39 protein-coding genes (1 of these 39 running past the window's edge) are annotated in these 57,671 nt (G+C 68.2%); 20 read left to right on the top strand and 19 right to left on the bottom strand.

Going from position 1 to position 57,671, the window contains the following annotated elements:
• From IE107_RS17750 to IE107_RS17725, 6 genes are all read left to right on the top strand, one after another.
• A protein-coding gene (locus IE107_RS17750) for a recombinase family protein (protein ID WP_189544769.1) crosses the window boundary here: on the top strand, nucleotides 1-1,100 show its 3' portion. It extends 613 nt beyond the left edge of the window; the window shows 1,100 of its 1,713 coding nt (coding positions 614-1,713); its start codon lies beyond the left edge, outside the window; it ends in the stop codon at nucleotides 1,098-1,100.
• 501 nt (nucleotides 1,101-1,601) lie between these two features.
• On the top strand, nucleotides 1,602-2,174 hold the full coding sequence (locus IE107_RS17745; RefSeq protein ID WP_189544768.1) for a recombinase family protein: 573 nt from the start codon (nucleotides 1,602-1,604) through the stop codon (nucleotides 2,172-2,174).
• Nucleotides 2,175-3,714: 1,540 nt separating this feature from the next.
• Nucleotides 3,715-4,095 (top strand): hypothetical protein, encoded by a 381-nt coding sequence (locus IE107_RS17740; RefSeq protein WP_189544767.1) that lies wholly within the window; start codon nucleotides 3,715-3,717, stop codon nucleotides 4,093-4,095.
• A 351-nt stretch (nucleotides 4,096-4,446) separates the two neighbouring features.
• A complete protein-coding gene (locus tag IE107_RS17735; protein WP_189544766.1) occupies nucleotides 4,447-4,737 on the top strand; it encodes a winged helix-turn-helix transcriptional regulator in 291 nt (96 codons plus the stop codon).
• A 241-nt stretch (nucleotides 4,738-4,978) separates the two neighbouring features.
• Nucleotides 4,979-6,130: a hypothetical protein gene (locus IE107_RS17730; protein WP_189544765.1), complete on the top strand. Its 1,152-nt coding sequence runs from the start codon at nucleotides 4,979-4,981 to the stop codon at nucleotides 6,128-6,130.
• Complete coding sequence (locus tag IE107_RS17725; protein ID WP_189544764.1) at nucleotides 6,123-6,668, top strand: hypothetical protein; 546 nt, start codon at nucleotides 6,123-6,125, stop codon at nucleotides 6,666-6,668. The genes IE107_RS17730 and IE107_RS17725 overlap by 8 nt, the downstream gene beginning before the upstream one ends.
• A gap of 893 nt (nucleotides 6,669-7,561) precedes the next feature.
• Here IE107_RS17725 and IE107_RS17720 read toward each other — a convergent pair.
• Both IE107_RS17720 and IE107_RS17715 read right to left on the bottom strand, forming a co-directional pair.
• Nucleotides 7,562-8,149, bottom strand: coding sequence for a hypothetical protein (locus IE107_RS17720; RefSeq protein ID WP_189544763.1), 588 nt, complete (start codon nucleotides 8,147-8,149; stop codon nucleotides 7,562-7,564).
• A gap of 116 nt (nucleotides 8,150-8,265) precedes the next feature.
• The gene (locus tag IE107_RS17715) at nucleotides 8,266-8,571 is read right to left on the bottom strand and encodes a hypothetical protein (RefSeq protein WP_189544762.1); all 306 of its coding nucleotides are present in this window, start codon (nucleotides 8,569-8,571) and stop codon (nucleotides 8,266-8,268) included.
• 146 nt (nucleotides 8,572-8,717) lie between these two features.
• Between IE107_RS17715 and IE107_RS17710 the strand changes: the two genes are divergently transcribed.
• The 6 genes from IE107_RS17710 (at nucleotide 8,718) to IE107_RS17685 (ending at nucleotide 17,175) form a co-directional block, all read left to right on the top strand.
• The gene (locus IE107_RS17710; protein ID WP_189544761.1) at nucleotides 8,718-8,948 is read left to right on the top strand and encodes a winged helix-turn-helix domain-containing protein; all 231 of its coding nucleotides are present in this window, start codon (nucleotides 8,718-8,720) and stop codon (nucleotides 8,946-8,948) included.
• A 42-nt stretch (nucleotides 8,949-8,990) separates the two neighbouring features.
• Entirely contained in the window at nucleotides 8,991-10,514 is a 1,524-nt protein-coding gene (locus IE107_RS17705; protein ID WP_189544760.1) for a 3' terminal RNA ribose 2'-O-methyltransferase Hen1, read from the top strand.
• The gene (locus IE107_RS17700) at nucleotides 10,511-13,084 is read left to right on the top strand and encodes a polynucleotide kinase-phosphatase (RefSeq protein ID WP_189544759.1); all 2,574 of its coding nucleotides are present in this window, start codon (nucleotides 10,511-10,513) and stop codon (nucleotides 13,082-13,084) included. Before IE107_RS17705 ends, IE107_RS17700 begins: the two co-directional genes overlap by 4 nt.
• 112 nt (nucleotides 13,085-13,196) lie before the next feature.
• Nucleotides 13,197-14,429, top strand: coding sequence for an arginine deiminase (locus tag IE107_RS17695; RefSeq protein WP_189544758.1), 1,233 nt, complete (start codon nucleotides 13,197-13,199; stop codon nucleotides 14,427-14,429).
• A 114-nt stretch (nucleotides 14,430-14,543) separates the two neighbouring features.
• Nucleotides 14,544-15,560, top strand: a complete 1,017-nt coding sequence (gene argF, locus IE107_RS17690) for an ornithine carbamoyltransferase (protein WP_189544757.1) — start codon at nucleotides 14,544-14,546, stop codon at nucleotides 15,558-15,560.
• Between the two features lie 172 nt (nucleotides 15,561-15,732).
• Nucleotides 15,733-17,175 (top strand): amino acid permease, encoded by a 1,443-nt coding sequence (locus tag IE107_RS17685; RefSeq protein ID WP_229867035.1) that lies wholly within the window; start codon nucleotides 15,733-15,735, stop codon nucleotides 17,173-17,175.
• Between the two features lie 10 nt (nucleotides 17,176-17,185).
• On the opposite strand, the gene IE107_RS17680 is transcribed toward IE107_RS17685, so the two are convergent.
• Nucleotides 17,186-17,617 (bottom strand): ATP-binding protein, encoded by a 432-nt coding sequence (locus IE107_RS17680; protein WP_189544755.1) that lies wholly within the window; start codon nucleotides 17,615-17,617, stop codon nucleotides 17,186-17,188.
• Nucleotides 17,618-17,872: 255 nt separating this feature from the next.
• Between IE107_RS17680 and IE107_RS17675 the strand changes: the two genes are divergently transcribed.
• Together IE107_RS17675 and IE107_RS17670 are read left to right on the top strand one after the other, a co-directional pair.
• On the top strand, nucleotides 17,873-18,700 hold the full coding sequence (locus IE107_RS17675) for an enoyl-CoA hydratase family protein (protein ID WP_189544754.1): 828 nt from the start codon (nucleotides 17,873-17,875) through the stop codon (nucleotides 18,698-18,700).
• Nucleotides 18,701-18,704: 4 nt separating this feature from the next.
• A complete protein-coding gene (locus IE107_RS17670) occupies nucleotides 18,705-21,017 on the top strand; it encodes a bifunctional salicylyl-CoA 5-hydroxylase/oxidoreductase (RefSeq protein ID WP_189544753.1) in 2,313 nt (770 codons plus the stop codon).
• Here the strand turns inward: IE107_RS17670 and IE107_RS17665 are convergent.
• Genes IE107_RS17665 through IE107_RS17655 form a run of 3 tightly spaced genes read right to left on the bottom strand, consistent with a single transcriptional unit; the run spans nucleotide 21,004 to nucleotide 23,903 of the window.
• On the bottom strand, nucleotides 21,004-21,435 hold the full coding sequence (locus tag IE107_RS17665; RefSeq protein ID WP_189544752.1) for a hypothetical protein: 432 nt from the start codon (nucleotides 21,433-21,435) through the stop codon (nucleotides 21,004-21,006). The genes IE107_RS17670 and IE107_RS17665 overlap by 14 nt on opposite strands.
• A complete protein-coding gene (locus tag IE107_RS17660) occupies nucleotides 21,432-22,253 on the bottom strand; it encodes a GNAT family N-acetyltransferase (protein WP_189544751.1) in 822 nt (273 codons plus the stop codon). Before IE107_RS17660 ends, IE107_RS17665 begins: the two co-directional genes overlap by 4 nt.
• Nucleotides 22,254-22,301: 48 nt before the next feature.
• Nucleotides 22,302-23,903 carry an AMP-binding protein gene (locus IE107_RS17655; RefSeq protein ID WP_189544750.1) on the bottom strand — a complete coding sequence of 534 codons (1,602 nt, stop codon included), beginning with the start codon at nucleotides 23,901-23,903 and terminating at the stop codon, nucleotides 22,302-22,304.
• A 194-nt stretch (nucleotides 23,904-24,097) separates the two neighbouring features.
• Between IE107_RS17655 and IE107_RS17650 the strand changes: the two genes are divergently transcribed.
• The gene (locus IE107_RS17650) at nucleotides 24,098-25,225 is read left to right on the top strand and encodes an acyl-CoA dehydrogenase family protein (RefSeq protein WP_189544749.1); all 1,128 of its coding nucleotides are present in this window, start codon (nucleotides 24,098-24,100) and stop codon (nucleotides 25,223-25,225) included.
• On the top strand, nucleotides 25,222-25,623 hold the full coding sequence (locus IE107_RS17645; protein ID WP_189544748.1) for a RidA family protein: 402 nt from the start codon (nucleotides 25,222-25,224) through the stop codon (nucleotides 25,621-25,623). Before IE107_RS17650 ends, IE107_RS17645 begins: the two co-directional genes overlap by 4 nt.
• 68 nt (nucleotides 25,624-25,691) lie before the next feature.
• Here IE107_RS17645 and IE107_RS17640 read toward each other — a convergent pair whose 3' ends face one another.
• The 5 genes from IE107_RS17640 to IE107_RS17620 are packed head-to-tail and all read right to left on the bottom strand — an operon-like array spanning nucleotide 25,692 to nucleotide 31,181.
• Nucleotides 25,692-26,825: an FAD-dependent monooxygenase gene (locus IE107_RS17640; RefSeq protein WP_189544747.1), complete on the bottom strand. Its 1,134-nt coding sequence runs from the start codon at nucleotides 26,823-26,825 to the stop codon at nucleotides 25,692-25,694.
• Between the two features lie 53 nt (nucleotides 26,826-26,878).
• Nucleotides 26,879-27,448 (bottom strand): GTP-binding protein, encoded by a 570-nt coding sequence (locus IE107_RS17635; protein WP_189544746.1) that lies wholly within the window; start codon nucleotides 27,446-27,448, stop codon nucleotides 26,879-26,881.
• Between the two features lie 6 nt (nucleotides 27,449-27,454).
• Nucleotides 27,455-27,859 (bottom strand): DUF742 domain-containing protein, encoded by a 405-nt coding sequence (locus IE107_RS17630; RefSeq protein ID WP_373302460.1) that lies wholly within the window; start codon nucleotides 27,857-27,859, stop codon nucleotides 27,455-27,457.
• A complete protein-coding gene (locus tag IE107_RS17625) occupies nucleotides 27,856-28,293 on the bottom strand; it encodes a roadblock/LC7 domain-containing protein (RefSeq protein ID WP_189544745.1) in 438 nt (145 codons plus the stop codon). Before IE107_RS17625 ends, IE107_RS17630 begins: the two co-directional genes overlap by 4 nt.
• Nucleotides 28,290-31,181, bottom strand: coding sequence for a nitrate- and nitrite sensing domain-containing protein (locus tag IE107_RS17620; protein ID WP_229867033.1), 2,892 nt, complete (start codon nucleotides 31,179-31,181; stop codon nucleotides 28,290-28,292). Before IE107_RS17620 ends, IE107_RS17625 begins: the two co-directional genes overlap by 4 nt.
• A gap of 281 nt (nucleotides 31,182-31,462) precedes the next feature.
• Between IE107_RS17620 and IE107_RS17615 the strand changes: the two genes are divergently transcribed.
• Entirely contained in the window at nucleotides 31,463-32,281 is an 819-nt protein-coding gene (locus IE107_RS17615) for a hypothetical protein (protein WP_189544744.1), read from the top strand.
• 15 nt (nucleotides 32,282-32,296) lie between these two features.
• On the opposite strand, the gene IE107_RS17610 is transcribed toward IE107_RS17615, so the two are convergent.
• A complete protein-coding gene (locus tag IE107_RS17610) occupies nucleotides 32,297-34,003 on the bottom strand; it encodes a TIGR04141 family sporadically distributed protein (RefSeq protein WP_189544743.1) in 1,707 nt (568 codons plus the stop codon).
• 293 nt (nucleotides 34,004-34,296) lie between these two features.
• On the opposite strand from IE107_RS17610, the gene IE107_RS17605 reads away from it, so the two are divergent.
• Nucleotides 34,297-35,952, top strand: coding sequence for an HsdM family class I SAM-dependent methyltransferase (locus tag IE107_RS17605; RefSeq protein WP_189544742.1), 1,656 nt, complete (start codon nucleotides 34,297-34,299; stop codon nucleotides 35,950-35,952).
• A gap of 57 nt (nucleotides 35,953-36,009) precedes the next feature.
• Here the strand turns inward: IE107_RS17605 and IE107_RS17600 are convergent, their stop codons facing one another.
• From IE107_RS17600 to IE107_RS17585, 4 genes are all read right to left on the bottom strand, one after another.
• Nucleotides 36,010-38,145 (bottom strand): UvrD-helicase domain-containing protein, encoded by a 2,136-nt coding sequence (locus IE107_RS17600; protein ID WP_189544741.1) that lies wholly within the window; start codon nucleotides 38,143-38,145, stop codon nucleotides 36,010-36,012.
• Between the two features lie 12 nt (nucleotides 38,146-38,157).
• Nucleotides 38,158-39,447 carry an McrC family protein gene (locus tag IE107_RS17595; RefSeq protein ID WP_229867032.1) on the bottom strand — a complete coding sequence of 430 codons (1,290 nt, stop codon included), beginning with the start codon at nucleotides 39,445-39,447 and terminating at the stop codon, nucleotides 38,158-38,160.
• Nucleotides 39,444-41,261, bottom strand: a complete 1,818-nt coding sequence (locus IE107_RS17590) for a DUF4357 domain-containing protein (protein WP_189544740.1) — start codon at nucleotides 41,259-41,261, stop codon at nucleotides 39,444-39,446. The genes IE107_RS17595 and IE107_RS17590 overlap by 4 nt, the downstream gene beginning before the upstream one ends.
• 132 nt (nucleotides 41,262-41,393) lie before the next feature.
• Nucleotides 41,394-41,855, bottom strand: coding sequence for an ATP-binding protein (locus IE107_RS17585; RefSeq protein ID WP_189544739.1), 462 nt, complete (start codon nucleotides 41,853-41,855; stop codon nucleotides 41,394-41,396).
• A 173-nt stretch (nucleotides 41,856-42,028) separates the two neighbouring features.
• Between IE107_RS17585 and IE107_RS17580 the strand changes: the two genes are divergently transcribed.
• Both IE107_RS17580 and IE107_RS17575 read left to right on the top strand, forming a co-directional pair.
• The gene (locus tag IE107_RS17580) at nucleotides 42,029-42,910 is read left to right on the top strand and encodes a helix-turn-helix domain-containing protein (RefSeq protein ID WP_189544738.1); all 882 of its coding nucleotides are present in this window, start codon (nucleotides 42,029-42,031) and stop codon (nucleotides 42,908-42,910) included.
• The gene (locus IE107_RS17575; protein ID WP_189544737.1) at nucleotides 42,907-43,107 is read left to right on the top strand and encodes a DUF397 domain-containing protein; all 201 of its coding nucleotides are present in this window, start codon (nucleotides 42,907-42,909) and stop codon (nucleotides 43,105-43,107) included. Before IE107_RS17580 ends, IE107_RS17575 begins: the two co-directional genes overlap by 4 nt.
• Nucleotides 43,108-43,614: 507 nt before the next feature.
• Here IE107_RS17575 and IE107_RS17570 read toward each other — a convergent pair.
• From IE107_RS17570 to IE107_RS17560, 3 genes are read right to left on the bottom strand one after another with little or no spacing between them, the layout of a single operon-like run.
• On the bottom strand, nucleotides 43,615-47,736 hold the full coding sequence (locus tag IE107_RS17570; protein WP_189544736.1) for an Eco57I restriction-modification methylase domain-containing protein: 4,122 nt from the start codon (nucleotides 47,734-47,736) through the stop codon (nucleotides 43,615-43,617).
• The gene (locus tag IE107_RS17565) at nucleotides 47,736-50,696 is read right to left on the bottom strand and encodes a DEAD/DEAH box helicase (protein WP_189544735.1); all 2,961 of its coding nucleotides are present in this window, start codon (nucleotides 50,694-50,696) and stop codon (nucleotides 47,736-47,738) included. The genes IE107_RS17570 and IE107_RS17565 overlap by 1 nt, the downstream gene beginning before the upstream one ends.
• 56 nt (nucleotides 50,697-50,752) lie before the next feature.
• A complete protein-coding gene (locus tag IE107_RS17560; RefSeq protein WP_189544734.1) occupies nucleotides 50,753-57,118 on the bottom strand; it encodes a protein kinase domain-containing protein in 6,366 nt (2,121 codons plus the stop codon).
• Nucleotides 57,119-57,671 lie beyond the last annotated feature (553 nt).

Genomic DNA, 57,671 nt, shown 5'->3' with positions numbered 1-57,671 from the left:
CCCGAGAGTTGAACGCCAAGGGTGTACTGACGTGGCGTGACTATCTACGGGTACTGAGGGGGAAGGACTCAAAGCGCAGGAACGGGAGCGCTCTGACTGTGCCGAAAGGCACTAACTGGAGTCCCCAGGTAGTTCAGCGCATCCTCAAGAATCCTGCCTGTGCCGGATTCCTCGCGTACCAGGGTGAGCCGTACGAGGATGACCAAGGCAACCTGGTCATGGCTACTGAGTACCCGATCCTCACCCATGCGGAGTGGCAAGCCACCGTCGCAGCAGTTGTGTCCCGTGGGCAGTCCAACATCCGGCGCACCAACCAAGCCTCTCTGCTGACTGGTGTTGCCCGTTGCGGCAACTGCGGATCACGGATCTTCTGTCACCGGCTGAAGAAGACTCTTGCCACGGGGGAAGTCAAGGTCTACCGGCACTACTCCTGTACGGCACGTTCCAAGGGAATGCCCTGTGCCGCTCCGGCGAGGATTCCAGAGGACTTGCTCAATGAGATCTTTGAGGGAGTCCTCTCGGACCGACTCGGAGAGTTGCCTGAAGTGGTGAAGGTGACCGAGCCGGGGGAGGACCACACAGCAGAGCTGGATCAGGTCACCTCACGTCTGTTCAGGCTGGAGAGGGACTATGAGAACGGCCGGTATGACGACCCCGAGAAAGAAGAGTCCTACTGGCGTATGCACGGGAATCTCACCAGGAAGACCAAGGAACTCAAAGCCAAACCGGTACGCCCTGCGGTAACTCGGTACGTAGAGACTGGTCTGACGTGGGCTCAGAAGTGGGGAGGGATGCGCACTGAAGAGCGTAGGGACTTCCTGACTAGCCAGGACGTACGGGTCTACGTCTGGAAGAGCGCAATTCTCAACCTGGGACATGGCGCAGTCGTATTCCTGGGGGATCTCCAGGAACTTGCCCTAGCGGCTGGACTCCAGGCTGACTCTGTTGAGGGTTGGTCGTTGCACGGCTGGAATGTTCCAGCGCACTGGACTAATCCAAGGCTCAGGGACTTCCCGAGCAGAGTCACGGATACGTCTGTGGTTCCGGAGATCATTGACCAGCTACACCAGAAGCTCTTGAGTGCCCCTGAGAGCGTCTGAGAGCACGACAGAGCCCCTGGATACCTTCCCGAGTTGGGAGGGGCGCCACAGGGGCTCTTCTGTGTCTCCAGGGGCCGTCTTCCGGATACTGCTCCGGTCGTTGGCTGGCCTCACTCGCGAATGACTAGGTCGGGCAAAGATCATTTGCCAACTTCTAAGGGTGGGGTGGTCTGTATCAGCATTTGTACAGTCACCTGACTGCGTGTCAGATGCTGCACCCTGGTGTATGTGCTGCGTTAAACATCTGACGGAGCGTCAGAGCTTTCTCTGTGCGCAGTCCTCTCGTCGGCAGGAGCGAGGGAGAACCCTGGTTTGAGGGGGTCTCATATTCTTAGTTATGAGACCGGTCTCACGACCCCCGGAAAACGTGTGCTCTATGTCCGGTTTTAGCTGGGTTTGAAGGGGAGTTGCCGGGCCTCATCTCTGAGACTGTCCCAAACTGACTTATGAGACTGGTATCCTAAGTCTCGTTGGGACAGATTGAGACAGGGGAGAGGCACAGTGACCACCTACGAATACGGCTACGCCCGAGTCAGCACGACGGCACAGGATCTGAAGCGTCAGCTTGACTGGCTGGAGTCCCAGGGAGTGCCCGTAGAGCGCACCTATGCCGACAAGCGGACTGGCACGGACTTTGAGCGTGAGGGACTGGCCTCTGTGCTGGCGCAGCTCCGCTCTGGTGACGTTCTGTACGTTGCTTCCCTTGACCGACTCGGCCGGACCATGCACAAGGTGCTGGCTCTCATTGCTGAGTTGAGGGAGAAGGGGGTTCACCTGGTGATCGGCGGAGCGATGACCATTGACACTCGCGTGGGTGGTCCGGCAACGGACATGGCGCTCTTGATGCTCGGTACGTTCTCTGAGATGGAACTGATCTTCCAGAGGGAGCGCCGGGCGTCTGCCCGTGCTTCCAGGGAAGCGAGCGGGAAGAGCTGGGGACGTCCCAGGGAGATTGACCGTGCTGCGGTGCTGGCTGACCTCTCGGACGGCATGAGTGTGATGAAGGTGGCAGCTAAGTACGGGATTGGTCGGGCAACCGTCTTCCGGATCAAGTCGGAAGCCAAGGGGAAGTAACCAGCATGGGAATCATTGGAACCGTTGTCAGTGCCATCGCGGGATGGGTGTTCATAGGTATTGCTCTCGGCCCCGTCTTTGGGCTGCTGCTGTGTGCGGTAGTGCTGCCGTACCGGTGGTTCAGGAAGAAGTATTGGCCTAAGCCGGAGCTCATACCGTTTTACGAGCGAGGCGTAGCCCATAAGAATCCTGAGAATACGGGTACGTACTGTCTCCTGGAAAGTAATTTTGGAACGGTTCGCCAGTTGAGCCCCAAAAAGTGTGTCTGCCGTAACGATAAGCGGTAGCAATTAATTAAATAATCGCTAGAGGGTTCCCGCCGATAATCGGCGGGAACCCTCTTTTCGTTTCTGGGATAATTAATTGACGGAGGAGTGCAAATACCGAAACCAGAAAGGCAAGAGATATGAATCTATCCACACAGTTTGGGGAAGCCTCACAGACGCCCTCTAACGGCTTTGGGAAGCCTGCGACACCCCCAGCGTCTGAGAGCCGTTCTCAGAGCTTCCTAGGGGGCGTACACGGCTCACGTAACGGGATGCCCGCAGTAGGGGTGACCACACCAGACCAGGAGAAGACTCCTGCGCAACTAAATCCCCTTACCTTCGATGATGGAGAGTGAACTATGAGCACACCACCAGGCGCATACATCCCAGACGCGGGAGCCATTGACTCAGTAGCCGAGACAGCTACCGGCCCCGACGTAGAAACCAACGTAGACAACTTCACGCATGGCTATCAGACAGGGCGTGGCATTGGGCAAAGCTTGTTCTCCGATGGGAATATCTCCTACGGCAAGAGCGAGGGTGCAAGCTTGGCTGAGGCTATCGGAGCATTCCTGTAAGAAGACTCCCCGCAAAAACCAAAAGGCACTCAACTGGAATTAGCCGGCTGAGTGCCTTTAGTGTTTCTAGGATTCCGTTAATGGGACGGAATGTGAGATAATAGATGTGTGAGAAACAAACATTCCCTATTTATTAGGAGTCCTAGTCATGGAATTTTTCAAGAGAGCAGATCTCAGCCTAGGTGCCAAGGTTCTGTACGCCCTTACGAGAGCCGACCAAGCATCCATCACCCAATCCCTCAGAGAAGCACTGGAAGAGCCTTACAAGGTCGTGCAGAGTCGCCTAGCGGTATACGAGGCTGAGCTAGCAGGGGCGGGATTCTGATGAGCCTGTTACTGCTATCCGTAACCCTGCAAATTCTACTACTTCTAGCTTACATCATCACCGAACGAAAGAAGGTCAAGCAAAATGCCATTAGCTGATAAGGATGGATGGTATCCGGAGGAAGTCTATAAGCTCTTGTTCAATGAGAGATTGTCCGCATACTCAAAGCTTCTGGTCTGGTTCCTGGGTATCTCGGTCGACGGAATCCAGATAAGCCAGCAAGACCTAAGCCAGGTTGTGAGTACGAATAGCGGCAGCAAGGCAGTTCAGAGAGCCATTGAAGAGGCCGAGCGTGAAGGTTACCTAGATGTTGACCGCACCGTTAAGCCCTACTCATACCGAGTCCAGTAATCAACAGAGGAGAAGGAACAATGACAGACACAAAGGCATTCAGCTTTGGAGCCAATGAGCGTAGCTGGTGGGCAGAGTCCATGGACCCACAGGTACAGGCAGAGCGTAGAGCGCTAGCTGAGGGAAAGGCGCAGCTAGTTGCACGCATGACAGAGGAGCAGCGACTACAGGAGCTAACGAAATTTACCGGCCCCGGATTAGTCGCCATTATCAAGACCTACGAAGCGCAGAATATTCCCGCCGTAACCACTCAGGTACAGGGAGAGTTTCAAGAGGCTTTCCCAGGAGCCAACTTCAGAGAGAACCTGGAAGTTCTGAAGCGTGAGGGCATCGTGTACGAGCTGACTTCAAGTACCCAAGGCTTTATGGGAGCGCGCACCACACACCTTCACTTGATGTGATGCACCGTGGAAGAGCTGAGCTTTGAAGCTCTCGCGCTATTGACCGTGCTGGAAGACCGCCAGAGCCTATCTAACGAGCTAGAAGCGTGGTTCGTGAAGGAGTTCCCAGGGAGTAGCTACGAGGACTCCCTGACGGCCTTGAGAGCCGCTGGACTGATAGATAGGGCTGTCTCATGGAGGCTGGAAGAACAAAGGGGAGTCCGCTTCAATCAACTGAGCACACTTCACCTACGGACCTACTAAAAAAGCTCCTCTCTATGTAGCACGTCGTCATAGAGGGGAGCTTTTTAGTAAGGAACGCATGTGGCCATAAACGTTATAAATAAAGAATAGCAGAGCAGGAGAAAGAGAATGATTCTGTACCGCCACGACCTAACCCTAGGAGCACGCCTTACGTATATAGCGCTCCGCTATGAGAAGTCCATGAAGCCGTTAGAGCCCCTGGTTCTGTTCCAGGCAGAGTTGGCCGAGAGGATCGGTAAGTCTAGATCCTCCATCGAGAAATATTTGGAGGAGTTGAGGGAGGCTGGTTACATCATCACCGAGAGACGCCATGCCGGAACTCAGTTCACTTTCACAGCCCCGTTCAATCCTGAGAATGATGTGTACTGGGAAGAGCTTTTGAATGAGCTTTCCGACTAGCAAGAACCAGCGCTTTTCTAGTGGGCTTTTTCTATTTCCATTAGTACCACGCCGGCTGAGGGCATGAGAAAACCCCAACAGATAACGAGGGAACCTGTTGGGGTCTCAAACCAGAGAGACATTATCCCAGCGAGGATAATTAAGGGAGGGAGTTAGAAATGATTGGCGAACCGTATGCCGTAATAAAAGAAAGGGTACCTGTAGAGGTATTCGCAACTTCTAAACGAAAGGATATCAGAAAATGTCTGATACCAGAAACTTAGTTCCACAGACGCTAGCCCCAAACGCTTTGATCCTGGGAGAGCTGAAGCCAACCGTATTCGTACGCTGGATCATCCTTGCCATGGACTTAGGTCCGCTCGATTACAAGGAATACGAGTGGCCAGAGCTGGAAGCACTGTTGAAGCTAACCAGAAAGCCAGCACAGAGACTCGTGAAGGGCTTAGAAGAGGCTGGATGGCTCCACCAGGAGAAGACCAGAGATGGAGTGCGTATCTACCTCTTCCCTACGAGCGATGCCGCAGAGAGCCACTTAGAGCGCATCAAGGAGCAAACCAAGAACTCATGGAAGATGAATGCTGGCCGATCCTGGAAGATGCCAGAGAACAAGCAGCCGTACCGAGTGAAGTACGTAGTAGAGAACGGAAACTTCACCATGGTCCCTGAGACGATTCTGAAAGACGGCCGTTTCAGTCACAATGAGTTAGCTACGTACGTAGTGATTCGATGCACTACCAATACGGGAAGCTTCTGGGGGACCAGAGCATTAGCCAAGGCTGCTGGAGTAAGTCACTCCACCTTCACTCTCGGCCTTGATGAAGTCACCAAGGCTGGATATATCAGCTACGAGAGCCGTCCAAGGGTCTCCAATCGATACAGCTTCAATGATGCTCCGGAACCTGCATCGGTACAGATGGAACCTGTATCGGTACAGCAGGAATTTCTATCGGTACAAGAGGAACCCGTATCGGTACCTATCAATACTGAATACAACACTAAAGAGAATACTGACTCTAATAATGAACCGAGCAGCGAAGCTGCGAGTTACCAAGACCAAGAGATTCCAAGAGAAACAGAGGGGTGTCCCTCTGGCCCGGAGCGCAGCGACGGGATTACCCCATCTAGTTTCTCTGATTCCTCTGCTATCTCCGCAGTTATGCACAGTATTCCCGCGCAGCGTGGTACACGTACCTTTGATCTAGACGCGCTTTCTGATGAAGAGGTCTTGGCACTATCACCAGACTTCATCCGTACCCTTCGAGGGAACACCATGTACGCCACTGGTCAGCGTAAGGCGCGTATTCAGAACAGAATGAAGCAAGGCAAGCAACTAGCCGCTATGGCGGATAACAAGGCATTCCTTGCCGAACAGGAGGAGAGCAGTAATGGCTAAGATCTGTAAGCAGTGTCAGGAGTCCAAGACTCTGGATGGCTTCCGTAAGGACGGCAGAACCAGAGATGGATTACGCAAGGTCTGTGAGGACTGTAGAAGCGCCTCTAAGAGCCTCGTAGCCGCTCCTGCGGGCAAGGAGACCACGGAGCAGCAGGAAGGCTCTCAGGGAGTTACACAGAGCCTTATTGAGCGCATCAAGAATCTCTCAGACCCCCGTAAGACCTTTAGAGAGATGACTGAGGGGCTGGAGACTCCATCCCTCAACGTTCCTAACCTCCCATGGCCGTTCAAAGACGGCTGGGATCTGACAGAGGAGCAAGGCGCAGCGACAGACGGAATCCTGATCGCTCTGTTGCACGGTGATTCTCTGGGCTCTCAATTGTTGCTGGAAGAGGTATGCCCAACCTGGATAGATGTTGTGGCTATTCAATCTCACATTATTGAAGCTCTGATTCAGGTTGCACTTCCCGATACCGACAAAGAAAGAGTTATTCGGGTCTGTCAGGGAATGATTAGTGAGAGGGAGACTCAGGGCTAAACAGTAGAAATGCGTAAGAGGGGTAGTGCGAGATTCCGCATTACCCCTCTTAATTCCATTACCCATCAAAACTGGGTATCCATTTTTCGATGAATCGAAACGGCAGATACGGATTATGGAATTTAATTAGAGAATTGGCTGAGACTCCTGGTTTCCATGGGTGTATTCAATGGATAGAGTTACTACTCTCAGGGCTATTTCAGCCGGCTCAGCATTTTCCGTTTTCTCAAATAATGCGAAAATGGGCTTCGAGTTGCTACTGTTGACCAGTTGCCTGGAGGCGTGATAGAAACAGGGTTACACTTGTTCTTTAAAAAGAGAGATATATAGGGAAGGGATTCTGATTAGATATTAATTCCCCGAAGGGGGAATATATCTTTTCTCTAGATATTCCCTATTTCTCTATCTATTCCCTATCTCCATACTGTCCAGGGGTCTGGATTCTACCCCAAGGCTCTACGGGGCCTCTGAGGGCCTGTGAGGGTCCGTCTGGCGCTGGGTACCAGAAGCAGCCGCTAGGCGCTCTCAGGGGCGTATGGGCTGGTTCTAGGGGCATCCTTGGAAGTGTGGTCGGCATGGGGTTACTTCGGGGCTGGATAGTACATGTCCATGAACCTCCCTGTCTTGACAGCCATTTTGGGTGACTTGTACAGGGTGAGGATCAACGCCCTTCTTCCTGTCTGGTTAATCGCTGGTTCAATCGAGAGCACTTCAGCATTCTTGCCATTCCAGAGTTTCAGGTGATCCCCTGCTTTCAGCTTGTCGGCTCTCTTACGTGCTGGCTGGTTGATGCTTCCTCCTCATGGGACGTCGGTTACTTGAGCTACGACTGTCCCATGAGGCACTGACAAACGAGACGGAGTGATTCCGCTTAGCGGACAAAGGGTGCCCTGTCACACAGATGGAGATGACAGCCCGAGTTCCGGGTAGTAGCCGTTGATCCTCTTGATCTGATCGTCCAGTGCGCTGCGAGAGATCCGCTTTCCGTGCACCTCTTCACCGCTAGTCAGCCGCACTACAACCGTCACGGAGCCCCAGCCAGGGGCAGGCGAGATGGTTTCGAAGTCATACGGGATCTCCCAACTCAATCCGCCAAAGGCTGGAAGTTCCATGTTCGGTGCCTTGAGGGAGCGTGCGGCTCCAACACGCGGAACTTTGATCTCTTGGCGGACCGGAACGCGCCTCTTTGGCCAAGGTTTGCGAAACATCTTCTTGAGTGGATAACGCAGCGGCATCCAGCCCACGACGTGAACGCTCTCCACCTTGGCGGCTGTGGGGCTAACATTCTTGACGTGCAGACGGAAACCGAAAGTGTTCTTACCCTTCCTGGGACGTTCAAGGTCTCCTAGCAGTCCCCATCTGGAGTCGACTTCGACTCGTGGCCTTACGCGACGGTAGGTCAACGCAGAGATGACCATGTTGGACCCGGTGAACACCGCACTGGCGGACGCAATGACGATCGCGATGACTGGAAGCGACATGGGCCAAGGATGCCCAGCAGCAAGCCCGTTGGACCGGCATTTGAGGAACCTCAGCGCTTGGACATGAGAGAACCCCCAGACCGGTACAGCGTCCAGGGGCTCTCAGGGTGGGGTGGCTACTCCCCACCTTCCTCGTAGTCGGGAATCCTCTGCGCACGGCTCTCAGCGATGTTCAGTAGGTCTGTCAGGCTCTCGATGAGGCGTCCGGCGATCCAGCGCAGTACATCTGCCGTCAGCTTGGCTTCCTCTCCGACCATGGGCCGCGCCAACTCAACGATGACGGTTGCCGTTTCGATCTGCTGGTTCTCAATCTTGTCTGCCAGCAGAGACAGCATTGATGCCGTCCCATTGGTGATCAGGTGCGCTGGCTTGCCCTCTGGTCCACTCCAGGGCAACAGCCGTACGACGCTACGCTCTGCCATGCCGACTCCAATCCAGTCGGTAGGCCCTACCTCGCTGTTCTGGCCAGTCCAGTGGGGTAGGGCCGCTTTGTTTTGAGCTCACTAGACTACCTAGGTACCTGACTACCTCGATAGCGCACTGGGTGAATCTCTCGCACTCTGAATAGGTGGAGATCAACAGGGCAGAGCCTCACTGGCCACAGGTGGCAGAGGAGATCCGGCGACGTATCAGCGCGGGTACGTACGCACCTGGTGAGCGTGTGCCTGGCACCGTGGCGCTCGCAGCAGAGTTCGACGTGTCCCAGTCGACGGCATCCCGCGCGCTGGCCAGGCTCCGCGCTGAGGGAGTTGTCTACGTGGTCAGTGGCCGTGGCTACTTCGTCTCTGAGCCCACGTAATCCAGTATCGGACCTGGCCCGTGGAACCCCATACTCGGTCATGTGTTCCTGACGATCTCGACTACTGGCGACGAGCAGAACCCGGCTACTGACCTGGGGTTTCTCCTCCACAAGCACCCTGACAACCCGTTCTCAACCAAGTTGTCCTACGGCACCGCGCATGTCTTCTATCCCGAGGCATCCGCCGAGCGCTGCACCGCGGCGCTCCTGCTGGAGGTGGATCCCGTGGCCCTGGTGCGCCGGGGCAAGGGCAAGGGCCGGGGCGGGGCTCCCGACGCGGCGCTCGCGCAGTATGTCAACGACCGCCCGTACGCGGCGTCCTCACTGCTGTCCGTCGCCATGAGCGCGGTCTTCAAGTCCGCGCTGAACGGCGTGTGCCGCGCACGGCCCGAGCGCGCACAGACGGCGATGCCGCTGCGGATCGAGGTGCCCGCGCTGCCGGCCCGCGGCGGTGCGGAACTGGTGCGCAAGCTCTTCGGGCCGCTCGGCTGGACGCGGGTGGACGCCGTGGCCGTACCTCTGGACGAGCAGTTCCCGGAGTGGGGGGACTCGCGGTACGTACGGCTGGTGCTCGAAGGCGAGTTGCGGCTGGCGGACGCGTTGCGGCAGCTGTACGTTCTGCTGCCGGTGCTCGACGACGCCAAGCACTACTGGGTGGCACCGGACGAGGTGGACAAGCTGTTGCGGGCGGGTGAGGGCTGGCTCGCCGCCCACCCCGAGCAGAAGCTGATCACCAGCCGCTATCTCGCGCGACGCCGGGGTCTGACCCTGCAGGCGATGCAGCAGCTCGAACTGGTGCGGCTCGCGGAGTCGGACGACCTCGACGTCGAGAGCATCGACAACGCCGTGGACGAGACCACCGACACCGAGGAGAAGCCGGTCCCGCTCGCCGAGCAGCGGCGCGCCGCGATCCTCGACGCGCTGCGGGCAGCGGGCGCGAGCCGGGTCCTCGACCTGGGCTGCGGGCAGGGCCAGTTGGTGCAGGCCATGCTCAAGGACGCGGCCTTCACGGAGATCGTCGGCGTCGACGTCTCCGTGCGCGCCCTCACCATCGCCTCGCGACGGCTGAAGCCGGAGCGCATGGGGGAGCGGCAGGCCGCCCGGGTCACGCTCCGGCAGGGTTCGCTCACCTACACCGACAAGCGGCTCAAGGGGTACGACGCGGCCGTGCTCAGCGAGGTCGTCGAACACCTCGACCTGCCGAGGCTGCCCGCGCTGGAGTACGCCGTGTTCGGGTCGGCCCGCCCGCGGACCGTGCTCGTGACCACGCCGAACGTCGAGTACAACGTCCGTTGGGAGACTCTCCCCGCCGGGCATGTGCGCCACGGCGACCACCGGTTCGAATGGACCAGGGCCGAATTCCGCGCCTGGGCCCGGGAAGTGGCACAGCGCCACGGATACGGGGTCGGCTTCGTCCCCGTGGGGCCCGACGACCCCGAGGTGGGCCCGCCCACACAGATGGCCGTGTTCACGATGACCGCGGCCGACGATGCCGCGAAGCCGCGCGGGGGCGAAACCGCGGAGCGGAACGGCGACAGGACCGAGAAGGAGGCGAATGCCGCATGACCAGTACCGCACGCACGCTGCCGGTGACCGACCTCTCCCTCGTGGTCCTCATCGGGGCCACCGGCTCCGGCAAGTCCACCTTCGCCCGCAAGCACTTCAAGCCCACGGAGATCGTCTCCTCGGACTTCTGCCGCGGCCTGGTCGCCGACGACGAGAACGACCAGAGCGCCAGCCGGGACGCCTTCGACGTCCTGCACTACATCGTCGGCAAGCGACTGGCAGCCGGGCGGCTGACCGTCGTGGACGCCACCAGCGTCCAGTCCGAGAGCCGCAAGCAGCTGGTCCAGCTGGCCCGGAGCCATGACGTGCTGCCCATCGCCATCGTCCTCGACCTGCCCGAAGAGGTCTGCGTCGCGCGCAACGCTGCCCGCCCCGACCGCGCCGGCATGCCGCGCCACGTCATCCAGCGGCACCGTCGCGAACTGCGCCGCTCGCTGCGCGGACTGGAGCGCGAGGGCTTCCGCAAGGTGCACATCCTGCGCACCGAGGAGGAGGCGGAGCTGGCCGAAGTGGTGCTGGAACGCCGCTACAACGACCTGCGCCACCTCACGGGCCCCTTCGACGTCATCGGTGACATCCACGGCTGCAGCTCCGAGCTGGAGTCCCTGCTCGGCAAGCTCGGCTATGTCGACGGCGCGCACCCCGAAGGGCGTACGGCGGTCTTCGTCGGCGACCTCGTGGACCGCGGCCCCGACAGCCCCGGAGTGCTGCGCCGCGTCATGGCCATGGTTTCGGCGGGCAACGCCCTGTGCGTACCGGGCAACCACGAGAACAAACTCGGCCGTTACCTCAAGGGCCGCAAGGTCCAGCACACCCACGGCCTCGCCGAGACCATCGAGCAGCTGGACCGGGAGGACGAGAAGGACCCGGCCTTCCGCGGGCAGGTGCGGGAGTTCATCGACGGCCTCGTCAGCCACTACGTGCTCGACGGGGGCAAGCTCGTCGTCTGCCACGCCGGTCTGCCCGAGAAGTACCACGGACGCACCTCCGGGCGGGTGCGCTCGCACGCGCTGTACGGGGACACCACCGGCGAGACCGACGAGTTCGGCCTGCCCGTGCGCTACCCGTGGGCGGAGGAGTACCGGGGTCGGGCCACCGTGGTCTACGGCCACACCCCGGTGCCCAACACCTCCTGGGTGAACAACACCATCTGCCTGGACACCGGTGCGGTCTTCGGCGGGAAGATGACCGCGCTGCGCTGGCCGGAGCGCGAGCTCGTCGACGTACCCGCCGAGCGGGTTTGGTACGAGCCGGCCAAGCCGCTGGCCACCGAGGCACCCGGTGGCCGGGAGGGGCGGCCGCTCGACCTCGCCGATGTGCAGGGCCGCCGGATCGTCGAGACCCGGCACGTGGGCCGCGTCGCGGTCCGTGAGGAGAACGCCGCCGCCGCGCTCGAAGTCATGAGCCGGTTCGCCGTCGACCCCCGGCTGCTCGGCTACCTCCCGCCGACCATGGCGCCCACCGCCACCTCGCGCGAGGACGGCTATCTGGAGCACCCGGCCGAGGCCTTCGCGCAGTACCGGGCGGACGGCGTCGCCGAGGTCGTGTGCGAGGAGAAGCACATGGGGTCGCGTGCGGTGGCGCTGGTCTGCCGGGACGCGGCCGTCGCCCGTGAGCGGTTCGGCGTGGGCGGCTCCCCGGGCGCCTCCGGTTCTGCAAGCGGCCCGACCGGGGCGCTGCACACCCGTACCGGACGACCGTTCCTCGACGACGCCGCTCTCACCGAGGTGATCCTCGACAGGCTGCGCGCCGCCGTCACCGCCGCCGGACTCTGGGAGGAGTGGGGTACCGACTGGGTGCTGCTCGACGCCGAGCTGATGCCCTGGTCCCTCAAGGCGGGCGGGCTGCTGCGCTCGCAGTACGCCGCGGTCGGTGCCGCCTCCGGAGCCGCCCTGCCGGAGGCCAACGCGGCCCTCGCCGCCGCGGCGGCCCGCGGGGTGGACGTCGGCGCCCTCGCCGACCGCCAGCGGGGCCGCGCCGAGGACGCCGCCGCGTTCACCGAGGCGTACCGCCGGTACTGCTGGAGCACCCAGGGGCTGGACGGGGTGCGGCTCGCACCGTTCCAGGTCCTCGCCGTCCAGGGCCGCTCACTGGCCGCCGTACCGCACGACGAGCAACTGGCCTGGCTCGACCGGCTGGTCGAGCACGACCCGACCGGGCTCCTGCGGACCACCCGCCGGCTCGTCGTCGACACGGGGGACGAGGCATCGGTGCGCGCCGGTGTCGACTGGTGGCTGGAGATGACCGGCCGGGGCGGCGAGGGCATGGTCGTCAAGCCGCTTGCCGCGCTCGTACGGGACGGCAAGGGCAGGCTGGTCCAGCCGGGCATCAAGGTGCGCGGCCGGGAGTACCTCCGGATCATCTACGGCCCCGAGTACACCCGCCCGGAGAATCTGGAGCGGCTGCGCGACAGGTTCCTCGGCCACAAGCGCTCGCTGGCGCTGCGGGAGTACGCGCTGGGGCTGGAGGCGCTGGACCGGCTGGCCGACGGGGAGCCGCTGTGGCGGGTCCACGAGGCGGTGTTCGCGGTGCTGGCCCTGGAGTCGGAGCCGGTCGACCCGAGGCTCTGACACCCGACTCGGAGGGCAGGGGAGTCGCCGGCGGGTTTTCCGGTGCGATGAACGGAGAACCCGCTGGCGATTCGCGGGAGTGAACGGGCCTGTGCACGGTGAGGATGGAGACATGGGATTCCATGTCGACTCCGAGGCCGGGCGGCTGCGCCGCGTCATCCTGCACCGCCCTGATCTGGAACTGAAGCGCCTCACCCCCAGCAACAAGGACGCGCTCCTGTTCGACGATGTGCTCTGGGTGCGCCGGGCCCGCCAGGAGCACGACGGCTTCGCGGACGTGCTGCGCGACCGCGGCGTGGCGGTGCACCTCTTCGGCGACCTGCTCCGTGAGTCGCTGGACATCCCGGTGGCCAGACGGCTCGTCCTGGACCGGGTCTTCGAGGAGAAGGAGTACGGCCCGCTCGCCACCGAGCATCTGCGGGCCGCCTTCGAGGAGTTGCCCAGCGGTGAGCTGGCCGACGCGCTCGTCGGCGGGATGACCAAGCGGGAGTTCCTGGCCGGGCACAGCGAGCCGACCTCCGTCCGCTTCCATGTGATGGACCTGGACGACTTCCTGCTCGACCCGCTGCCCAACCATCTCTTCACCCGGGACACCTCGGCCTGGATATACGACGGGGTGTCCATCAACGCGATGCGCTGGCCGGCCCGGCAGCGCGAGACCGTCCACTTCGAGGCGATCTACCGCCACCACCCCCTCTTCACCGGCCCCGACGCGGGCGCCTTCCACCACTGGTCGCAGGGGCAGCACGACTACCCCTCCACCATCGAGGGCGGCGACGTACTGGTCATCGGACACGGCGCCGTACTCATCGGGATGAGCGAGCGCACCACCCCGCAGGCGGTGGAGATGCTGGCCCGCGGACTCTTCGACGCCGGTTCGGCCCGCACGATCGTGGCGCTCGACATGCCCAAGCGCCGGGCGTTCATGCACCTGGACACGGTGATGACGATGGTCGACGGCGACACCTTCACCAAGTACGCCGGCCTGGGCATGCTCCGCTCGTACACCATCGAGCCCGGCGAAGGGCCCAGGGACCTGAAGGTCACCGACCATCCGCCCGAGCACATGCACCGGGCGATCGCACACGCCCTGGGGCTGGACTCGATCCGGGTCCTCACCGCCACCCAGGACGTGCATGCCGCCGAGCGCGAGCAGTGGGACGACGGCTGCAATGTGCTGGCCGTCGAGCCGGGCGTCGTCGTCGCGTACGAGCGCAACGCCACCACCAACACCTTTCTGCGCAAGGAGGGCATCGAGGTCATCGAGATCCGCGGCAGCGAACTCGGCCGGGGCCGGGGCGGCCCCCGCTGCATGAGCTGTCCGGTGGTGCGCGACCCGGTATAGGGACGGGAACGGGCACAGGGCGGACGGCGGGCGCGTCGTATAGCGATGCATGGTGTCGTATAGACTTCCAGAGTCACTGTATGCGCGACCCTCGCCCGACCCAGGAGCTGTCCCATGGCCATAGACCTCGCAGGCCGCCACTTCCTCAAGGAGCTGGACTTCACGGCCGAGGAGTTCCGCGGCCTGATCGAGCTCGCGGCCGAGCTCAAGGCCGCCAAGAAGTCGGGGACCGAGACGCAGCGGCTGCGCGGCAAGAACATCGCGCTGATCTTCGAGAAGACCTCGACCCGCACCCGCTGCGCCTTCGAGGTGGCCGCCGCGGACCAGGGCGCGTCCACGACCTGTCTGGACCCCTCCGGCTCGCAGATCGGGCACAAGGAGTCGGTGAAGGACACGGCCCGCGTCCTCGGCCGGATGTTCGACGGCATCGAGTACCGCGGTGACAGTCAGGCGGCCGTCGAGGAGCTGGCCGCCCACGGCGGCGTTCCGGTCTTCAACGGGCTCACCGACGACTGGCACCCCACCCAGATGCTCGCCGACGTCCTCACCATGACCGAGCACAGCGACAAGCCGCTGGAGCGGATCGCCTTCGCCTATCTCGGCGACGCCCGCTTCAACATGGGCAACTCCTACCTGATCACCGGCGCCCTGCTCGGCATGGACGTCCGGATCGTCGCGCCGAAGGCGTACTGGCCCGCCGAGGAGATCGTCGCTGAGGCCCGCCGGCTGGCCGGTGCGAGCGGTGCGGCCGTCGCCCTCACCGAGGACATCGCCGAGGGCGTCAAGGGCGCCGACTTCGTCGTCACCGACGTCTGGGTCTCCATGGGGGAGCCCAAGGAGATCTGGGCCGAGCGCATCGAGGCCCTGGCGCCGTACGCCGTGACCATGGACGTGCTCCGCGCCACCGGCAACGCCGATGTGAAGTTCCTCCACTGTCTCCCGGCCTTCCACGACCTCGGTACCGCGGTCGGGCGGGAGATCGAGGCCGCCTACGGACTGGCGGAGCTGGAGGTCACCGACGAGGTCTTCGAGTCCGCTCACTCGATCGTCTTCGACGAGGCGGAGAACCGGATGCACACGATCAAGGCGGTTCTGGTGGCGACCCTGGCGCCCCCGGCGGCCCAGGGCTGATCACTGCATGACCATGCGCCCGATTGGGTGAACATGCGTGAAGGTGACTACTATGTTGCCTCTTGGTGGGGTTCGAGCTCGCACGCTCGAACCCCATTTTTTGTGCGCCGCCAAAACCCCCACAGTCCCGGCGCACCTCCCCCACGTGCTCCATCAGAGAAGAGATCAACCCGTGAGTCCGCTGCGCCCACCGAGCCCCCCGCACCTGTCCGGGCCGCGCATCAAGAATCCCCACCAGCTGATCGCCGAGTCCGGTGCCGACCTGGAGGGGCACGGCCTCAAGCGCACCATGGGGCTGTTCCAGCTGGTGTGCTTCGGAGTCGGAGCCGTCGTCGGCACCGGTATCTTCGTCGGCCTCTCCGACAGCGTCGCCGAAGCGGGCCCCGCGGTCGTGGTCTCCTTCGTGCTCGCCGCGATCACCTGCATCTTCACCGCGTTCTCCTTCGCCGAGCTGGGCAGCGCCATCCCGGTCTCCGGCAGCTCCTACTCCTTCGCCTACGCGACCCTCGGCGAACGCGTCGCGTTCCTCGTCGGCTGGTGCCTGCTGCTGGAGTACGGCGTCTCGGTCTCCGCGGTCGCCGTCGGCTGGAGCCAGTACGTCAACGAACTGCTGGACAGCATGTTCGGCGCGCAGCTCCCGGCCGCCCTCTCGGCGGGCCCCGGTGACGGCGGCGTGATCAATCTGCCCGCCGTCCTGGTGGTCATGATGGCCGCGACCCTGCTGGCGCGCGGAGTCCGGGAGAGTGCCGGGGCCACCGCCGCGATGGCGGTACTCAAGATCACCATCCTGGTCCTTTTCTGCGTGATCGCCTTCACGGCCTTCGAGCACGGCAACCTCACACCGTTCTTCGCCCAAGGCGCGGGCGGGGTCACGGCCGGTGCGTCGCTGGCGTTCTTCTCGTACATCGGCTTCGACGCCATCACCACCGCGGGCGAAGAGGTCAGGAACCCGCGGCGGAACATCCCGATCGCGATCATGGTCTGCATCGGCCTGGTCACCCTGCTCTACTGCGCGGTCGCGCTGGCCGCCATCGGCGCGCTGGGGCCGAAGGCCGTGGCCGACCAGCCGGCGGCGCTCTCGATCGTCGTCGACCAGGTCACCGACTCGACCGTCGGCGGCGGAATCATCGCCTTCGGCGCGGTCGTCGCGATCGCGTCCGTCGTGCTCGCGGTGATGTACGGGCAGACCCGCATCCTGATGTCGATGTCCCGGGACGGACTGATCCCGCGGGTCTTCGAGCGGGTCTCGCCGCGCACGTCGACGCCGGTCGCCAACACCTGGATCGTGGCGGTCGTCTTCGCGGTGCCGGCGGCCTTCTCGTCGCTCGACGTGGTGGTGAACCTGACGACCATCGGCGCACTGGCCACCATGGTCGCGGTCAACCTCGCGGTGATCGTGCTGCGGCGCCGCAACCCGGAGGTGAAGGGATCGTTCCGGGTGCCGCTCTATCCGCTGAGCCCGCTCCTGGGCGTCGGCTTCTGCCTCTATCTGATGTACGGGACGGGCTGGTCGACCTGGGTCCAGTTCGCGGTCTTCCTGGCCGTCGGTTCGGCGGTGTACGCCTTCTACGGCCGCAGCCGCTCCCGGCTGGCCGCCGCCGGCGCGGCCCGGTGAGGACAGCGGGTCAGTTCTGAGGCGTGAGGGAGGGCAGGGTGAACCACACCGCCTTCCCCTGCTCCGTCGGGCGGTGGCCGCAGGACGAGCTGAGCGTACGGATCAGCAGCAGGCCCCGGCCGTGTTCCTGCCAGGGATCCGGCTCACTGCCGGACCGGGGGAAGGAAAGGCCCCCCGGCGGTGAGGGGTCGCGGTCGTGGACCTCGACCTGGCAGCCGGTCGGCAGCAGCTCCACCACCAGCTCGATCGGCTCGTCGCTCCGGGTGTGCTCGACCGCGTTGGCGACCAGCTCCGCGGTGAGGAGCTCGGCGGTGTCGGTGTCGGCCGGAGCGTCGATGTCCGCGAGTGCGCTACGGATCAGAGCACGGGCAATCGGCACGGCTGCCGCCGAATGCGGCAGCGCGATCCGCCAGGAGGCGGGAGGAGGGACATCGCGGGGCACGGCATGGTTTCCCTTCCGGGGTGAAGGTGCGGGTGGGGCTTCGCGGGTGCGGGAGGAGCTCTCCGGGGGGCAAGACTTCTCGGTTTCAACCTTACGAAGTGCAATGACACGGGCAAGGGCCTCCCGACCGGTATGAAAGGGACGTTGGTCACTGCGACTTAACCTTCCGCGTATTGCGTAGTCGTGACGGAAGTCACGTACCAGTGATAAGTTCGGGTGCAGGTAGCAGCCGACGGCTGAAGGGGAGCCCCCTCCATGAGCCCGTTTCCCAGCTCCGCCCCGCGCACGGACGACTGGCGCCATCTGCGGCTGACGACGGACGACGGGGTGGCCACCGTCACGCTCGCCCGGCCCGAGAAGCTCAACGCGCTCACCTTCGGTGCCTACGCGGACCTGCGCGACCTGCTCGCCGAACTGTCCCGCGAACGCAGCGTGCGCGCTCTGGTGCTCGCGGGGGAGGGACGCGGATTCTGCTCCGGCGGAGATGTCGACGACATCATCGGCGCGACACTCGCCATGGACACCGCCCAGCTCCTCGATTTCAATCGCATGACCGGACAGGTGGTGCGGGCCCTACGTGAAACCCCCTTCCCCGTCATCGCCGCCGTACACGGGGTGGCGGCGGGCGCCGGGGCGGTGCTCGCGCTGGCGGCCGACTTCCGGATCGCCGATCCGTCGGCCCGCTTCGCCTTCCTGTTCACCAAGGTCGGCCTCTCCGGCGGCGACATGGGCGCCGCCTACCTGCTGCCGCGCGTCGTCGGCCTCGGTCACGCCACCCGGCTGCTGATGCTCGGCGAACCCGTCCGCGCACCCGAAGCGGAACGGATCGGGCTGATCAGCGAGCTGACCGACGAGGGCCAGGCGGATGTACGCGCGGCCGCGCTCGCCCGCAGTCTCGCCGACGGACCGGCCCTCGCCCTCGCCCAGACCAAGGCCCTGCTCACCGCCGAACTCGACATGCCGCTCGCCGCCGCCGTCGAGATGGACGCCGCCACCCAGGCCCTGCTGATGCACGGCGAGGACTACGCGGAATTCCATGCCGCCTTCACCGAGAAGCGGCCCCCGAAGTGGCAGGGCCGGTAGCGCGATGGCGCCCCGAGCGGCCGCGGCCGGTGCCACCGGGACCGGCGTGAAGCGCATCGCGGTCATCGGCGGCGGGCCCGGCGGGCTCTACGCCGCGGCCCTGCTCAAGCGGCTCGACCCGGAGCGCGAGATCACCGTCTGGGAGCGCAACGCCCCCGAGGACACCTTCGGCTTCGGCGTCGTCCTCTCCGACGAGACCCTAGGCGGCATCGAACACGCCGACCCCGTCGTGTACCGGGCCCTCAGGGACGCGTTCGTACGGTGGGACGACATCGACATCGTCCACCGGGGCGTCACCCAGACCTCCGGCGGCCACGGCTTCGCCGCGCTGGGCAGACGCCGGCTGCTGCGGATCCTGCACGACCGCTGCGCATCCCTCGGCGTACGCCTCCGCTTCCGTACCGGGGCGCCGCCGGCCGCCGAGCTGGCCGCCACCCACGACCTGGTGATCGCCGCCGACGGTGTGCACAGCCTCACCCGCGCCGCGCACGCCGACTCCTTCGGCCCCCGCCTCACCACCCACCGCTGCCGCTACATCTGGCTCGCCGCCGACTTCGCCCTCGACGCCTTCCGCTTCGAGACCGCCGAGACGGCGTACGGGGTGATGCAGCTCCACGGCTACCCCTTCTCGGCCGACGCCTCCACCGTCATCGTCGAGATGCGCGAGGAGGTCTGGCGGGCCGCCGGATTCGACAGCTGCGCGGTCGAGCACTCGACGCTGCGGTGCGCCAAGATCTTCACCGAGGCGCTCGGCGGCCGGAGCCTGCGCTCCAACAACTCCTCCTGGCTCACCTTCCGCACCGTCGTCAACGCCCACTGGTCGCACGGCAACACCGTCCTCATCGGCGACGCCGCCCACACCGCGCACTTCTCCATCGGCTCCGGCACCAAACTCGCCGTCGAGGACGCCCTCGCCCTCGCCGCCTGCATCGAGGAACAGCCCGACCTGCCGCGCGCACTGGGCGCCTACGAGGCCGAGCGCCGGCCGGTCGTCGAATCGACCCAGCGGGCCGCCGCGGCCAGCCTGCGTTGGTTCGAGGAGCTGGGCACCTACGTCGACCAGCCGCCCCGCCAGTTCGCCTTCAACCTCCTCACCCGCAGCCGCCGCGTCACCCACGACAACCTGCGGCTGCGCGACGCCTCCTTCACCGCCGCCGTCGAGGAGGAGTTCGGCTGCGCCCCGGGCGTCCCGCCGATGTTCACCCCGCTGCGGCTGCGCGGCCTCGAACTCCGCAACCGCGTCGTCGTCTCACCCATGGACATGTACTCCGCCGCCGACGGCGTCCCCGGCGACTTCCACCTCGTCCACCTGGGCGCCCGCGCGCTCGGCGGCGCCGGACTCGTCATGACGGAGATGGTGTGCGTCAGCGCCGAGGGCCGCATCACCCCCGGCTGCACCGGCCTCTACACCCCCGAACAGGCCGCCGCCTGGACCCGGATCACCGACTTCGTCCATGCGAGCGTCCCGGGCACGGCCATCGGCGTGCAGCTCGGCCACTCCGGGCGCAAGGGCTCCACCAAACTGATGTGGGAAGGCATCGACCAGCCCCTCGACCACGGCAACTGGCCACTCACCGCCGCCTCCCCGATCCCGTACGAGGACGGCGTCAACCAGATCCCGCACGCCCTGGACCGGGCCGGACTGGACACCGTGCGCGAACAGTTCGCCTCGGCGGCCCGGCGCGCCGACCGCTGCGGCTTCGACCTGCTCGAACTCCACTGCGCCCACGGCTATCTGCTCTCCGGCTTCCTCTCGCCGCTCACCAACCACCGCACCGACGAGTACGGCGGCCCGTTGGATAATCGGCTCCGCTTCCCCCTGGAGGTCTTCGACGCGGTCCGTGCCGTCTGGCCCGACGACCGGCCCATGACCGTCCGGATCTCCGCCACGGACTGGGCCGAGGGCGGCACCACGGCCGAGGACGCCGTCGAGATCGCCCGCGCCTTCGTCGCCCACGGGGCCGATGCCATCGACGTCTCCACCGGCCAGGTCGTGCCCGACGAGCGCCCCGAGTACGGCCGCTCGTACCAGACCCCGTACGCGGACCGGATCCGCAACACCCTGTGCGTGCCCGTCATCGCGGTCGGGGCGATCTCCTCCTGGGACGACGTCAACTCCCTGCTGCTCGCGGGCCGGGCCGACCTCTGCGCGCTGGCCCGCCCCCATCTCTACGACCCGCACTGGACCCTGCACGCGGCGGCCGAGCAGGGCTACGGCGGGCCGGGCGCGCCCTGGCCGCTCCCGTACCGCGCGGGCAGCCGCACCCCGCCGACCGGCCGCACGGACGCACCCAGGCCCCGGCTCACCCTGGGGTGACCGGCAGACACGCGTGACACCGGCACCCGTCCGGATGCGGGGCCCCGTGGTGCGCGTGCCGCTCCTCGCCGGCGACCCGCTCCAGCAGTGCGGCCAGCTCCTCGGCCTCCTGCCGGGTGGCGCACCCCGCACCCGCGCACCGCTCCAGCACGGCCGGGCTGTACACCAACTGCGCGCGGAAGGTGTGCAGATGGCGTGTTCCCGTGTCGATGGTGATCCAGTGGCCGGTGTGCCGCCCGTGTCCCACCGTGGTCAGCTGCTGGTGCCCCGTCCCCGGGTACGTGCCGACGACGTACACCTTCGCCCCGCCCCGGTACGCCTTCGTGCCGGGACGCATCTCCTGGCCCAGCTCCCCGTACCGCCGCCACAGCACCACGTTCGCGGCGACCAGCCAGACGGGTTCCGGCGGCCCGCTCACCGCTCCACCGCGCTGATCAGCAGCCGGTCCGAGACCGGCCGGTAACCGATGCGTCGGTAGACGCCGTTGCTGGTGGGGTTCGCGAGGTCGGTGAAGAGCAGCACCTCCTGCGCGCCGGCCTCCCTCGCCGCCCGGCTGATCTCCGCCGTCACCGCGGCCGCGTAGCCCCGGCCGCGGTGCTCCGGCGGAGTGTAGACCGTCGCGATCCGCACCATGCCCGCGAGTCGCGGGGAGGCGCCCGCCATCGACACAGGGACGCCGTCCGCCTCCCAGAGCGTCAGGCCGCCGGACGCCGTCCGCTCGTCCACCTGCCGCTCGGCATGGGCGGCGCCCTGGCCGACCTCGTCGGCGAACGCCCGGTGCCAGCGCACCAGCAGGGCCCGGTCTGCTGTGGCGGCGGCCCTGGGCCTCCCAGGAGGCGCGGGGAAGGGCGGGATCAGCGTCCCCAGCCGGTGGAGCCGCTGCTCCTGGTCGACCCGGTGGCCGGGCCAGGCGGCGGCGAGCGCCTCGGCGGTGACCCGGTCCGCGTTGATCCGGGTCAGGGGCAGCGCGGCGGCCAGCGGGCCGACCGCCTCCGGGACCACGGCCCCCAGCAGCGGCGGATGCGGTGGGGTCTGCACCAGCGTCCCCCCGACCCCGCCGTCCGTCCCGCGCCACCAGCCCAGCAGCGGGGCGGCGTCGCCGTAGGCGCGCGGGCCGTCGCGCCGGAGCGTCGCGGTGACGGTCAGCACCAGGGTGTTCTCGGCGGGCCGGGCGGCCAGCGAGGCGCCGGCCGCGTCGAGGAAGACATCGACGTCATCGGTGAAGGTCCAGGTCATGCTTCATCGTGCCGGGTGCGCGGGGAGCACGGCACCCGCATTTCCGGTTCAGCCGTCCCGCAGCCGGAAGCGCTGGAGCTTGCCGGTGGCGGTGCGGGGGAGGGCGGGCAGGAACTCGACGACGCGCGGGCACTTGTGCGGGGCCAGCTCGCTCTTCACGAACGCGCGCAGCTCGTCGGCCGCCGTCGCCGCGCCCTCGCGCAGCACCACGTACGCCACCACGATCTGGCCGCGCAGCTCGTCCGCCCGGCCCACCACGGCCGCCTCGGCCACCGAGGGGTGGCGCAGCAGGGCGTCCTCCACCTCGGGGCCCGCGATGTTGTAGCCGGAGGAGATGATCATGTCGTCGGCGCGGGCCACGTAGCGGAAGTAGCCGTCCGCGTCGCGCACATAGGTGTCACCGGTGAGATTCCAGCCGTGCGCCACGTAGTCCCGCTGGCGGTCGTCGGCGAGATAGCGGCAGCCGACCGGACCGCGTACGGCGAGGAGTCCGGGTTCGCCGTCCGGCACCGGCCGGCCGTCGAGGTCCTGCACCCGGGCCTGCCAGCCGGGCACCGGGACTCCGGTGGTGCCGGGGCGGATCGCGTCGTCGGCGGCCGAGATGAAGATGTGCAGCAGCTCGGTGGCGCCGATGCCGTTGATGATGCGCAGCCCCGTCCGCTCGTGCCAGGACCGCCAAGTGGCCACCGGAAGGTTCTCCCCGGCCGAGACACAGCGGCGCAGCGCGCTCAGATCGTGCTCGTCGATGCGGTCGAGCATCACGCGGTAGGCGGTCGGCGCGGTGAACAGCACCGAGACCCGGTGGGCGGCGAGCGCGGGCAGTAACTGGGCCGGGCCGGACTGTTCGAGGAGCAGGGCACTGGCGCCGGCCCGCAGGGGGAAGACCACCAGACCGCCGAGCCCGAAGGTGAAGCCGAGCGGCGGACTGCCGGCGAACACGTCGTCGGGCGTGGGCCGGAGTACCTGGGCCGAGAAGGTGTCGGCGATGGCGAGCACGTCCCGGTGGAAGTGCATGCAGCCCTTGGGGCGGCCGGTGGTGCCCGAGGTGAACGCGATCAGTGCGACATCGTCCGCCGCCGTGTCCACGGCGCGGTACGGCCCGGTCCTTGCCTCGGCCAGCCGGAGCAGGTCGTCCGGGGCGTCCCCGCCGTACGCCGTGATCCGCAGCCCCGGCACCTCGGCCTTCATCAGGTCGTCGACCGCCCGGACGTCGCACAGTGCGTGGGTCACCCGGGCGATGGAGCAGATGGTGGAGAGTTCGGCGGACCGCTGCCGGTCCAGCACCGTGACGGCGATCGCGCCGGCCTTCAGCACCGCGAGCCAGCAGGCGGCCAGCCGGGGGGTGGTGGGGCCGCGCAGCAGGACGCGGTTGCCGGGGACGACCCCCAGGTCGGAGGTGAGGACATGGGCGATCCGGTCCACCCGCTCCCGCAACTCGCCGTAGCTCCAGACCCCGCCGTCGGGGGTACGGAAGGCGGGGCGGCCGGGGCCCAGGCGGTCGGCCGTGCGGTCCAGCAGCTCCGCCGCGCAGTTGAGGCGGTCCGGATAGCGCAGTTCGGGAAGGTCGAAGAGCAGGTGCGGCCACTGGTCCTGGGGTGGCAGGTGCTCCCTGGCGAAGGTGTCGAGGTGCGCTGAGGTCTTCGGGTCCATGACGGATCGCCCCCTTGTCGCCTCTGGAGCGTATCGTTTGGGTGACGGTAGTCAACGGTCCGCGATAGGGCGAGTGGACTGGAATTCGAACAGGTGGGAAGACGAGCACGGGAACGGACAGGACGACAGGCCGGAGCGCCGATGCGAAGAACGGGCACGAGAAACCGAGAAGACGCGACAAGAGAGGTGCCGGTATGACGGCATTCTCGCTCGACCCGGCACAAACCGCCTGGTGTGAAGAGCTGAGGACCCTTGCCGAGCAGCAACTGCGCCCCCTCGCGGAGAAAGGTGACCCCGGACACGTCAACCGCCCCCTGATCGCCGCACTCGGCGCAACGGGCCTCATCGACCGGATGCTGGACTCCGGCGCCCTCGACCTCTGCCTGCTCCGCGAGTCCCTGGCCCGCGGCTGTACCGAGGCCGAGACCGCGCTGGCCCTCCAGGGCCTCGGCACCCACCCGCTGGTCCGCTCGGGCACCTCGGCCCAGCGCGACCGCTGGCTCCCCGAGGTGCGGGCCGGCCGCGCCGTCGCCGCCTTCGCGCTCAGCGAGCCGGGCGCGGGCTCCGACGCGGCGGCCCTCGCCCTGGACGCCGGACCCACCCCCGGCGGCTGGCGGCTGACCGGCGAGAAGTGCTGGATCTCCAACGCGCCGGAGGCCGACTTCTACACGGTCTTCGCCCGCACGACCCGAGGCGCGGGCTCCCGCGGTGTCACCGCGTTCCTGGTCCCCGCCGACCGCCCCGGACTGACCGGCACCGCACTCGACATGCTCTCGCCGCACTCCATCGGGACGCTCGACTTCGACGGAGTCCCGGTCACCCCCGACGACGTACTCGGCGAACCGGACCGGGGCTTCCGGGTCGCCATGGACACCCTCAACCTGTTCCGCCCCAGCGTCGGCGCGTTCGCCGTCGGCATGGCCCGCGCCGCCCTCGACGCCACGGTGGAGCACACCGCCCACCGCACCGCGTTCGGCGGCCCGCTGAAGGACCTTCAGGCCGTCTCCCACCAGGTCGCCGAAATGGCGACCCGGACCGAGGCCGCCCGGCTCCTGGTGTACGCGGCCGCCGCCGCGTACGACACGGGGGAGCCCGGTGTACCGCGCAGGGCCGCCATGGCGAAGCTGTACGCCACCGAGACCGCGCAGTACGTCGTCGACACCGCCGTCCAACTGCACGGCGCCCGCGCCCTGCGCCGCGGTCACCTCCTGGAACACCTCTACCGGGAGGTCCGCGCGCCGCGCATCTACGAGGGCGCCAGCGAGGTCCAGCGCACCATCATCGCCAAGGAGCTGTACGCGAGCCGGGAGGCGTCCGCATGAGTCCGGTCCACCGGATCAACCCCGTCGAGATGTCCCCGCCCACGGGTTTCTCGCACGCCGTCACCGTGACCGGCGGCCAACTGGTCTTCCTGGCCGGGCAGACCGCACTCGACCAGGACGGCAAGATCGTCGGTGACGATCTGTCGGAGCAGTTCGCGACGGCGCTCGGCAATCTGCTCACCGCGCTGGGCGCGGCGGGCGGCGCCCCGGCGGACCTCGCCCGGGTCACCGTGTACGCCACCGATGTGGCCGACTACCGCGAACGGGCCGAGGAACTGGGCCGGATCTGGCAGCGGCTGGCCGGCCGCGACTACCCGGCGATGGCGGTCATCGGTGTGACCAGGCTCTGGGACGAGCAGGCCCTGGTGGAGATCGACGGGGTGGCCGTACTGCCGTGAACGCACCGTACGGGCCCGGTGATCCGGGCCCGTACGGTCATCGGTGCATCAGGGCTTGTCGGTTCCGGTCAGTACGGCTTCACCAGCACGTGAGCCGCGCCCGGAATGCCGATCTTCAGCAGCTCGTCCTCCTCGGGCGTCGTCTCGTTGCCCGTCTCCTGCTTGAGCACCGCACGCGACATGGCCTGCACCCACATGGCCCGGGGGCGGCGGCGCGCCTCCCACGCTTCGAGGGCCGCGGCCACCCCGGCCTCGGCGTCCAGCGCTTCGGCGAGCACCAGCGCGTCCTCGACGGCCATCGCCGCGCCCTGCGCGATGTGCGGGGTGGAGGCGTGTGCGGCGTCACCGGCCAGGACGACCCGGCCGACGTGCCACGGCTCCTCGACGGTCACCTGGGAGATCCGCGAATACACCACCGAGGCCGGGTCGGTGACCGCGGCGAGTGCCTCGGCGACCGGTCCGGTGAACATCGACAGCCGCTCCCCGAGCTGCTCGTTCGCCCGCTCCGGGTCCGGCCGGAAGTCGGCGGACTCCGCGAACACCGCACCCAGGTACATCAGTTCCTCGGTGATCGGGGTGAGCAGTGCCTTGGCGTCCTTGCCCGCCGTACCCATCACCACACCCCGCACCCGGGGCTGCCGGGGGACCGTCACCCGCCAGTTCGCGAAGCCGGTGTACTCCGGGGCGTAGCGGTCCCCGTAGAGCCGGGTGCGCAGCGGCGATCCGATGCCGTCGAAGCCGGCCACCAGGTCCCAGCGGCCCGAGGAGCCGTCGGACAGGGTGACGTCCACGCCCGAGCCGTCGTCGGCCAGTTCGGTGATGGTGGTGCCGAAGCGGATCACCGCACCCGCGCCGACGGCCGCGGAGTTCAGCACCCGGGCCAGAGCGGGGCGCGGGATGCCGTTGTTGGAGGGGGCGTCGCCCATCCGGGGCTGGGGTATCTCGGCGAGCGTGTTGCCGGCCGGGTCGGCGATGGTCAGGACCTCCCATTCGAAGCCCGCCTCCAGGCAGTCGTCGAGGACCCCGATCTCCCGCATGACATGCAGCGCGTTGGACGGCTGGATGATGCCGACGCCCAGCGCGTCCACCTCGTCACGGAGCTCGGCGACCTCCACGGTGTGGCCGCGCCGGGCCAGTGCGGTGGCGAGGGTGAGCCCGCCGATGCCGCCGCCGTGAATCAGGACGCGCAGGGGTGTTGCCATCTCAGGTGTCTCCAGAGCGAGAAAAGTACGGAGCGTTGCGAGGAAGGGGACGGTCAGCCGGTCGCGGCGGGCAGGCTCATCAGGTGGTCCACCAGGGCCAGCAGCACGTCCCGGCCGAACGGACGCTCGCGGACGTCGCCGATCAGCAGCGGTACGTGCGGGTCGAGGTCGAGAGCGGCCCTGATCTCGTCCGGTGTACGGGTGTTGTGGCCGTGGAAGCAGTTGATCGCGACCACGAACGGGATGTCCCGGCTCTCGTAGAAGTCGATCGAGGCGAAGCTCGTCTCCAGCCTGCGGGTGTCGGCGATCACCACTCCGCCGAGCGCCCCGTTGACCAGGTCGTTCCACATGAACCAGAAGCGTTCCTGGCCGGGGGTGCCGAAGAGGTAGACCACCAGCCCGGAACTGACCGTGATCCGGCCGAAGTCCAGCGCCACGGTGGTCGTGTCCTTCTGGCCGACGCCGGCCAGGTCGTCGACGCCGATGCTGGCCTTGGTCAGGTACTCCTCGGTGCGCAGCGGCGCGACCTCGCTGACCGCGCCCACCATCGTGGTCTTGCCGACGCCGAAGCCTCCGGCGATGAGTATCTTGACGGCGGCAGGGGCCGTCTGACTGCTTGTCATGTTGGTTCAGAGTCTCCGGAGTCCGTCACGAACGGCGGCCAGCAGGCCCATGTCGGCCCCGCCGGCCACCCGCGCCACCGAGAGCGGGGCGCGGGCCAGCAGCAGGCCCTGGGCGACGAGATCGGCCAGCAGGATCTTGGTCACCGATACCGGGAGGCCGAGGTCGGAGGCGACCTCGGCGACCGCGGCCGGGCGGTGGCAGCGCTCCAGGATCATCCGGTGTTCCGGCTGGAGCCTCCCGGGCCGTACCGGCGCACCGTGCTCGTCCCGGGGGTCCTGCGCGGTCGTGAGCACGGTGATGAGGCTGAAGTCGTCCCGCTCGGGAGCGGTCCGGCCCCGGGTGATGGTGTACGGGCGCACCATCGTGTTCGCCCCGTCCTCCTCGGCCTCGTCCTCCCAGTACGGGGTCACGCGCGCTGCCCGTCCCCGGTGCCGAAGGCGTCGAACTGACCGCGGGCGGGGGTGCTGAGTTTCTGGCCGACCTGCTGCACCAGGTTGTGCATGGCGAGCGACATGATCTCGGCGTCCACCTCCTGGGAGGCGATGACGGCCAGGTGGGTGCCCTGGGCGGCGGCGATGATGAAGAGCCAGAGCTCGTTCAGTTCGACGATCACCTGGTGCACGCCGCCGCCGTCGAAGAGCTGGCCGACGCCGCGGGCCAGGCTCTGCTGGCCGGTGCAGATGGCGGCCAGCCGTTCGGCGTCGGAGCGGTCGATGGTGCGCGAGTGGCTCACCACGAGTCCGTCGTCGGACAGCAGGACGGCGTTCCGGGTCTCGGCCACCGAGTCCACCAGGCCGTCGAGCAGCCAGTCGAGATCCTGGTGGGTGGCGGTTGTGCGTGTCATGGCCGTTCTTCTCTCGTGGGCTGGGGGATGGCGGGCGGTGCGGGCTGCTGCGGTGCCTCGTCGGTCGCGCGGGCGGCACGGGACCGGCGCTGGAACGCCCCGATCGCGGCTCCGGCCCGGCGTGGCTCCGGTCGTGGCAGCGGGTTCTCCGGCGGGTTCGGCGGCTGCGGTGCGGCCGGCCGGGCGGCCGGGGCGATGCGCAGTTCGTCGGCCAGGCTGGCCTGCCGGACCCGGCGCGGCAACGGGGGTTCCGCGCCGGGGCCGGGGAGCGCGGGTGCCCCGGAAGAGCCGTGCCCGGTGTTACGGGCACGGACGGCTTCCGGCTCCGGCGGCGCGGGGTGGTCCGGCTCGGACACCGGCAGCGATGCGGGCCGGAGGGCCTCCGGCCCGGACTGCCCGGGCGCCGGGACCGGAAGCGACGCACGGTCCGCCCCGGCGCCGGCGGAGTAGGGGGCGGCGTACGGCTGCTGCGGGTTCCCGTACGGCCCCTCGGGTGCCGAGTACGGCGGCTGGTCCACGGGGTACTGACCGGCGGCCGTCATGTAGGGCTGCCCGGCCGGGCCGTACGGGTCCTCGTGGGTGGCGTACGGCGCGGCCGGCGCGGCGCAGGGGTCTGTCGGCGCCGTGAACGCCCCGCCGGGTACCGGGTTCGCGGGCTCGGGTGCCGGGTACGGCTGTTCCCGGTCCGCGAACGGTGTTCCGCCCGGCTGGTGGGGCTGTTCGTGCTCCGGTGCCGGGTACGGCTGCTCGGTGGTGGCGTACGGGGCGCCCGCCGTGTTCAGCGCGGTGACTCCGGCCAGCGCCTGACCCTGTACGCGGGTGGGCAGCGCGTCGCCGGGTGCCGGGGCCGCAGGGGCAGCGGGCGCCGCGGCGGGGGACGGCACGCCGACCGGGCCGGTCCGCGGTTCGGGCACGGTCAGCTCGTCGGGGACGAGCAGGACCACGCGGGTACCGCCGTACGCCGAGGAGCGGAACTCCACCCGCAGGCCGTGCTGGTCCGCGAGGCGGGCGATCACGTACAGGCCGAGACGGATGTCGTCGGAGTGGGCGAGTACGTCCATCCGGGGCGGCCGGGCCATCAGTTCGTTGGCCGCCGCCAGCTGGTCCTCCTCCATCCCGAGGCCGCGGTCCTCGACCTCGATGGCCAGGCCGCGGCTCACCCTGGCGGCCCTGACCTCGACCGGGCTCGGCGGACGGGAGAAGCTGAGCGCGTTCTCGATCAGCTCGGCGAGCACATGGGAGACCGGGCCGACGGCCCGCTCAGACAGCCAGGGGTTGCCGTCGAGGTCCAGCACCACCCGCCGGTAGTCCTGCACCTCGCCCTGGGCGGACCGCATCACGTCCAGCAGTGGAACCGGCTTGCGCCAGCGCCGGTGCGGGGAACCGCCCGCGAGGATCACCAGGTTCTCCTCGTAACGCCGCAGTCGGGCGGTGAGGTGGTCGAGGTCGAAGAGGCCGTCGAGCATCTCGGGGTCCTCGTACTTGCGCTCCAGCTCGTCCAGCTTCTTCAGCTGCTGGCCGATCAACTGCTGGGTGCGGCGGGCGATGCGCTGGAGCAGCCGCTCGAAGCCGCGGTGCTGGTCTGCCTGTTTGACAGCCGCCGCCAGCGCACTGGTACGCGCCAGGTTGAGCGCGTCGCCGAGCTGGGTCAGTTCGTCGCTCTTGCCGCTCCTGCTGTCGGGCTCGATGGCACGCGCCTCGGCCTCGACATCGATCCGCTCGCCCCGGCCGAGCCGCTCGACGACATCCGGAAGTGCCTTCTCCAGTTCCTCGGCCCGCTCCTGCAGACCGCCGATTCGGCGGCGGAGGTTGCGGGTGAGGCGCCAGGTGGTCCAGATGACCGCGATCACGGCCACCAGGCCGACGACCGTGGTCAGCACCATCTTGAACAGCAGCGACATGACACTGTCCTTGCCCTCCTCGACCACGAGGGAGGTGCGGTGCTCCAGCAGCTTCTCGATCTGCGGGGTGAGCTCGTCCATCGCACCGCGCCAGGTCTTCTCCCGGGCGTCGAGGGCGACGAATCCCTTCGCGTCGGCCTCGGCCGGACGCAGCACCTTGTCCTCCACCCGCGCCTTGGTCTTCCAGGCCGCGCTGCGGGTGATCTCCTCCCACATCGCCCTCTCGTCCGGGGGCAGCTGGGGAACGACCTTGGTGGAGTACTGGAGTTCCTGGCCGGAAACCGCCTCCCGGACCAGCTTCAGGTCCTCGGTGCTCAGCTTCCCCTCGGACCAGCCGCGTGCCAGCAGGGCGTCCGAACGGGAGATCATCTCCTTGGTCCAGAACAGGTCGACCAGCGGCTGCGAGAGCGTGGTGATCCGGCCGTTGTCGACATGGCTGAGCGCCGCGAAGAGCTGGAGGTCGACCGCGATCAGATCCGTGTAGTAGCCGTAGACGGCCTTCTGCTGATCGCTGCCGCCGTCGTCGACGAGGGAGCGCTGGGCGGGCAGCTGGCTGATCGCCTCGCGGGCCTGGCCGACGGCGTCACGGACCTCGGCGGGTGCGTCGTCGGTCGCCACGTCGGAGAGCGTCTGGAAGCTCTCGACGGCTTTGTCGGTCAGCTCGCGCTGCCGCCGGAGTTCCTCGGTGGCGCCCTTGTGCCGGGCGAGTGCCTCGGCGCTGAGCCGGCGCTCCTGCTGCAGGTTGTAGTACACGATGTTGGACGGCTGGCCGGCCTTCTGCGCCAACTGTCCCTGTGCTGCCTGGCGTTGAAAGTCCAACAGGGTCTGACCACTGGTGACGGCCCAGAGGGCTGCCAGTGCGACGCCGGGAACGATGGCCAGAACGAGCAGGGCTGTCCGCAGTGACATGGTGGTCGACCGGGTCCGCCGTGAGGCGCGGGTGCGCAGGGCGTGCTCCTTGATGATGCCAGTCTCAGGACTGGTCAAATCCGTTGAGAACTTCGACAGATAGATACTAGGCACAGTGAAAAAATGAAAAGAAGGCGGGCTCACAAGTGCATCACCGATCACGCACAGATCCGACACCGTGATCCGGAGGTGCCCGGTCCGCCCGGTCCGCCCCGGTTCGAGCAGCGGCCCGGGGGACCAGGGGGCGCTTGACGGAGGAGAACTGAGACCGCGGAGCCCTTGGGCATCCGCCGCACGAAGCGCGAATGCCTCGCACGGGCTCCCACACGCGAGCGGTCCCCGCGACTAGCCTCCGCATCATGCTGCGCATCACCGACACCCGCACCGGCCACCCCGTGGAAGTGCCCGCCTCCCCACGCCGCCTGCTGCGCAGTTGCGTCCACCTGCCCGACATCGGCACGGGCCCGGACACCGGCACCGGGCTCGGCCCCGTGCACCTGCGCGTCCCCCTGATCGGCGACGTGCTGGCACGCACCGCCGAGCTGAACGGCCTCCAGGTCGTCACGGTCCTCACCACCCCGGAGCTGACGCCCGAACGTGCCCTGGCCCTGGACCGGGTGATGGCGGTGCTCGGCATCCACCCCCCTGCCGTCATCGGCCACCACCGCCCGGAGGCGTCCCTCGGCGGCCCGGCCGACGTCCACGTGACCGCCGCCGGCACCGACCCGGGCGGCGCCGGGGGCGGAGCCCTGATCGAGGTGGGCCGAGTCACCACCGCCCCATCGACGCAGGGTCTCTCCGCCCCGGGCACCCTCGATCCGGCGGAGACCGCCGAGCCGCTGGCTGTGCGCCTGCTGCTGCTCACCAGCCCCTACAAGACCCCGGTCACGGTCACCGGCCCCGCGCTCGCCGGGGCCCGGCGGACCCTGCGCGACTGGCGGCGATCGGTCGCCGACTGGGCGCAGCAGCCGTCCAGACCGATCCCTACCGACCTGCTGCGGCAGTCGCATGCGGCGCTCGCCGAGAATCTCGACGTCGCCGCTGTCCTGGCACTCCTGGCCGAGGTGGCGGAACGGTCCGACGTCCCGCCGGGCGCCAAGTTCGAGACCTTCGCCCACCTCGACCGCGTCCTCGGCCTGGACCTCGCCCGCGACGTCGGCCACCAGCACCGCCCCTGACGGGCCGACGGACGCTCAGCCGGGGACCCATGCACCGATCTCCATCCGACCCATTGGCAGGGGAACGGTGTCGATGCCGCCCTCCGGGATTCCGACGACCTCGACAGCCACCCCACGTGCTGCCAGGGCCTTCGAGGTCTGGGCCATGGTGATCTGGGAGAAGCCGAAGACGGACTCCGGGGTCAGACTCTCCCGGTTCTTGAGCAGCATGGCAAGCACGATCCGCTTGGGCGTGAAGTCGTCAGGAAGCACGTACCTGCCCCCGCTGAGTCGGGTGACCTTCGCAGTGAACTCTGCACGGACCTGCGCGGACTCCTGGAGCAGTTCCACGGCCACCCTGGCCTGGCTGAACAGGTGGCTCAGTGGACCGGAACCGGCCGCGCGCTTGACGAGGACCAGGGTGCCGTCGGGCGTGAGCAGGTCGCAGATCTCGACCTGGTCCCTGGGCCGGAGGGGATTGGTGACGTTCTTGGTGTCGAGACAGAGCCAGCCCGGCCGCTCCTCATCGGCCACCCTGTTGTTGTACGTGTTCTCGGACTCACCGTCGAGCCAGGCGGGCAGCGAGACGGAGGGAACGGGAGAGAACAGGGCCGCCACAGTGGCCCGGCTCTCCGCCACGTAGGCGGCCCCGCCCTCGTACCACTCGCCCTCCAGGAGGAAGAACCGCCTGGAGCCCAGCGAGGAGCCGACCTCCAGCCAGGTCAGCGCGCTGGTCACGGCGAGTGTGTCGACGGCACTTGTCCGGCGGTCCCTGGCGAGGGTCACCGTTCCCTCGCGCAGCACCTTGAGGCGCTGTCCGGGTGGTGCGAGCCGGGCCCGCATGAGTACGTAGCCGAGGTCGAAGTCGTCGGAGCGCCAGGCGTCGGCGCTGTTGATCCGCGTCATGTACACGGAGGCCTCCGTGTACGCCACATGGTGATCGGAGGGGACGATGGAGGAGATCCGTCCGTCGGCGGGCCGGCCGAGACAGTCGTCCAGCTCCCGGTCGAGGGCGTCGAGGACCGTCGGATCGGTGACCGGGACGATGTGGTCGACGAACTCCAGCTCCTGGTGCGGGATGTCCTCGCGGCAGATCCTGGCGATGGTCCGTAAGTCGGAGAGCAGGGCCTCGGGTTCGATGCCCAGCGCGATCCTCAATCCGCATCCGCCCTGGGCACTGACCGCCCTTCCGCGTGTGTACCGCGAGCGGGTGAGCGGCAGGTCGTCGAGGTAGCCGCCCAGGCTGCGCACGACACGCGAGTGGTCACGGAGGCCGAGCAGCGGGACCGGGGCGCCGCTCGGAACCAGGGAGATGTCGGTGCGTGTCTGTCCGAGCGACCTCGAGACCGCCCCACGGATCATGTTCGGATCCATCTGCCGGATGGCGAAGGAGAGACCGAAGCGCTTGTCCTTGAGGCGGTCGGGGATCAGCCGGTACCCCTGGTCGCAGCCGATGGCGTACACCGTGCCGTCCACGGCGAGCAGCAGGACGGCGGCTGTGCGGCGGACGCTCTCGGCAACCGTGATGCCGGTGGTGCGTGCCATGGGTTCGCACCACGGGGCCTCGGTGTGCTCCATTCCGCAGGTGATGTACACAGCCGGAACGCCGAGCGCGTCGGGGAAGTGCAGATCGGCACCGAGCCTGTCCAGAAGCTGCGGGTCGAGGGCATCCAGCATGGCCTCCGGGGTGGGCGTGACACCGGTCAGCAGGTAGACGGTGCGTACTGCGGTGTTCGATGCCATGGCGAGCCTCCGTGGAGCAGTGGGCAAATTCTTGAAGGTGGGCGGGACGCACCGATGTCCTGCGCCGTTGTGGCCGTGACGGGGACTACGGGGCGAAGACAGGTGCCGCAGGCAGGTCCTGGCAGCCCTCCGCCGTGGGACACGACGGGACGAGGCGGTCGCGGCGAGGACGCGCTGCACGTCGTACCCGCTCGGGACGACCCAGGTACACGGAGGATATTGGCACTAGTCTGTGCGCACTGTCAACAGACTTCACTCTGGAGGAGGCGGAGTGTTCCGTGTACGCTGGGCGTATGACGGACAACGCAGCTTCACCGGTCGGCCCCCTGGTCACCGGTGCCGAGATCGCTCGACTGGCCGGTGTCACCCGGGCTGCTGTCTCCAACTGGCGTCGGCGCTACGACGACTTCCCGGCGCCGGCGGGAGGCGCCGCGAACAGTCCGCTCTTCGCGCTCGCCGAGGTCCAGGGATGGCTGGACAGGCAGCGCAAGGGCCAGGAGGTGTCACCCGAGGTCGAGTTGTGGCAGGCCCTGCGGGCCGCGTACGGGGAACAGATGGTCGCGGGCCTGGCGGAGGTGGCCGCGGCGCTGGCCGGACGGCCTGCTCCGGGGCTGCCGGACGACATCGCCCCTCGGGTGCGGAAGCTCGCCCGGACCGCGGCACCCGCCGACCTCGTGAACGGACTGACCGAACGGTTCGTGGACTCCGCCCGGCGCGCGGGATCGGACCAGGTGACTCCCGAGCGCGTGGTGCGTGCCGTCCGCCACTTCGCTCCCGAACTCCCCTCCGACGCCGCGGTCTTCGACCCGGCCTGCGGAATCGGGGTGCTGCTCCTGTCCGCCGCCTCCGGGGCGGCCACGCGTTGCCACGGTCAGGAAGTGGACGCCGACAGCGCCCGATTCGCACAGCTCCGCGCCGACCTCCTGGGCCGAACAGGGGTCCGCATCGTGGCCGGGGACTCCCTGCGCGCGGACGAATGGGCGGATCTCAAGGCGGACCTCGTCGTCTGTGACCCGCCGGCCGGTGTGACCGAGTGGGGGCGGGAGGAACTGCTGCTCGACTCGCGCTGGGAGCTCGGTACCCCGTCCAAGGCCGAGGGCGAGCTCGCCTGGCTCCAGCACGCCTATGCACACACCGGGCCGGGCGGCCAGGTCCTCATGGTCATGCCGGCCTCGGTCGCCTACCGCAAGGCTGGCCGCCGCATCCGGGCAGAACTCGTACGCCGGGGCATCCTGCGCCAAGTGGTCGCCCTGCCGCCGGGGACGGCGACCTCTCACTCCCTGCCCGTCCACCTGTGGTGTCTGCAGCGCCCTGAGAACACCGCGAGTGCGGACACGAACCGTACGGTGCGCATGGTCGACCTGACCGGCAACAGCCCCGACGCTGATCTGGACCCACGCTCCGACCAGGTCGCCGACGTGCCGCTGATCGGACTCCTCGACGACACCGTCGATCTCACCCCCGGCAAACACCTGCGCTCCCGGCAGCGCGACTTTCCCGGTGAGTACACGGCCCTGCGCCAGGAGATGGAGGACTGGATCCGCCGACTCGCCGCCCTCCTGCCCGAGCTGACGGTCGGGGGTGGACCGGGCTCGCTGGACGGCGCGACCACCAGCGTCGCGGATCTCGCCCGCGCCGGACTCGTCACATACGAGGGCTCGGAGCCGGTCTCCGCCAGCGAGCAACTCGACACGGACTATCTCCAGGGGTTCCTGCGGAGCTCCGTCAACACCCGCCGGTCCACGAGCGCCAGTGGGACGTACCGTCTCGACACCCGGGGGTCACGTATCCCGCGTATGGGCATCGACGAGCAGCGTCGCTACGGATCCGCCTTCCGGGCCGTGTCCGAGTTCGAGGAAGGCATGCGCAAGGTCGACGAGCTGAGCAGGCAGCTTGCCGAAGTCGCCCGTGACGGCCTCGCCACGGGCGCCCTGACACCGGAGGAATGAAGCACGGCGCGGGGCACCCCTCGGCGGGTGTCCCGCACCGGTCCGTGTTCGAGCCGGTCAGGCCGGGCGTGGCAGGAACGGGCTCGGGGTCCCGCTCCATGTCACGCTCAGTGACTCGCGTGCACGGGTGCAGGCGACGAAGAGCAGGCAGCGCTCCCGGAGCAGATCGGCGTCGTGCTGGAGAGGGTCTGCCTCGCGTGGGGTGACCGCGCGGGCGAACGGTATGGCGCCCTCCTTGACGTCGAGGACGGACACCGCCCGGAATTCCAGCCCCTTCATCGCATGCATGGTCGCCAGCCGTACGCCCTGCGTCCCGGCGGCGGACTGCCCCTTGACCCGGAGCACCGGAACACCGGAGGCCTTGAGCTTGTCCTCGGCCGCGTCCAGGGCGAGATTGAAGCGTGCGCACACGCCGATCTCGTGTGGCGCGAGACCGTCCGCGAGCAGCGCCTGGACGCGCTCCACCAGGGCATCGGTCTCCTCCTGCCGGGTTCCGTACCCCTGGACCTGGGGGCGGCGCCCATGGAGCAGGGAGCGGTAGCCGGTCAACGAGTCCGTTCCCTCGCCCTCCAGCGCGTCGACGGTGACGGGCGCGAGGAGCCGCGCCGACCAGGTGAGAATCTCCTCGGTGGACCGGTAGTTGACGCGCAACCGGAAGCTGCGGCCGGCTGTGGCGATGCCCAGGGAACCGAGCGACACCCGGGAATCGTAGATCCGCTGGTGCGGGTCACCGGTGATGAACAGGTCATCAGGACCAGGAGCCACGGCGGCACGCAGTACCCGCCACTGCGCGGGGTGCAGGTCCTGCGCCTCGTCGACGACGACATGGGCGTAGGGGGCCGGATCGCCGGCCAGGAAGTCCGCCGCACGGGTGCAGACCCGCAGATGTGTGGTCTCGCCGCGCTCGCGCAGAAACTGCTCGAACCGTTCGACGCCGCTCCACACCTCTCGGCGGCGTGCGGGCCCCATGCCGGTGCCGCGACCCCGGCGGCTCGCGCCGAGGTAGGAGTCGAGATCGCGGAGATCCTGGCCGAGTACGACGTGCCGGTACTCCTGGGCGAGGAACTGGGCGGTGTACGGCAGGTCGAGCTGTTTGACGGCCCTTTCCCACAACTGCCGCTGTTCCTTGTCCCCGATCGGACGCGGCGCTGCCCCGGACTTCGCGCGCACGACTCCGTTGGCGCAGGCGTCCACCGTCGTCACATCGACCCGGGCCAGCAGCCTCTCGTCCTCGTCGAGCAGAAGGCCGAGCATCTCGCGCAGTCCGGCGGCGAGCGCGTTCGTGTACGTGGTCAGCAGGATCCGGCCGTCCTCGCCGCGCCCCAGCAGATGCTTGACCCGGTGCAGGGCGGCGACCGTCTTGCCCGTTCCCGGCCCGCCCGTGACCTGGACCGGACCCCCGTACGAGGTGCGGTAGGCGGCGCGTCGCTGGGAGGGGTGGAGAAAGACCCGCCAGGCTTCGAACGGCTTCTGCAACACCTCCTCCAGCTCCTGGGGCCCGGTGACCAGCCGGATGCGCGTCGCAGTATTGGCGATCACCGTGGCCAGGTCCTCGACCGGCTCGGCGGGTGCGCCGGCGGGCCGGCGGACGGCGACGACGTCCCGGTAGACCTCCTCCGGGCTGAAGCCCTCGGCAAGGTACTGGAGCACCTCCAGCTGATCCTCCGGGAGCAGCGTGGAGAACGCCTCCAGCTGGGCCTTGTCGACCAGGGAACGCGCGGCGCGCAGCACCTGGTCGTCGAGGCCGAGTTCGCGCAGGGCGCCGTCGGAGACCTGCGCGAACAGCAGCCTGGGTGCGTCCGCGGCGGCCGTCTCGTACAGGGGGGTCAGCTCGTCCAGGGCGACGGCGTCGCGTACCTCCAGGGCCCTGGTCGCTGTGTTCGCGCTGTACAGCCGCTTCGCCGCCCACGTATAGGCATCGTCGTGCGGCAGGACGTTGACCAGCAGGAACACATCACTGCCGTCGTCGGGCGCGAGAACGACGCCCCGCCAGAAGTCGGTGACGCGGATGGTCCGCATCCGTGGGTCACGGGCGTTGTTCACCGACTCCAGGTGCAGGCCCTTGTCCGCGTTGAGTTCGGCGGCGGTCAGGGCGTGGAACTTGCCCATGGCCTTGCGTACGCCGGCTCGCACCGGCTTCTCCAGCATGTCGTAGCCGTCCCAGAAGCTCTGGGCGAAGGCGAGCCGGGGCATGACGTCCCTTTCCTACTGCGTGGTGGTGTCCGACGATCGGGGATGCGGCGCTGCCGCGGCCAGCTTTCCGGCGAGTTCCCCGATCCTCGACAGGAGCTGTTCGGGCGTACGGGAGAGGTCGAGGGTGTGCTGGTACAGGCGCACTCCCCGCCGGTCCTCTCCGGCGGCCGTGCCGTGCACCTCGTGGAAGCGCTCCGGCTGTCGTCCGGCCGCGTACACGAGGTGGGCCTCGCGCAGACCGAGCACCGTGGCGTACGCGAGGGCCTGGTACAGGTCGGCGTTGAGCAGCCCGTCGGCCTTCTCGATCTTGTACTTGGCGTCGACCACGGCCACGGGGGTGCGACCGTCCCCGGTGCGGACGACGAGATCGGGACGCATCCTCACCAGACCCGCGAGGTCGAGGTGGTGGGGGTCCTGGAGCCGCGCGGTCAGGCCGTGCTCGCGAAGAGCCTCGCGCAGTGCGACCGTGACGAAGTCCTCGAACAGCTTGTTCATGTCGAGCAGGAAGCCGTCCATGGCGAGTGGTTCGGCCCCGGCCGGCCGGTGCTCCGGCGAGGTGCCGCGCAGGACGGCCTCGGCGAGCCGCAAAGCGGGCTGATAGCGGGAGTTGAGACGCGAAGGCTGCCAGAGCGGCAGCTCCTGCCCTCGCACCAGCGGCCGGACGTCGGCGAGACGCAGACGCTGATGGGCGAGGCGCCGACGGACCGGACCGGGGACTCCGGGCAGCCGCAGCAACTGCTCGACGGCGGCGCGCAGTATGCGGTTCTCGGCGGTGTCGGTCGTGAACGCGTCGTACGCGATCTCCACGGGCGGTGTCCGGCCGAAGTGCCGCCGGATCTGTTCGGCCTCGCGTATCCGCCCGCGCACGACCAGCGCGGTTTCCTCCACTTCGCGGTAGCCCTGGAGAACCCCCTGCCGCAGAGCCGCGTCGATCTGCCGCTCCACGGCGTGCGCGAGCGCGGGTACGACGTCGTCGTGAGCACCGGTGTCGACGGTTCCTTCCCGGCTGTCGCGCCAGGCGCGTGCCGGGTCGAGAACGAAGCCGAGGAGGAAGAACAGTCGGCTCACCGGGGTCTTGGGCGTGATCCGCAGGACCGGACCACCGGGAGTGCGTACGGCGCCGACCCGGCTGCCCGCCCGCAGCAGCCAGTGCCCCTCCCGGCGGGGGTCCGGGGTCACGCTCTGCAGGATTCCGGCGGCGGCAAGGGCCCGCCCGGCCTCGGCTGTCAGTGGGACGGAGAGCGCGGGCCCGTACTCGCGCAGCGTCACATCCGGCACGGTCGCGGTTCCGGTCGCGGTCACGGGTGCTGCTCGCGCAGCGAGTCGAGTCCGTAGCGGGCGGCGACGTCGAGCCCTTCGCCGTAGTGATGCTCCTCCAGCAGCGGGAGGATCTTCGTGCGCCAGGTGCGGTCGAGACCGCCCTCGCGGTACACGCCCGGCTTCATCAAGTAGGAGGGCCCGATGGCGAAGTCCGGGTCGTCTATACGGGCGTTGAGAGCGTCGAGAAGACGAGCGGGTTCCCCGTCCCTGCCCTCGCTCTCCAGCCACCGCGCGAGCAGCCCGGCGGTCGGCTCGGTACGGGGGGAAAGCTCCACGAACGCGAAACGGCGCCGCATCGCCGCGTCCACCAACGCGATCGACCGGTCGGCGGTGTTCATGGTGCCGATCACGAACAGGTTGGGAGGCAGTGCGAAATCGTCTCCGGAGTAGGTGAGACGGACGGAACGCGTCCGGTACTCCAGCAGAAAGTACAGCTCACCGAAGACCTTCGCGAGATTGGCCCGGTTGATCTCGTCGATGATCAGGAAGTGCGGTACGTGCCGGTTGCCCTCGCGGGAGGCGAGATCGGCGAGTTCCCGCAGCGGCCCCGCCGTCAGCCGGAAGGCGACCTCCTGTGTCTCGTCGTCCTCCACGGGCCGGAACCCCTCGAAGAAGTCCTCGTAGGCGTACGACGGGTGGAACTGCACGATCTTGACCTGCTCGGGACCGCCGCCGAAGTGCTCGGCCAGCTTCATCGCCAGATAGGTCTTGCCCGTGCCGGGCGGACCGTAGAAGACCAACTGCCTCTCGTCCACGAGCAGTTCACGCACATCATCGAGCCATTCCTTCTCGTGGACGAGGAGGTCGGAGGTGAGGGCATCGGTCACGTCCGGCAAGGACAGCTCCCGGGGCGCGGGCCGCTCGGCGACGGGTGGCAGGGCGGGGTCGGTGGGCGCGGCCGGGCCGGCTGGCGCGGCGAGCCCGTCCAGCGCTTCCAGGACACCGGTCAGGTCGACGACGTCATGCTGCACGGACAGCTTCTGCTGCAATTCTTCCGGCAGTTCCTCGTACGGGTGGCCGTCGGGCTCCCAGGCGACCGACCGCCGCAAGTTGGACAGCCCACCGGGAGAGCCGCTCTGCACGGCCTCCCCGGTGATCCGTCCGAGATGAAGCCGGCCGTCGCCTATGGTGACCACCGTGTCGCCGACGCGCATCTGCGTCAGGAAGCCGTGCAACTCGTCGACGAGACCGCGCTTCTGGTTGTACGAGGCCGCCCCCTCGTACCCGTCCTCGACGAAGCGGCGAAGCGCGCTCTTGGTCGGATCGGTCTCCTCCAGGGGCGGCAGATGCGCACCGGCGAGCGAGACGATCCCTTCCTTCAGCCACAGCTGCCGCACCAGGTTGTGTCCCGAGACGTTGTTGCCGCGCACCAGCCATGCCTTGCGCGGAGGGCGCCAGGCGGTGGACAGGTAGTCGGCGAGCGGGTGGCCCTCGGCGGTCCGCCAGGACTCCGGCCCGGAAGCGTGGTAGCCGTACACCAACGCGGCGGCAGCGGAGGAGGAGTTGCACAGGATGTCACGCGTGGCCACCCAACGCGGCAGCGTCCCGGGCTGGTCGGGGTCTACCGGAACGTCGACCAGCGCGCCGCGCGCCCGCAGCTCCTCACGGATCAGACGTCTGTGGGCGTGGAGACTGGGCGATGTCTCCGCCGCCACGAACGAACCCTCGTGCAGGAGGAACTGGTTCGTGCCGTGCCCGCCGAACTCGGTGAGCAGATGCCCGTGTGCCTCTCCACCGTCCTTGGGGAGCTTGATCCGGAAGTCGGGCGCGCCGGGGAGACGGTCGGGCTGTGACATGGGTGACCTTCCGTGCGGGGTGAGGTCTGCGTGAATATCGCCCAGCCTACCTGTTGACACTGTCAATCGATTGTTTCGGTGTCACACGTGACCGGGCAGGGGCGGTTTCCGGACGGAGTCCTGCCAGTGGGCTCATCCACGGCTCACGGAGGTCAGTTCGACCCGGACGGTCTTGCCGCTGGGCGGATGGGGGACCGTCTCCCAGCGGTCGGAGAGCGCGGCAACGAGCGCGAGGCCGCGGCCACCGGTGTGAAGCGCGCCGGACGCGGCGTCCTCATGCGGGAACTCGTGGGGAAAGCGGGGCAGTCGCTCGCCGCGGGCGTCGGTGACGTCGACGCGAAGGCGGCCGGGCGAAGCGTCGAACGTGAGCGTCAGCCGGAAACTCCGGCCAGGCACGCAGCCATGGAGGACGGCGTTGGCGGCAAGTTCCGCGACCACGATTTCGGCACGCTCCGTGAGGTCCTGCGGGGCGCCCCAGGACCGCAGTTGGGTCACGCCGAGAAGCCGGGCGAGCCGGGCGCCGCGCCGCGTGGACGACAGCAGCTGGGTGAAGACGTGCTGCGAAACGGCCAGTTGGGGAAGGGGTTGGTTCATGGCGTCATCGTGGCGGCCGGATATGGCCGGATGCGAGCGCCGCACCACGTACGCGGAGTCAGCGTACGGGCACATTCGGTAGGTGGTACGCGGGGTCGGCTGTCACGCTGGGTGGTGAACGTGACGGCGGCGAGGAGCTGCCGCGGGTGCGGGTGCGAAGAGAGGAGCGGCGGATGGACAACGTCGAAGGGGAGGCGGCCGGGGCTGCCGAAGCCGGGACGGCCCAGGCGGGGGAAGGGGAGCGGGAACCCCACCCGTCGGACAGTCTGCGTACGTTCGGCGCGGTCGTCCAGGCCCTGCGCGAACACGCGGGACTCAGCCGGGCGGAGCTCGGCGACCTCGTCCAGTACTCCAAACACACCGTGGAGTCCGTCGAGCTGGGCCGTCGCATGCCGGACGAGGAGTTCGTCGAGCGCGCGGAGGGGGCGCTCGGCAACACCGGGGCCTTACGGAAGGCCGCTCAGCACCTCAGCCGCGGCGAGGTCGGCCTTGCGGCGTGGTTCCGGCGATGGGCCCGGCTGGAGCGGAAGGCGGTGAGCCTGTGCACGTACGAGTGCCGGCTGGTGCCGGGGCTGTTGCAGTCGGAGGCGTATGCGCGGGCGGTGTTCGACAACAGCATCCCGCTGCTGACCGACGAGAAGATCGAGGACCAACTCAGCGCGCGGCTGGAGCGGCAGAGGATGGTGCGGGAACGGCCGACCATGCCGTTCAGCTTCATCGTGGAGGAGCACGTGTTCCGGCGCAGGTTGGGTGGGGCGGAGGTGCACGCGAGCATGCTGGACCACGTCCTTGAAGTCACTGCCCCGCGCAACGTGACGCTCCAGGTGGTGCCGCTGGAGCTGGAGTTCCACGGGTGCCTGGACGGACCCGTGCGGATTCTGGAGACCAAGGAGGGACGTCGGATCGGCTACTCGGAAGGGCAGCAGAACGGACGGCTGATCTCCGACCCGAAAGAGATGAGTCTGCTCTGCCGTCGCTATGAAACACTGCGCTCGCAGGCCCTGAATCCCAAGGAATCCCGGGACCTGTTGGAGCGACTGCGAGGAGAGCTATGAGTAGCGGTACGACGGAACTCGCCTGGTTCAAGTCCAGCTACAGCGGCACCCAGGGTGACGACTGCGTGGAGATCGCGGTCGCTGAGGACGCTGTTCACGTACGGGACTCCAAGGACCTGGCACGCCCGGCCTTCGCCGTGGGGCGTGCGGGGTGGGGGCCCTTCGTGAGGTTCGTGTCGGGCGCCTCGGAGGTGTAACCGAGCGCGGCACGGTTGATGAAGCGGTCGCCGAGGTCGGGTTCCGGCCTCGGCGCCGCCTTTTTGGGTGCCGCTTTTTTGGTCGCAGCCTTCTTGGGCGTGGCCTTCTGCGGGGCGGGTTTTGTGTCCGCCTTCTTCTTCGCGGCTTTTTTGGCAGCCGTCGTATCGCGCGCCTTGAACTTCTTCCGTAGCAACGCCAGTTGCTCGCGCTCCTGAACGGTCTGGTCGGCAGGCAGGGCGTTGACGAGAACCCTGGCCCGGTCGAGCTCGTAACGCGCCAGGGCCCAACGCTTGGCGTTGATCGCCGTACGAATCACATCGAGGCACTGCTGCAATGCCTTGACCTTCCTCGCCTGCCGCCGAGGTATCGGGGACTCCGCCCCGCTGCTCCGGCGCTGCCCGGCAGCACGCGTCCCCCAGCCCGCGCCCGACGTCAGGACGACGGACGTGCGCGGGTTACTGGTCTGGCTTCGGCGTACCACGGGGTGCTCGGCTCCTTGGGCGTGATCAGGTGTGGCGGGGGCCGTGGCCGGGGGGCGGGGTGAGGGTGGAGCGGTAGGTGCCGGACTCGCCCTCGGTGAGCGGGGTTTCCAGGGTGAGGCCTGCGGCGGCCATGCGGTCGTACTCGGCGAGGATCAGGTTCTTGGTGCGGTACTCGCCGTGCGCCTTGATGTCGTTGTCGCGGGTGACGTTGAAGGTGTCCAGGATGTACGCGGTGTCCTCACGGGTGATGCCGTAGAGGTGGAAGAAGAGAGCGTCCAGCTCGGCACGGATGACGGCGCGACGGTCGGTGTCCCAGCGGAAGGGGGCGCCGGTGTCGCCTAGGTCGCGGGCGAAGGAGGCCATGTCGGTTGCGGTGTAGGTGAGTTCGAGGAGGCGGGGGGTGATGAACTCTGTGTGGGGCGCGAGCTGGTCGGGGGTGGGGACGGGCGCCTGCTGGATGTACCCGTAGGTGAGGTGTGTGCCGCCGATCTTCTGGCGGACGGAGTAGTCGCAGACCATGGACGACCAGACAGCGGACAGCAGAGGGGCCCGGTCTGGAGAGGTAGGGAAAGCCAAGGGGTAGGGGTGGCCGAAGCCGTGGGCCGGAGCGGCCGCCGCGATCAGCGTGCGCTCATCGCTCGCTCGGCAGATGTCACGCCAGCCGAAGAGCCACTCTCGGTCCCATCCCTTGGCGGCCAGGCGGCTGCGGACACCCGACTCCATGGTGGGCTTTCCGCTCTTGTCGACTTCCCCGGTCGGAACATCCTGCTCTGGCACCCAGTAGCGAGGCAATGGTACGGCGGCGGCGACCTGGTGCTGTTCTATGGTGAAGCGCGGGAGGGTGCCCTTGTTGAGCTGCTTCTCCGTGGCGTTCTCGTACGTGGAGAAGCGGTGGTCGTAATGGTGCAGCATTTTCGCCTCGTACAGCGGGAGCAGGCGCTCCTCGTCGCGCACGAGCACATTGCCGTCAAGGTTCCAACCGGTCTTGAGGAGGTCGTCGAAGGTCTCGTTGTCCTGGGCGGAGGGACGGAACAGGTGGGAATCATTCGACATGTGGAACATGGTCATGAAGGAGATGTCCCAGGGGTTTCCGCCAGCCTTTTTGGTCTCGTTGATCAGGACCGGAATCCGGCGGTAGATCCCCAGAGTGATGTCTGCGTCCCGCTTGTGGCTGAACACAGGGCAGGTTCCGGTGTTCGGGTTCATGGCCAGGATGTCCTCAGCTGCCAGCAGGTAGCTCCGATCGGTGATCTGCTCGGGCTGCCGTACCTTGAACACCATCCGAATCGGTTCATCAAGGTTGCCTGAGCCGCGCAGCAAGAACAGGCAGAACCGCAGCTGGTTGTGGACCTCGGGGAAGACCTTGTCCTCGTTCTCGAAGTCGTAGACGGCGGCGAGCTGGCCCTTCGTGACGATGTCCTTGAAGAAGAATTGCGTCGTTGCGTCCGTAGCGATCCCCGTCGGCACAATCACGCCCGTCCGCCCGCGTGGCCCCGTCAGCGCCCGGTCCGTCTCCGTGAACACGGCGTACGTGTTGATGTCACCGCGCCCCGTCAGCGGGAAGCGGGCGCTGACGCGCAGGAAGTGGCTTTCGCCCTCCGCGCGCCGCTTGGCGGCCTCGAACTCGGCGTACAAGTGCGCGCCGTCGCGGTCGTCGCGCAGTTCGGCGATCAGGCGCTTGCGGGCGGCGGCGTTCTTGGCCTCGGCGATGCGTGGGTCACGCTGGGCGAAGAACTCCTGCTCCTGGAGCTTCACGCGCTCCCACGGCGGGTTCCCCACAACCGCGTCGAACCCGCCGGCCCACCCCGTTCCGCCCTGGACGCCAACACCCGACTCCGGGACGGCGAACACCTCCGGAAACTCCAGGTGCCAGTGGAAGAACCGGTACTGGTCCCGCAGCTCCAGGATCTGCTCATGCGTCGCGTCCGACACCGAGGACTGGTCGCGGCCCCGCAGCGCCCGGAACACCTGGTCGGTCGGGGCCTCCGGCGCGCCCGCGTGCTTGGGCCAGACGAACGCCGCGCACCAGGCGTCGGCGGCGTGGAGGTCCTGGACGTACGCCGACGACTCCACGTACACCCGATACGCGGCCTCCTGGGCGTGCACGTCCTCCAGCGAATCGGCGGGGGCGGTGGTGATCCGGGAGAGCTCGACGGCGTACCGCTCGTTGCCGGGCAGGGGCTCCGTGTCGAAGAGGAGTTCGTCCTGGCCGCCGCGCTGGGCCTTGTTGCGCTTGACGAGGCCGGAGGCGTGCTTCTTGTCGTCGCCCTCGATCGGCTTGAAGGCGTCGTCGGGGACGCCGTCCGCCAGCAGCTTCGGCGTCGCGCCGATGAGGCCGTTGCCGTGCTTGACGTGGGCGTCGAGGAAGCCGAGCGCCTTGCCCGGTTCCATGGCCTCCAGCCACAGGGAGACCTTGGCCAGTTCCACGGCCATCGGGTTGAGGTCGACGCCATAGATGCAGCGGGCGACGACCTCGCGCAGGGCGTGGCGCACGGCGTCGTCCGTCGGCTCCGGGTTGTGCTCGCGCACCGAGGCCACCCGCTTGGCGATACGCCGTGCCGACGCGACGAGGAAGTGGCCGGAGCCGCATGCCGGGTCGCAGACCGTCAGGGACAGCAGCTCGGCGACGATGTCGTCGGCCGGGTCGGGGCGGCCGGCGGCAGTGGCCCGCTGCTCGCCCCGCTTGACGGCGTCGTCCAGCACCGGGTCGAGCGTCGTGTCGAGCAGGCACTCGATGAGCGAGGACGGGGTGTAGTAACTGCCGGTCGTCTTACGGCTGTTGCCCGCCACCTCCACCAACTCGAAGGAGCGGTCCGCCGCGGAGTGCTTCGGTTCCAGCTCAAGCAGGGACTCGTAGACCGAGCCGAGCTCCTCCGCGTCCAGGTGGCGGTAGTCGACGGGCCGCCAGCGGCGGGCGCCGGGGTCGCGGACCTGGGCGAGGTGGCGGACGGCGGAGAGCAGCGACTCGTTGGACAGCTTCAGGCCGTCGAGCGGCGTGTCGGTCTCGGTGTGGGAGAACAGGCCGCCGAGGCCGGGCAGGGCCAGCTCGGGGCGGCCACCTTCCTTGCCGAGGGCTTCGAGGACGATGCGCAGGGCCTCGTACTGATCACCGTGGGCCGTGCCCTGGCGGCGGCGGGCGCGCTCGCGCAGCCGGGCGGAGGAGAAGTACCGCTCGTATGCCTCGCGCCGAGGATCGTCGGGCCTCCCGTCGAGCAGGGCGTTGCGGTCCTCGGCGACGAAGACGAACAGCAGCCGGTAGACCAGGCGCAGCAGGGCGTCCCGGAGGGCCTTCGGGTCGGTGTTCTCCCGCAGCGTGCCGTTGTCCGGGTGGCGCAGGAAGCCGGTGCCGAGGACGGTCAGGGCGTTCTGCACACCCAGGCGGAGCTGGTCCAGGGCGCGGGTGCCGGAGGTGACGGCCTCGGCGCGCCACTTCTCCAGCCAGCACCCCGATGCCGCCGTTCCCTCCGCCACCGCGAACCGCGACGCGTGCAGCAGGCTGTACAGCAGCACGAATTCGCTGAACAGCTCACCGTCGAAGAGCGCTTCCAGGTCGAAGTCGACGTATGCGGCCGTGGAGAAGGACGACGAGTCGCGCAGCAGGCGCAGCTGACGGCCGTTGGTGACGATCGCCCACAGGTGGGCCTCAGTGCGGTTGAGACAGTCCTGCACCATCGATTGGGGCGGGATCTGGCCCTTCACCAAGGGCTTGTCGAGCTTCACGTTCCACGGGACCTGGTGGATGAGGGCCGGGCCGTGGCGGTGGGAGACCGGGAAGCGTTTCTCCGGGTCGGAGTCCGCCCCAATCCCCGCCGCGCCGACCTCCGTCAGTGCGCCGAAGTCCAGCTTACGGAAGAGCTGGGCGAGCCAGTCGGTGCCCGCGCGGCCCGTCGGGTCGGCGGCGGGTGCGCCGGTCGCCGGGTCCGAGGGAAGCGCGGCGCGCAGGTCGCGCCAGAGAGGCTTGAGGTACTCCCAGGCGCGCTCGGCCTCGTTGCGTACGGGCACCGAGGCGGGCAGGCCGTAGTCGGCGGGCTTGGTGCCCGGCAGGTTCCGGGCCTCCGAGATGCGCAGCAGCATGTCGGAGGGGAGCAGGCCGCCGACCGGGGTGACGGCGGTGAAGGCCAGGGCGGTGCGGGTGGCGGCGGACATCAGGCTTCGGCTCCGGACACGGTAGAGGCGGACGCGGCGGGGGCGGGCTGCTGCGGCAGGTAGACGTAGACGCCGAGGACGTCGGCGGGCTCCTGCGGGACGACCTTCAGGCCGCGGACGATCTCCTCGTTCGCCTTGCGGACCCGGCGGTGCGAGGCGTCGAGTTCGGCGGCCAGACGGGTGCCGTACTCGGTGAGGTGCGCGGCGAGGTCCGGCAGGCCGTTCAGGTCCTTGGCGATCTGGTTGCGGACCAGCTGCTCATGGGTGTTGGCGGTGGCGCGGGCCGCGAGGAGGGCGGCGGTCGCGTCGTCGTCCAGCCAGCGGGCGCGCGACGGCATCCCCTCGTACGCGAGCAGACGGGCGTCCTCGGCGACCAGCTGCCGTTCGCCGTTGCGGGACGGGAGCGTGAGGTGGAAGCGGTAGCGGACCAGCAGGAGCGTGGTGCGTACGGTGACCGCGTCCGTGGTGACGACGCCGCAGCGGCGGGCCGGCCGGGGGCCGGGGGTCTGCGCGTCGAGTGCCGAGTCCAGGAGGTACGAGGCGATGGCGCCGATCACCGGGTCGGTGCGCACCAGGGCGGCCTCGCCGCGCGCGATCGCGGGCGTGGCGCGGAAGGGGATCTCCCGGTCCTCCTCGACGAGCCGTCCGCCGAGCGTGGCGGCGAGCGCGTCGCGCAGGCCGGCCGGGGCGCCACCGGGCTGGGCCGTGAAGTCGCCGCTGCCGTCACGCGGGTCACGGACCAGCGTGTCCAGGCCGCCCAGCGCCTCCAGGGCGAAGTCGCGGACCTCCTCCGCGCCGCCGAGCGCGGCCCGTACGGCGGCGACCTCGCGCGCCACCTCCTCCGGGTGGATCGCGCGCTGGGCGTACTTGGAGCGGGACGTCTTCTCGCGTTCGGCGGCCGAGTTCCACTCGCGCTCGATGCGGTCGAACGACTCCTGGTGGCCGTCCAGTTCGAACAGGCTCTCCTGGCTGCCTTGCCGCCCGTGCAGCAGCAGCCACTCCACCACCGCGTCGGTGACGCCGGAGGCGGTCTCGTCGGGGACGGAGACGGAGATGCCCAGGTCCTTCATGATCTGCCGGTGCTTCATGAACAGCACTTCCAGGACCTTGCCGTCGATGCCGTTGTCCTCACCGAACATGGTGATGACACGGACCTGGTCGCGCTTCTGTCCGTAGCGGTCGACCCGGCCCTCGCGCTGGTCGTGGCGAGTGGGGTTCCAGGCCAGGTCGTAGTGGACGACGGCGTCGAAGTGGTGCTGGAGGTTGACGCCTTCGGAGAGGCAGTCGGTGGCGATCAGGACGCGGCGGACGGCCGGGTCACCGGCCTCCTCGGCGGTTTCGGCGGCGAGCTGCTCGATGCGCTCCAGGCGCTGCTGCGGGGAGAGGGTGCCGGTCACCGCGGCGATCTTCGTCTTCTTGCCGAGCTTGCCCTCCAGCTGTGTGGCGAGGTACTCGGCGGTGGGGATGTAGCGGCAGAAGACGATCGGGTGGTAGCCGTCGGCGATCAGGCTCTTCAGATGCCGGGTGAGCGCCTTCAGTTTCGCGTCCCCGGCGGGGCCGACGAGTTCGGCGGCCCGCTGCGAGAGTTCGAGCAGCCGGGCACCCGCCTCCTCCGACTCGGCGGCGCCCGGCGCGACGTCCATGCCTTCGAGCCGGTCGTTGTCGGCGGAATCGGCGGCCACCGGGAAGCCCAGCGCGTCCGCCTCCTGCGCGGTGCGGGCGGCGGCGGACTCGGAGCGGGTCTTCAGGGTCTGCGCGGCGGCCGCGGGCGAGGACACCATCGAGCGCAGCAGCGCGATCACCGACCACCAGGCGATCCGCGCCTCCCGCCTGCCCTGCTCGCCGGCGGTCGCGACACGGTCACGGGCGTACGCGATGGCGTCGTCGAGCAGCGCCCGGTAGGCGGGCGCCAGCTTGTACGGCTCGTCCTTCGTCCAGCGGTCGGACGGGAAGGCGGTCCGCTCGGCCAGGGAATCGTCGGCGAGCCCGTCCTCCTTGGTGAGGTAATTGCGTACGTCGGCGCGCTTGCGGGCCACGAAGTGCTCGGCGAGCCTTGCCCGTCCCGCGGGGGACTCCAGGTCCAGCGTCGCGAGTTCGGGCCGCACCAGGCCGAGCAGGTTGCGGAACGCGGACTCCTTGCCGGAGTGCGGGGTCGCGGTCAGCAGCAGCAGATGCCGGCCCATGTCGGCGGAGACCTTGCGCAGCAGCTCGTAACGGAGCTGGTTGGCGTGGGAGGCGGAGCCCTGAGTGGTGTCGTCGGCGGCCACGCAGGAGTGGGCCTCGTCGACGATCACCAGGTCGGGGCAGTTCCGTACGAAGTCCTCGCGGTGCCGGGTCGACTTGATGAAGTCCGTCGAGATGATCGTGTACGGGTGCTTGTCGAACAGGGACTGGCCCAGCTCCAGGCCGCGTTCCAGGCGCGACACCGTGGAGGCCAGGACCAGTTCGGCGTCGATGGCGAACTTCTCCCGCAGCTCCGACTGCCACTGCTCGGCCAGCGCCGGGGAACACAGCACCGCCAGCCGGGCCGCCTCGCCCTGCGCGAGCAGCTCCTTGGCGATCAGACCGGCCTCGACCGTCTTGCCGATGCCGACGTCGTCCGAGATCAGCAGCCGCACGGTGCGCTGCCGCAGCGCCATCAGCAGCGGGACCAGCTGATAGGCCCTCGGCTCCACGGCGATCGAGGCCAGCGAGCGGAACGGGCCCGCGCCCGAACGGAAGCCGATACGGAGCGCCGTGCGCAGCAGACCGGCGGACCGCTGGTCACCCAGGTCGTCCGGGCCCGGTGCCGCGAATTCGGCCGGGCGCACCTCCTCGAAGGAGGGGAAGACGGCCGCGATGTCGTCCTCGCTCCCGCCCAGGGGGCGCAGCACCAGCATGTCGGGGGCGCTCTCGGGCAGCACCACCCATTCCCGGCCACGGGCGGCGACCAGGGAGCCGGCTGTGTACGTGAGGCTCATGAGATGTCCCAGTTCCTTGGATCGAGCGGGAGTGAGGCGAGCAGGGGGCGAGGTGATCAACGCAGGTGGAAGTAGGTGGGGTTGTGCTCGGTGATGGCGTCCCAGTCCGCATCCGTCGGGAAGCGCAGGACGTCCCAGCCGGCCTCCTCCAGGCGGTAGCCGGCCTCGATGTCGCGGGTCGAATCGGCCGCCCGGCCGGGGACGTCGACGAACACGGCGAGGTTGGCACCGTCCAGACGGAAGACGAGATCCGGGCAGGCCCCTGCCTCCGGAACGAGGACCTTGACCTCGTCCGGCAGCCGGAAACCCTTCGCCCTGAGCCAGCCGAGCAGGTCGCCGCTCGCGACGAGGGCCCCCAGATCCGTCTCCAGCGGGGTCGGCGCGGGCGCCGTGGGCTCCGCGGCCCTGGCGGGCGTGTCGCAGTCGCTGTTCGCTGCCGGGGCCAGCCTGCGGAAGCGTTCGCTGCGGGACTCGCCGCGGTCCTCCCGCTCGGTGCGGGCGGTGGCCAGCCGCGCGAGCAGTGGCTGTGCGCTGTACCGGCTCAGCTTGCGGTGGTGCGTCTGGTTCGCGTAGGTCAGCAGACAGGCGTAGCAGCCGCGGGCGCATTTCTCGCCCTCCGCCGGACCGCCCTCGTCCTCGCCCGTCTCCGGGTCGAAGTGGCAGATCTCCAGGGCGGTACGGGCGGCCCTGGCGAGGGCGTCCTTGTCGTGCTGGATGCGCCGCAGCACGCCGGCGCCGCCCTCGGCCGCCTCCGTGAACAGGATGCGACGCCGCGGGCCGTCGTCCGGAGGCAGCAGTTCGGCGGTCAGCTCGGAGTCCTCCAGCTCGAACGCGGCCTCGATACCCCGCTCCAGCGCGTACAGGAACGACCACGCCACCGGCTCGGGCTGCGGCTCGTCCAGGGTGACCACGAGGATGTTGCGGCGGTCCTCCACATAGGGCAGGACGCGCTTCTTGCGGCGCTTCTCGTTGCCGTCCTCGTCGACCACCGGCATGCCGGTGCCCTCGATGGCGTCCGCGGCGGCCCGGTCGTTGAGCCAGCGGCCGTCGCCGAGATCGAGCCAGTAGCCGTCCGGCTCGTTCTCCTTGTCGCGGACCCGGCCGAGGTTGGTGATGCGGACGGTCGCCGAGTCGCCGTAGTCCAGGTCGAGGACCGGTGCACCGTCGGTGTCGGTGACGTGCGAGGTGAGGCGTCCCTTGCGGGCGCCGTGGTCCTGGAACGCGTACGAGGTCTCCAGGCGGAAACCGGCCCGGCGGCGCTCCTCCTCGTCGGAGGAGATCCGCTCGCGCGGGGTGGTGTACACGGTGTGCAGCTGGAGCAGGCCGGTGCGCTTGTTCCTCAGGTTCTCCCCGCACATCGTGCACAGGTCCACGCCGGGCTTGACGACGTGGTGGTAACCGCAGCCGTCGCAGCGCTGCGCCTCCGCCGTCGCCAGGTCGCCCGAGGCGTCCGGCGGCAGCTGGACACGGGTGACCTGGTAGCGGGCGCCCTCGTGGTAGATGAGCGCGCCGGGGCCGAACTCCCGGATCGCGAGGAACCGGGGACGCTGCAGATAGTCGCCGTCGGCGTTGCGGCGGTTGCCGGAACGCGGGATGTAGGCGGCCAGCGGAAGCCGCGGGAAGCTGTAGCCGGGCAGGAACCCCTCGGACGCCAGATAGCGGTACGGATTGAAGTCGCTCATCACCGACTTGCTGTCGGACGAGCGGTTCAGCAGCAGGTTCGTCTGGGTCTCGGCCTCGCGGCGCCGGGTGCGTGCCCGGCTCTGCTCGCCCTGCGAGAGCGTGTGGTCGACGACCCGCTTGTTCTGCTCGTACTGGTCGACGACGGAAGCCCGGAACAGCTCGCGCCACCGCTCGAAGGACTCGTCGAACCAGTGCGGCGCCCGATCGATCCGGTCCTCGATCCACTCGTCGTACCACCAGGTGGTGGCCGCGAAGTCCGCGATGAGCGGGGCGAGGACGGTACGGGCGGCGGCGACCGCGCGTCGGCGCGCGCCTTCGTCCAGGGACAGATCGCGGATGTGGGGGAGCAGCGGCAGCGGCATCCGCGGATCGGGGCGGTCGCTGTCGTCGGGGTCGTAGGCCACGTCGACGACGTCCGGGATCGCGATGCCCAGCTTCATCCCGGTCTCCGCCAGCCAGATGCCCTGGAGATGGGAGCGGACCAGATCCTCGTTGGCGAGGTCCAGACGCGGGGGCGCCACCTGCCCGGACACCATGTCCTGGGAGCGGCGGAAGTAGTACTGGTCGTGGCTGTTGCCCGTGGCGCAGTACGTGGTCACCAGCGCGGGCTGGCCGGAACGGCCGGCCCGGCCCGAGCGCTGGGCGTAGTTCGCCGGGGTCGGTGGCACATTGCGCATCAGCACGGCGTTGAGCGAGGAGATGTCCACGCCCAGCTCCATCGTCGGAGAGCAGTACAGCAGGGGCAGTTCGGCCTGCCGGAACTGCCGCTCGCGCTCCAGCCGGTCCTCCGGGGTGACCTGCGCGGTGTGTTCCCGGGCGAACAGTCCGGCCAGCTCGGCCGCCGCAGTCCGGTACAGGTCGCGGAAGAACGGGTTGACGCGCGGGCCCTCACCACTGCTGTACGTGCGCGCCAGCGGATCGACCGCACCCCGCTCACCGTCCCCGGCCCGCCAGACCAGGGCTGCGGCCGACACCCGGTAACCGATGCGCTTCTCGGCCGCCCGACGGCGGAAGGCGGGACCGGAGTGCTCGGGGGCCGCCTCCACCTCACGCACCAACTCCGCCTCCAGCAGCACCTTCAGCAGGTCCCCGATGACGCCCTGGACGTCGTCCAGCGACAGAGCACGCAGCTCGGGCATGTTCCGCCGGAGGTACTTGCCGAACTTGCCGCGGGCCGACAGGAACAGCGCGGAGCGCTCCATGCCCGGCCTCGAACCGTACGGGTAGGCGGTGCCGACGGTGGGCTTGTCGTTCTCGCTCAGGACCCACGGCCCGACGAGGCGTTCCTCGCTCGCCCGCTGCAGGGTGTCGAAGTCGTCGCGGAAGTACTGGACATCGATGGCGAGGGCCCGCCGCATGTGGTCGAGCAGCGTGCGGGCGACCTCCTCGCGCAGGGCGGGGTCGGTGTCGCGCAGCACGGCGTGCGTGGACTGCCAGCGGTCCGGCTGGGCGGCGATCCAGTCCAGGTCCTCGTAGTCGATCCGCAGCAGCCCCGTCTGTTCGAGGTTGGGCATGGTGATGCGCCAGCCGCGTTCCAGGTCCCGGTAGAGCCGGTACCCCACGACATCGCGGAAGGCCTTCGTCGCACGGCGTTCCATGGAGGGGGCGAGGGAGGTGCCCCCGGCGTACTCGCGGGGCGACAACCCCATCACCCCGGTCACCGCCTCGGCGAGGTCGTCGTGGCGCAGCCCTTCCTCGCCCGCCCGCGCCGCAGCCTGGTACAGCGCGCCGCGCAACTGGGTCACCTGCGCGAAGTCGTTGAAGTGACCGGCCTGGAGGGACGCGTCCTGCCGGTTGTCGACGAAGGTGAGGAGCTTGCGCGCCTCCTTGCCCAGGCTCTCCTCGGGCACCGCGCGCAGGGACTTCACGATCGACGCGGAGATCAGGGAGGTGGCCGAGGAACGCCCCTCCTGGTCCAGGGTGGCCAGCTTGGCGAAGTCCCGGCCGCGGGTCTGCTCGTAGGAGACCTGACAGTGCACGCAGAACAGGAACGGCGCCGGGACGAACGCCGCCACCAGCCCCTCGCCCGACTCGTTCCCGAACGCGTCCACGACGACGCGCTTGGGCACCCGGGGCCGGTAGGACTTCTTGACGACGGTCATGCCCTGCGCGTCCGGCTCCAGCCAGGACTCCGGCAACCGCCTGTCGTCCACGGCGCTCTGCGGATCCGTCGGCCACTCGTAGTCCTCCCCGGGCATGCCCAGGTACAGGTAGCCCTCGCCGTCGCGGCCACCCGACGCGGAGGTGTCCCGCCGCGGCTCGTACCGGTACGCGCCGCTCTCCTCGGAGCGCCAGACGGTCAGGTACTCCTGGCCGCACTCACGGCAGAAAGCCAGCGGGAACAGCGGCTTGCCGTCGCTGTCCGGCTGCTCCAGCTGGTAGGTGCGGGTGAGCGGCCGGGTGAGCGGGTCCTCCAGCGTGGTGTAGACGGTGTCGCCCTTGGAGAGGAACTGGTGCAGCCGGAAGGCGAACAGCGGCCGCTCCGTCACCGGATGCTTCGCCTGCGCACCCGCCTCCAGGGTCGTACGGATCGCCTCGCGCACGCTCTCCTCGGCCACCCCGGACTCTGCGGCCAGCTCGGCCGCCGCGTCCTCGACGGTGCCCGGTGCGCAACGGCGGAACCGCCCCGTACCCTCCTCGCGCTCCAGACCGAACCGGGACTCCACCCAGCGGGCCAGCGAGTCCTTCGTCAGCGCCTCGTACGAGCGGGGCGCCGCGGGTACCCGCAGTCGCTCGGCGGGCACGGTCTCCACGGTCTCCTCGGTCGCCCGGACGAGGGTCTCGCCGATGACCCGCTTCGGCAGCACCGTCGTACCGAACAGCCGGCCGGCGACCCTGGCCACCTCGCGCTGCTGGTCCTCCCAGGAGCCCTCGGTGGACATGGTCGCCGAGGTGCCGATGCACTGCAGGGTCGCCGAGGCCCGGCAGGCCTCACGGACCCGGCGGATCAGGAACGCCACATCCGCGCCCTGCCTGCCCCGGTAGGTGTGCAACTCGTCGAAGACGAGGAACTGCAGACCGTCGGCCATACGGATCAGGCTGGACCGGTCGTCCGGCCGGGTCAGCATCAGCTCCAGCATCACGTAGTTCGTCAGCAGGATGTCCGGAGGGTTCTTGCGCAGCTCCCGACGCTGCTCCTCGGACTCCTGACCCGTGTAGCGGGCGAAGGTGACCGGCTCGCGACCGGCTCCGAAACCGTGGCGCAGGTACTTCTCCAGCTCCATCAGCTGAGAGTTGGCCAGGGCGTTCATCGGATACACGACGATCGCGCGCACTCGGCCCCCGGCATCCGGGCCGGCCGCCTGACGTTCCTTCAGGACGTGGTCCACGATCGGGACGATGTACGACAGGGACTTGCCGGAACCGGTGCCGGTGGTCAGCACATAGGAGTCGCCCGCCTGCGCGGCCTCGATCGCCTGCCGCTGGTGGAGATGGAAGGTGAGCGGACGGCCGTCCGGGCGGAGCGAGTTCTCCTTCTTGCCCGCCTGGAAGATCTCCGCACACCTGGCGTGCAGCACGCCGTCCCGCACGAGGTCGGTGACCTGGCCGCCGTCGGCGAAGAACGGATTCAGCGACAACCACGGGTCCGGCCACTGCGATTTCGCCGCCAGGTCGTCCTTGACGAAGCCGTCGATCCGGGCGTCCCGGAACACCGTCGCGCTCCGGGTGAAGTTCTCGTACTCGCCGATCAGGTCGGCATGGATGCCGAAGACGTCCATCGTCTCGGGCAGGCGCGGCTGCCTGCGCGGCACGGGTGCGGGTGCTGCCGGGGTGCGCTCCGGCAGCAGAGCCCGCAGCCGCGCCACCGGGTCCATCACCTGCCAGTGCGGAGCCAGCAGGGCGGCGGTGTCGTCCGGCGCGAGCGCGAGGGGGACCAGCACGTCACGGACCAGAGCGGCGTTCTCGGGCCGGAGCTCGGCGTCCTTCTCCAGGAGACGGTCCACGAGGCGTACCAGCCCGGCGGGCAGGTCCGGGCGGACCAGGGTCAGCAGCGGTGGCTGCTCGTGCTGGTGCTGCTCGGACAGCTCGTACGGGGTTCTGGCGGAGAACGGCGGCTGACCGACCAGCAGTTCGTACAGGATGCAGCCGAGCGCATAGAGGTCGGCGAGGGCGGAGACACGTTCGGCGCGGAACTGCTCAGGTGCCATGTAGCGGGCCGTACCGACGCTGACGCCCGCGCTGGTCAGCCGAGTCTGATCGGGATCGTCGACGACCGAGCCCATGCCGAAGTCGAGGATCTTGACCGTGCCGTCACGGGTCAGCATCGCATTGGCGGGCTTCAGGTCGCGGTGGACGACCCCGGCCGTGTGCGCGGCGGCGAGACCCGAGGCGATCTGCGCCCCGACGGCGGCGGCCCAGGAGACAGGGAGTTGAGGTTCTTCGTCGATGAGGTCCGCGAGCGGATGACCGTCCAGCAGCTCCATGGCGAGGTAGGGCAGACCACTGCCGCCCGGCGTCCCGTCCACACCGCCGTCGATCAGCCGGGTGAGGTTGGGGTGGCCCTGGGAGAGCATGCGCATGATCCGCACTTCGCGCCGGAAGCGGTCGATCTCCTTGTTGGACCCCGAGGTGTCTACGGCGATCCCGGTCCGGCCACGCAGCACGGTCTTGAGCGCGACCTCCCGCTGCGGGGAGTCCGGGGCGGCCTGAAGGTCTTCGGCCCGGTGTACTTCCCCCATGTTCCCGCGCCCCACGATTCCCGTGATCCGGAACCGCGCGTCGACCGTCTCCAGGCTCACTGGCCCTCCCCCGTTCACCTGTTGCGTACATCCCGCAGAGGGAGTGTACACCTTCGCCTTGTCGGAGAGGTCTGCACAGTCGCGTTGACGTCGTCAACGTGTTCATGTGTCGTGGTCCGTGGACACGGTCGGCGGGGGCGGGAAGTCGTGGGTCGTTGCCGTCGCACCTCCTTTCCTGCTTGCATTTCGGCAGGTTGATGGGGGTGCGACGGCACTACGGCGCTGGGTCCCTCAGATGTCCCGGAAGAGACCAGGCAGCCCTGTGACCTGCCGGTTTTGGTGGTTGGAAGCGGCTGACCTGCGCGTATGGTCTTTCGGCTGTTTCAGGGTTGTGCCGGTTGATGCGGCCGAAAGTCCCAGAAAAGTCCCAGAGGACTCCCACGACTGACGGACGCCCTTTCGGTTCTGCTCAACGTAGTCCGCTGGCAGGAGGCCATGGACGTGGCAAGGGAACAGGCTGTTCGCGAACAACTTGCCTAAGCGCTGTCCCGTAACTACTGGTCAGGGGTGAGATGATCGTGCCGTGGCTGGTGTGATTACGGCGTCAGAGCCC

The organism is Streptomyces gelaticus, assembly GCF_014649535.1.
Lineage (GTDB): Bacteria > Actinomycetota > Actinomycetes > Streptomycetales > Streptomycetaceae > Streptomyces > Streptomyces gelaticus.
The sequence above is the reverse complement of the archived record's forward strand: the minus strand, read 5'-3'. Positions and strand labels throughout refer to the sequence as shown.

Bases quoted from the DNA above. Each gene is read 5' to 3' on its own strand.
- IE107_RS17740 (WP_189544767.1), top strand. From the start codon at position 3,715: ATGACAGACACAAAGGCATTCAGCTTTGGAGCCAATGAGCGTAGCTGG.
- IE107_RS17735 (WP_189544766.1), top strand. From the start codon at position 4,447: ATGATTCTGTACCGCCACGACCTAACCCTAGGAGCACGCCTTACGTAT.
- IE107_RS17730 (WP_189544765.1), top strand. From the start codon at position 4,979: ATGTCTGATACCAGAAACTTAGTTCCACAGACGCTAGCCCCAAACGCT.
- IE107_RS17725 (WP_189544764.1), top strand. From the start codon at position 6,123: ATGGCTAAGATCTGTAAGCAGTGTCAGGAGTCCAAGACTCTGGATGGC.
- IE107_RS17720 (WP_189544763.1), bottom strand. From the start codon at position 8,149: ATGTCGCTTCCAGTCATCGCGATCGTCATTGCGTCCGCCAGTGCGGTG.
- IE107_RS17715 (WP_189544762.1), bottom strand. From the start codon at position 8,571: ATGGCAGAGCGTAGCGTCGTACGGCTGTTGCCCTGGAGTGGACCAGAG.
- IE107_RS17700 (WP_189544759.1), top strand. From the start codon at position 10,511: ATGACCAGTACCGCACGCACGCTGCCGGTGACCGACCTCTCCCTCGTG.
- IE107_RS17695 (WP_189544758.1), top strand. From the start codon at position 13,197: ATGGGATTCCATGTCGACTCCGAGGCCGGGCGGCTGCGCCGCGTCATC.
- argF (WP_189544757.1), top strand. From the start codon at position 14,544: ATGGCCATAGACCTCGCAGGCCGCCACTTCCTCAAGGAGCTGGACTTC.
- IE107_RS17675 (WP_189544754.1), top strand. From the start codon at position 17,873: ATGAGCCCGTTTCCCAGCTCCGCCCCGCGCACGGACGACTGGCGCCAT.
- IE107_RS17670 (WP_189544753.1), top strand. From the start codon at position 18,705: ATGGCGCCCCGAGCGGCCGCGGCCGGTGCCACCGGGACCGGCGTGAAG.
- IE107_RS17660 (WP_189544751.1), bottom strand. From the start codon at position 22,253: ATGACCTGGACCTTCACCGATGACGTCGATGTCTTCCTCGACGCGGCC.
- IE107_RS17655 (WP_189544750.1), bottom strand. From the start codon at position 23,903: ATGGACCCGAAGACCTCAGCGCACCTCGACACCTTCGCCAGGGAGCAC.
- IE107_RS17650 (WP_189544749.1), top strand. From the start codon at position 24,098: ATGACGGCATTCTCGCTCGACCCGGCACAAACCGCCTGGTGTGAAGAG.
- IE107_RS17645 (WP_189544748.1), top strand. From the start codon at position 25,222: ATGAGTCCGGTCCACCGGATCAACCCCGTCGAGATGTCCCCGCCCACG.
- IE107_RS17640 (WP_189544747.1), bottom strand. From the start codon at position 26,825: ATGGCAACACCCCTGCGCGTCCTGATTCACGGCGGCGGCATCGGCGGG.
- IE107_RS17635 (WP_189544746.1), bottom strand. From the start codon at position 27,448: ATGACAAGCAGTCAGACGGCCCCTGCCGCCGTCAAGATACTCATCGCC.
- IE107_RS17625 (WP_189544745.1), bottom strand. From the start codon at position 28,293: ATGACACGCACAACCGCCACCCACCAGGATCTCGACTGGCTGCTCGAC.
- IE107_RS17615 (WP_189544744.1), top strand. From the start codon at position 31,463: ATGCTGCGCATCACCGACACCCGCACCGGCCACCCCGTGGAAGTGCCC.
- IE107_RS17610 (WP_189544743.1), bottom strand. From the start codon at position 34,003: ATGGCATCGAACACCGCAGTACGCACCGTCTACCTGCTGACCGGTGTC.
- IE107_RS17605 (WP_189544742.1), top strand. From the start codon at position 34,297: ATGACGGACAACGCAGCTTCACCGGTCGGCCCCCTGGTCACCGGTGCC.
- IE107_RS17600 (WP_189544741.1), bottom strand. From the start codon at position 38,145: ATGCCCCGGCTCGCCTTCGCCCAGAGCTTCTGGGACGGCTACGACATG.
- IE107_RS17590 (WP_189544740.1), bottom strand. From the start codon at position 41,261: ATGTCACAGCCCGACCGTCTCCCCGGCGCGCCCGACTTCCGGATCAAG.
- IE107_RS17585 (WP_189544739.1), bottom strand. From the start codon at position 41,855: ATGAACCAACCCCTTCCCCAACTGGCCGTTTCGCAGCACGTCTTCACC.
- IE107_RS17580 (WP_189544738.1), top strand. From the start codon at position 42,029: ATGGACAACGTCGAAGGGGAGGCGGCCGGGGCTGCCGAAGCCGGGACG.
- IE107_RS17575 (WP_189544737.1), top strand. From the start codon at position 42,907: ATGAGTAGCGGTACGACGGAACTCGCCTGGTTCAAGTCCAGCTACAGC.
- IE107_RS17570 (WP_189544736.1), bottom strand. From the start codon at position 47,736: ATGTCCGCCGCCACCCGCACCGCCCTGGCCTTCACCGCCGTCACCCCG.
- IE107_RS17565 (WP_189544735.1), bottom strand. From the start codon at position 50,696: ATGAGCCTCACGTACACAGCCGGCTCCCTGGTCGCCGCCCGTGGCCGG.